The sequence below is a fragment of the Sulfoacidibacillus thermotolerans genome, from assembly GCF_003144315.1.
Lineage (GTDB): Bacteria > Bacillota > Bacilli > Alicyclobacillales > SLC66 > Sulfoacidibacillus > Sulfoacidibacillus thermotolerans.
Genome location: NZ_MPDK01000012.1, coordinates 1 through 57671, shown reverse-complemented (window position 1 = coordinate 57671; position 57671 = coordinate 1). Strand labels below are relative to the sequence as shown.

52 protein-coding genes and 1 riboswitch (1 of these 53 running past the window's edge) are annotated in these 57671 nt (G+C 44.6%); of the genes, 35 read left to right on the top strand and 17 right to left on the bottom strand.

Going from position 1 to position 57671, the window contains the following annotated elements; all coding sequences use genetic code 11:
- The 5 genes from BM613_RS08500 to hpaB all read right to left on the bottom strand — a co-directional run.
- On the bottom strand, positions 1-961 hold the 5' portion of the coding sequence (locus BM613_RS08500; protein WP_109430751.1) for an endospore germination permease. It extends 152 nt beyond the left edge of the window; only the first 961 of its 1113 coding nucleotides appear in the window; it begins with the start codon at positions 959-961; the stop codon falls past the left edge of the window.
- A gap of 43 nt (positions 962-1004) precedes the next feature.
- A complete protein-coding gene (locus BM613_RS08495; protein ID WP_109430750.1) occupies positions 1005-2192 on the bottom strand; it encodes a Ger(x)C family spore germination protein in 1188 nt (395 codons plus the stop codon).
- Positions 2189-3679 carry a spore germination protein gene (locus tag BM613_RS08490; RefSeq protein WP_109430749.1) on the bottom strand — a complete coding sequence of 497 codons (1491 nt, stop codon included), beginning with the start codon at positions 3677-3679 and terminating at the stop codon, positions 2189-2191. Before BM613_RS08490 ends, BM613_RS08495 begins: the two co-directional genes overlap by 4 nt.
- 137 nt (positions 3680-3816) lie before the next feature.
- Positions 3817-4779 carry a 3,4-dihydroxyphenylacetate 2,3-dioxygenase gene (hpaD, locus tag BM613_RS08485; protein ID WP_109430748.1) on the bottom strand — a complete coding sequence of 321 codons (963 nt, stop codon included), beginning with the start codon at positions 4777-4779 and terminating at the stop codon, positions 3817-3819.
- 55 nt (positions 4780-4834) lie between these two features.
- Complete coding sequence (gene hpaB, locus BM613_RS08480) at positions 4835-6286, bottom strand: 4-hydroxyphenylacetate 3-monooxygenase, oxygenase component (protein WP_109430747.1); 1452 nt, start codon at positions 6284-6286, stop codon at positions 4835-4837.
- Positions 6287-6459: 173 nt separating this feature from the next.
- On the opposite strand from hpaB, the gene BM613_RS08475 reads away from it, so the two are divergent.
- The 12 genes from BM613_RS08475 to selD all read left to right on the top strand — a co-directional run bounded on the left by BM613_RS08475 (position 6460) and on the right by selD (position 17996).
- Positions 6460-7341: a LysR family transcriptional regulator gene (locus BM613_RS08475; protein ID WP_109430746.1), complete on the top strand. Its 882-nt coding sequence runs from the start codon at positions 6460-6462 to the stop codon at positions 7339-7341.
- Positions 7342-7463: 122 nt separating this feature from the next.
- Complete coding sequence (locus BM613_RS08470; protein ID WP_245926316.1) at positions 7464-7955, top strand: flavin reductase family protein; 492 nt, start codon at positions 7464-7466, stop codon at positions 7953-7955.
- A 39-nt stretch (positions 7956-7994) separates the two neighbouring features.
- Positions 7995-8666: a GntR family transcriptional regulator gene (locus BM613_RS08465; protein WP_181362987.1), complete on the top strand. Its 672-nt coding sequence runs from the start codon at positions 7995-7997 to the stop codon at positions 8664-8666.
- Positions 8663-9406: a fumarylacetoacetate hydrolase family protein gene (locus BM613_RS08460; protein WP_109430743.1), complete on the top strand. Its 744-nt coding sequence runs from the start codon at positions 8663-8665 to the stop codon at positions 9404-9406. Before BM613_RS08465 ends, BM613_RS08460 begins: the two co-directional genes overlap by 4 nt.
- A gap of 13 nt (positions 9407-9419) precedes the next feature.
- On the top strand, positions 9420-10895 hold the full coding sequence (gene hpaE / locus BM613_RS08455; RefSeq protein WP_109430742.1) for a 5-carboxymethyl-2-hydroxymuconate semialdehyde dehydrogenase: 1476 nt from the start codon (positions 9420-9422) through the stop codon (positions 10893-10895).
- Between the two features lie 60 nt (positions 10896-10955).
- The gene (hpaI, locus tag BM613_RS08450; RefSeq protein ID WP_109430741.1) at positions 10956-11852 is read left to right on the top strand and encodes a 2,4-dihydroxyhept-2-ene-1,7-dioic acid aldolase; all 897 of its coding nucleotides are present in this window, start codon (positions 10956-10958) and stop codon (positions 11850-11852) included.
- Between the two features lie 184 nt (positions 11853-12036).
- Complete coding sequence (locus BM613_RS08445; RefSeq protein WP_281267843.1) at positions 12037-13434, top strand: NAD-dependent succinate-semialdehyde dehydrogenase; 1398 nt, start codon at positions 12037-12039, stop codon at positions 13432-13434.
- A 111-nt stretch (positions 13435-13545) separates the two neighbouring features.
- Complete coding sequence (locus BM613_RS08440; RefSeq protein ID WP_109430740.1) at positions 13546-13992, top strand: hypothetical protein; 447 nt, start codon at positions 13546-13548, stop codon at positions 13990-13992.
- A 101-nt stretch (positions 13993-14093) separates the two neighbouring features.
- Positions 14094-14180, top strand: a riboswitch (cyclic di-GMP riboswitch).
- Positions 14181-14333: 153 nt separating this feature from the next.
- The gene (locus tag BM613_RS08435; RefSeq protein ID WP_181362986.1) at positions 14334-15215 is read left to right on the top strand and encodes an EAL domain-containing protein; all 882 of its coding nucleotides are present in this window, start codon (positions 14334-14336) and stop codon (positions 15213-15215) included.
- An 18-nt stretch (positions 15216-15233) separates the two neighbouring features.
- Entirely contained in the window at positions 15234-15614 is a 381-nt protein-coding gene (locus BM613_RS08430) for a response regulator (protein ID WP_109430738.1), read from the top strand.
- A 488-nt stretch (positions 15615-16102) separates the two neighbouring features.
- A complete protein-coding gene (locus BM613_RS08420; RefSeq protein WP_181362985.1) occupies positions 16103-16723 on the top strand; it encodes a PAS domain-containing protein in 621 nt (206 codons plus the stop codon).
- A 232-nt stretch (positions 16724-16955) separates the two neighbouring features.
- Entirely contained in the window at positions 16956-17996 is a 1041-nt protein-coding gene (selD, locus tag BM613_RS08415) for a selenide, water dikinase SelD (RefSeq protein WP_109430775.1), read from the top strand.
- On the opposite strand, the gene BM613_RS08410 is transcribed toward selD, so the two are convergent.
- Complete coding sequence (locus BM613_RS08410) at positions 17993-19180, bottom strand: cysteine desulfurase family protein (protein ID WP_109430735.1); 1188 nt, start codon at positions 19178-19180, stop codon at positions 17993-17995. The genes selD and BM613_RS08410 overlap by 4 nt on opposite strands.
- 145 nt (positions 19181-19325) lie before the next feature.
- Between BM613_RS08410 and nadA the strand changes: the two genes are divergently transcribed.
- The gene (gene nadA / locus BM613_RS08405; RefSeq protein WP_109430734.1) at positions 19326-20426 is read left to right on the top strand and encodes a quinolinate synthase NadA; all 1101 of its coding nucleotides are present in this window, start codon (positions 19326-19328) and stop codon (positions 20424-20426) included.
- A 73-nt stretch (positions 20427-20499) separates the two neighbouring features.
- Here nadA and hemG read toward each other — a convergent pair whose 3' ends face one another.
- Positions 20500-21924: a protoporphyrinogen oxidase gene (gene hemG, locus BM613_RS08400; protein ID WP_181362984.1), complete on the bottom strand. Its 1425-nt coding sequence runs from the start codon at positions 21922-21924 to the stop codon at positions 20500-20502.
- 461 nt (positions 21925-22385) lie between these two features.
- Between hemG and BM613_RS08395 the strand changes: the two genes are divergently transcribed.
- From BM613_RS08395 to BM613_RS15035, 6 genes are all read left to right on the top strand, one after another.
- Positions 22386-25325, top strand: a complete 2940-nt coding sequence (locus BM613_RS08395; protein WP_109430732.1) for an amino acid permease — start codon at positions 22386-22388, stop codon at positions 25323-25325.
- 97 nt (positions 25326-25422) lie between these two features.
- Positions 25423-26088, top strand: coding sequence for a hypothetical protein (locus BM613_RS08390; RefSeq protein WP_109430731.1), 666 nt, complete (start codon positions 25423-25425; stop codon positions 26086-26088).
- Between the two features lie 190 nt (positions 26089-26278).
- Complete coding sequence (locus tag BM613_RS08385) at positions 26279-26692, top strand: RrF2 family transcriptional regulator (RefSeq protein ID WP_109430730.1); 414 nt, start codon at positions 26279-26281, stop codon at positions 26690-26692.
- Between the two features lie 38 nt (positions 26693-26730).
- The gene (locus BM613_RS08380) at positions 26731-27717 is read left to right on the top strand and encodes a GGDEF domain-containing protein (RefSeq protein WP_181362983.1); all 987 of its coding nucleotides are present in this window, start codon (positions 26731-26733) and stop codon (positions 27715-27717) included.
- Between the two features lie 2 nt (positions 27718-27719).
- Positions 27720-28475, top strand: coding sequence for a cyclase family protein (locus tag BM613_RS08375; protein ID WP_109430728.1), 756 nt, complete (start codon positions 27720-27722; stop codon positions 28473-28475).
- 630 nt (positions 28476-29105) lie between these two features.
- Positions 29106-29255, top strand: a complete 150-nt coding sequence (locus BM613_RS15035; protein ID WP_181362982.1) for a hypothetical protein — start codon at positions 29106-29108, stop codon at positions 29253-29255.
- Between the two features lie 97 nt (positions 29256-29352).
- On the opposite strand, the gene BM613_RS08365 is transcribed toward BM613_RS15035, so the two are convergent.
- Complete coding sequence (locus BM613_RS08365) at positions 29353-30921, bottom strand: long-chain-fatty-acid--CoA ligase (protein WP_109430726.1); 1569 nt, start codon at positions 30919-30921, stop codon at positions 29353-29355.
- 193 nt (positions 30922-31114) lie between these two features.
- Between BM613_RS08365 and BM613_RS08360 the strand changes: the two genes are divergently transcribed.
- The 3 genes from BM613_RS08360 (at position 31115) to BM613_RS08350 (ending at position 34478) form a co-directional block, all read left to right on the top strand.
- Positions 31115-32299, top strand: coding sequence for a glycosyltransferase family 2 protein (locus tag BM613_RS08360; protein WP_109430725.1), 1185 nt, complete (start codon positions 31115-31117; stop codon positions 32297-32299).
- A 150-nt stretch (positions 32300-32449) separates the two neighbouring features.
- Positions 32450-33376, top strand: coding sequence for an EAL domain-containing protein (locus BM613_RS08355; protein ID WP_342767163.1), 927 nt, complete (start codon positions 32450-32452; stop codon positions 33374-33376).
- Positions 33377-33425: 49 nt separating this feature from the next.
- Positions 33426-34478 (top strand): GGDEF domain-containing protein, encoded by a 1053-nt coding sequence (locus tag BM613_RS08350; RefSeq protein ID WP_146192778.1) that lies wholly within the window; start codon positions 33426-33428, stop codon positions 34476-34478.
- An 89-nt stretch (positions 34479-34567) separates the two neighbouring features.
- Here the strand turns inward: BM613_RS08350 and BM613_RS08345 are convergent, their stop codons facing one another.
- The 6 genes from BM613_RS08345 to BM613_RS08320 all read right to left on the bottom strand — a co-directional run bounded on the left by BM613_RS08345 (position 34568) and on the right by BM613_RS08320 (position 38796).
- The gene (locus BM613_RS08345; RefSeq protein WP_109430722.1) at positions 34568-34762 is read right to left on the bottom strand and encodes a hypothetical protein; all 195 of its coding nucleotides are present in this window, start codon (positions 34760-34762) and stop codon (positions 34568-34570) included.
- A gap of 20 nt (positions 34763-34782) precedes the next feature.
- Positions 34783-35268: a hypothetical protein gene (locus BM613_RS08340; protein ID WP_109430721.1), complete on the bottom strand. Its 486-nt coding sequence runs from the start codon at positions 35266-35268 to the stop codon at positions 34783-34785.
- A 79-nt stretch (positions 35269-35347) separates the two neighbouring features.
- Positions 35348-36205: a glycosyltransferase family 2 protein gene (locus BM613_RS08335; protein ID WP_109430720.1), complete on the bottom strand. Its 858-nt coding sequence runs from the start codon at positions 36203-36205 to the stop codon at positions 35348-35350.
- Positions 36202-36939, bottom strand: coding sequence for a glycosyltransferase (locus BM613_RS08330; RefSeq protein ID WP_109430719.1), 738 nt, complete (start codon positions 36937-36939; stop codon positions 36202-36204). Before BM613_RS08330 ends, BM613_RS08335 begins: the two co-directional genes overlap by 4 nt.
- 15 nt (positions 36940-36954) lie before the next feature.
- A complete protein-coding gene (locus BM613_RS08325) occupies positions 36955-37707 on the bottom strand; it encodes a glycosyltransferase family 2 protein (protein WP_181362981.1) in 753 nt (250 codons plus the stop codon).
- Positions 37708-37737: 30 nt separating this feature from the next.
- Positions 37738-38796, bottom strand: a complete 1059-nt coding sequence (locus BM613_RS08320; protein ID WP_109430717.1) for a glucose-1-phosphate thymidylyltransferase — start codon at positions 38794-38796, stop codon at positions 37738-37740.
- Between the two features lie 138 nt (positions 38797-38934).
- Between BM613_RS08320 and BM613_RS08315 the strand changes: the two genes are divergently transcribed.
- From BM613_RS08315 to BM613_RS08305, 3 genes are all read left to right on the top strand, one after another.
- The gene (locus BM613_RS08315; protein WP_109430716.1) at positions 38935-39669 is read left to right on the top strand and encodes an iron-containing redox enzyme family protein; all 735 of its coding nucleotides are present in this window, start codon (positions 38935-38937) and stop codon (positions 39667-39669) included.
- A 34-nt stretch (positions 39670-39703) separates the two neighbouring features.
- Positions 39704-41113: a Na+/H+ antiporter NhaC family protein gene (locus BM613_RS08310; protein ID WP_245926319.1), complete on the top strand. Its 1410-nt coding sequence runs from the start codon at positions 39704-39706 to the stop codon at positions 41111-41113.
- A 146-nt stretch (positions 41114-41259) separates the two neighbouring features.
- Complete coding sequence (locus BM613_RS08305; RefSeq protein WP_109430714.1) at positions 41260-42897, top strand: S53 family peptidase; 1638 nt, start codon at positions 41260-41262, stop codon at positions 42895-42897.
- A 117-nt stretch (positions 42898-43014) separates the two neighbouring features.
- Here BM613_RS08305 and BM613_RS08300 read toward each other — a convergent pair whose 3' ends face one another.
- The gene (locus tag BM613_RS08300; RefSeq protein WP_109430713.1) at positions 43015-43953 is read right to left on the bottom strand and encodes an alpha/beta hydrolase; all 939 of its coding nucleotides are present in this window, start codon (positions 43951-43953) and stop codon (positions 43015-43017) included.
- 184 nt (positions 43954-44137) lie between these two features.
- On the opposite strand from BM613_RS08300, the gene BM613_RS08295 reads away from it, so the two are divergent.
- From BM613_RS08295 to BM613_RS08275, 5 genes are all read left to right on the top strand, one after another.
- Complete coding sequence (locus BM613_RS08295; protein WP_109430712.1) at positions 44138-45445, top strand: acetamidase/formamidase family protein; 1308 nt, start codon at positions 44138-44140, stop codon at positions 45443-45445.
- Positions 45446-45474: 29 nt separating this feature from the next.
- The gene (locus BM613_RS08290) at positions 45475-47463 is read left to right on the top strand and encodes a sigma-54-dependent Fis family transcriptional regulator (protein ID WP_109430711.1); all 1989 of its coding nucleotides are present in this window, start codon (positions 45475-45477) and stop codon (positions 47461-47463) included.
- 185 nt (positions 47464-47648) lie between these two features.
- Positions 47649-48632 carry a thiamine pyrophosphate-dependent dehydrogenase E1 component subunit alpha gene (locus tag BM613_RS08285; protein WP_109430710.1) on the top strand — a complete coding sequence of 328 codons (984 nt, stop codon included), beginning with the start codon at positions 47649-47651 and terminating at the stop codon, positions 48630-48632.
- Between the two features lie 47 nt (positions 48633-48679).
- On the top strand, positions 48680-49702 hold the full coding sequence (locus tag BM613_RS08280; protein WP_109430709.1) for an alpha-ketoacid dehydrogenase subunit beta: 1023 nt from the start codon (positions 48680-48682) through the stop codon (positions 49700-49702).
- Between the two features lie 44 nt (positions 49703-49746).
- Complete coding sequence (locus BM613_RS08275) at positions 49747-50850, top strand: dihydrolipoamide acetyltransferase family protein (protein ID WP_181362980.1); 1104 nt, start codon at positions 49747-49749, stop codon at positions 50848-50850.
- Positions 50851-50903: 53 nt separating this feature from the next.
- On the opposite strand, the gene BM613_RS08270 is transcribed toward BM613_RS08275, so the two are convergent.
- A complete protein-coding gene (locus BM613_RS08270; protein ID WP_181362979.1) occupies positions 50904-52583 on the bottom strand; it encodes an ATP-binding cassette domain-containing protein in 1680 nt (559 codons plus the stop codon).
- Positions 52584-52588: 5 nt separating this feature from the next.
- Complete coding sequence (locus BM613_RS08265) at positions 52589-53416, bottom strand: energy-coupling factor ABC transporter ATP-binding protein (protein WP_109430706.1); 828 nt, start codon at positions 53414-53416, stop codon at positions 52589-52591.
- Between the two features lie 95 nt (positions 53417-53511).
- Here BM613_RS08265 and BM613_RS08260 point away from each other — a divergent pair, with 95 nt between their 5' ends.
- The 5 genes from BM613_RS08260 to BM613_RS08245 all read left to right on the top strand — a co-directional run.
- Positions 53512-54120 carry a biotin transporter BioY gene (locus BM613_RS08260; RefSeq protein ID WP_109430705.1) on the top strand — a complete coding sequence of 203 codons (609 nt, stop codon included), beginning with the start codon at positions 53512-53514 and terminating at the stop codon, positions 54118-54120.
- Positions 54121-54131: 11 nt separating this feature from the next.
- Complete coding sequence (locus BM613_RS15030) at positions 54132-54302, top strand: hypothetical protein (RefSeq protein WP_181362978.1); 171 nt, start codon at positions 54132-54134, stop codon at positions 54300-54302.
- A 229-nt stretch (positions 54303-54531) separates the two neighbouring features.
- The gene (locus tag BM613_RS08255) at positions 54532-56196 is read left to right on the top strand and encodes a glutamine--tRNA ligase/YqeY domain fusion protein (protein ID WP_109430774.1); all 1665 of its coding nucleotides are present in this window, start codon (positions 54532-54534) and stop codon (positions 56194-56196) included.
- 175 nt (positions 56197-56371) lie between these two features.
- Positions 56372-57136 carry a pirin family protein gene (locus tag BM613_RS08250; protein ID WP_109430704.1) on the top strand — a complete coding sequence of 255 codons (765 nt, stop codon included), beginning with the start codon at positions 56372-56374 and terminating at the stop codon, positions 57134-57136.
- A 353-nt stretch (positions 57137-57489) separates the two neighbouring features.
- Positions 57490-57671, top strand: a 182-nt coding sequence (locus tag BM613_RS08245) for an Hpt domain-containing protein (protein WP_146192777.1), incomplete at its 3' end; no start/stop codon positions are given.

Below are 57671 nucleotides of genomic sequence, written 5' to 3'. Positions count from 1 at the left end.
AAGCGATCCCTGCAAGTAAGGCAAACAATAGCGCCATAACGATCCTTAAAAAGGTCGAGCGCACTTGTTTTTGCTTTGGGGGAAAAAGCAGATCAAAGCCGAGTCGAAAATACAAGGTTGTGCGAATATAGGTGCCAAAGGTCATGAGCATGAGTCCGTAGATATCGAAGCGATCGACGATAAAGAGATGAATGATGCGCGTCGTCTCTTCCGTCGGATAGGTAAGCATGGAGGCGAAGCCAAGGCCAAAAAGTGAGATGACGCCCATAGTCGGTGTGATCGTCATGAATGCATTGATTGCGATACTGATGATCCAGAGCTTTAAGTACACAGGAGGATTTGTGTCTTCAAATGGTAGGGTAAGTAAAAATAACAGTTCTGCCCACATGCTGAGTACAACCCAAACGCCTAAGCCCACTGGTTTGAGTCCAAACTCTAAAAAGGGCAGCCACTCGCCAAAATCTTTCATCGGAGAGCTCATCATCGTGACTGTTGAACCTGTAAATAAGCTGGAGATGCCCAGTACAATGGCAGTTTGGAGGATCACTTTTGTTCCTTTGAAGATGGCGTAAAGGCAGAAAAGGGCAAAGAACAGCACAAGTGCGAAGGTCGGAGTCTCCGGGAAAAAGGAAATTTGGATAAAGTCGACGAGAAATGCGATGGAACTCATAGAAAGAAACAACAAATATAACGCGAGAACGAGTGTGAGAACAAATCCAAGTGGTCGTCCTAGCAGTTTTTTCGCAAGTGCAGGAAACGTTGCTTGAGGATCTTCTTTACGCACGCGCCAGATTGCATAAACGAGGGCTGCTGCCAAAGGGGTGGTGATTAACACAGCTAGCCACTCGTCCCGTCCCACGGTGCGTACGAGTAAGGAGACAAGTACAGCGTGGCCGATGATTGGTAGGGTTATCATGGTGGCAAAAAAGGATTCCCAACGACTCGCCTTTTCAAGTGGCATACGGTGTTACCCTCCTTTTTATCGCGAATATCGCGGATTGTTCTCATTTCGGTAAGGAAATAGAAGGGACGGACAGCGGTAGATGCGGATAGATGGAACGAATCAATCCAGGATGTTGGATGACGACATCGACCCTTGTTGTGATTTTGGCGTGTGCAAATGCCTCATCCCAGTGCGACTGTAGTTTGTGCCAGAGTTTTGGATGGGTACGGTAAATGTGAAGTCCAACGCCTAATAAATCTGTTTTTTGGTGTTGCAACGTGCGTACTGTATCACAGAGAATATCTTGTGCTTGTTTGGCAATCGCCTGTTCCATCTCGCGGTTCGCCGCAGGCTGATCCATATCTTGGCCTGTCGCATCTTCTGCAACGGTTCCTTTTAAGTGCACGGCAAAGTGTACAAGTAATCGATTATGGGCAAACAGGGTATGCATGTCCGTCTTTTCCCCTGTTACTTCTAGCGCCTGACGCCTGTGTGTGACAGGAGAAAACGTGTCAATTGCCCCGCCCATCTCCTTATTGATTAGCCATACGAGCCCTTGGGTTTGTTTTGTGTTCAGTTCTCCAACCATGTGGTCGTGGTTGATCACCGCTGTGCCAGAGTATTCGACGATTTGACCTGACTGAGCGCTTTTTATTCGCAACATCGGTAAATAAGCGGTATTGGTCGGCTCAAAAAGGTTTTTTAAGAATTCTAAGATGGTTGGCGTAGTGTAATTTGAGATAAATCTAATGTTTTCAGCACCTGTGGAAAGTGGAAATTCCGCACTTGCGCTGGTTTGATTGGCACTCGATTGTTCGAGCACTTCTTCAACGGAATCCGGTGTGACAAAGAGATAGGCGATAAGTCGTGGCTGCTGATCGCGCACCCACGTATCAAGAAGCCAAAATAGATCCTCTTTTGCTACTTGGTCACTGATTACGAGCGATTTTGCATGGGTGAAGATCAAACGGCGCTTTACGTCGCGAATCATGTTGCGCTCGATGCTCAGTACTGTATGCCCTGATTTGGTAAATAAAATGCGGTTGCTTTTATTTGCGGAAGCGGAGCCTTGCGTGTTTTTCCCACTGATCACTTCTACTGTCAAACGATACGTTTGACGTTTTACTTTTTCTATGCCAAGGCCTGAGACGATCGCAGCGTCGCGCAACTCAAGACTGCTCCAGCACCCTGTAAGCGGCAAAGACAAGAGAAGAGAGAGTGCGATCAGAAGCAGGGAGTGGATTTTCATGGATTCTTTTCATCTCTTGGCAGATGGTCAATGCGTTTTGGTTGTAATGTGGGAATGCTTTCTGGCCGCATTTTGTTCAGGCGAACAGAGACACGCACGAGGGTATCTTTCCAGTCCCGAAAATGCAGGGGAGCGATTGGTGCCATATAAGGGACGCCAAGAGATCGTAGTGTGACCATGTGTGTAATCGTCGCTACTGTCACCATAAAGAGACCAAAAAGGCCAAAAATACTCACAGCAATGAGATTGAAAATTCGCAGCAGAGAGACCACATCGGCTATTGGCGTCAGCAAAAAACTGGCGATGACGGATACGGCGACGACAATGATAGAAGGGGCACTCACGAGTCCTGCCTGCACGGAGACCTGGCCGAGAATCAAAGCGCCGACGATGCTTACTGCTGAGCCTACGGTTTTTGGCAAGCGCACTCCCGCTTCACGAACCACTTCGAACATGACGAGCATGACGACGATTTCAAAAACGATGGGAAAAGGAGCTTTTTCGTTTGCTCCTTGAAAGTTAGGCAGTAAGGCGACGGGGATCATTTCCTTGTGAAAATTAAGCGCTGCGATAAAGAGTGCAGGGGTATAGATGCTGATAAAAAAGCTGATAAAGCGCAATAGACGAATAAAAGATACATAATATGGGCGAGAACTATAGTCTTCAGGACTCTGAAAAGCTTCGATGAATAAGTGGGGACCATAGAGGATCGTTGGATCACCGTCGACGAGAATGAGGATACGCCCTTCTGCCAGTAGCGCTGCTGCGCGATCCGGTTTTTCGGTATTACCAACGGTAGTAAAGATCGTCCAGGGATCTGCCTCGATCATTTGTTCGATGTCGCCAGAACTGTTGATGCTGTCGACTTTGATCTGTTGTAACTTTTGTAAGGCGGTGTGAATCATCGCGGGTGCTGTGAGACCATCAATAAATGCGACGACTACTTGTGTGTGAGTGAGTGTGCCGATTGTAACAGACTGAAAGCGCAAGCGTGCGTCTTTGATGCGCTTGCGGATGAGAGCCATATTGGTGCTGATTGATTCGACAAAGCCTTCGTGGGAACCGCGAATGGTTGCTTCTGTACTTGGCTCTTCGATCGATCGTGCAGGTGTGCCGGGCGCAGAAATGACGAGTGCGCGGCTGAGACCGTCAAAAAAGAAGGCGACGCCCCCTTGCACAACTTGTTCGAGACAGGGTTCAAGTTGTGTGTAGGACGTGCCATTTTTAATAAAAATGCGTTGTTGAATTTCTTGAATTAGATTTTCTCGAGAAGAGAATGGCTGTTGGATCATGGGTTCGATGACATTTGTGTGAATCTGATTTAAGTCAATCAAAGATTGCACAGAAATACTTAAGACGGTGACACGACTGTGATCTGTTAAAATGAGGTCAAACTGATGCATATTGATATCTGCACTTGTGGCAAAGCGCATTTGGAGCAGATGGACGTTTTCTGTTAGATTATTTGTGATCTGATGGATAATCATGCGAATTGCTCACCTTCCGTCGCATTCGGCGTGCATTGTGTCCGATGTTGTGAAACAACACTTGATCTGGATGCACTTAGTTTGCACTTGTTTTCCATTATTATGCAAACAGAACGACGGTTGAGCAGGCAGAAAACTTATACGGGCGGCTGAACATCAAGTAATTCTCCAGATAAAATGTGCTGTACAGGCATTGCTTCTTCGCGCCAACTAGCAGGAGGGAGAGTTCCCCAAAAGGTCGCACGCTGAGGATGATTTAATTCCCAACGAATGGGTTCCCAGTCCGGATCGTTCGTAAAGTAATCTCCTGTATACAGTTCGGTGCGGTGACCATCTGGATCACGAACATAGACAAAAAATGCATTGGACGTCCCATGACGACCAGGAGCGCGTTCAATATTTTGGTGATAGCCGATACTTGCCAAATGGTCACAGGCGTCTAGAATCGTCTTTGCGTCATCAATCCAAAAACCAGTGTGATGGTAGCGTGGCCCAATTTCGCGGATCATTGCCAAGTCGTGAACGGAAGGCTTCCGGTGTAACCACGCGGCCCATAAGCGCTCTTTGGCTTCCCCTGAAACGGTATATTCTGAACAGCGGAATCCTAATTTTTCAGTGTACCACTGATATGCTTGGTCGATGTCTCGGACAAGACAATTTGCGTGGTCTATGCGTTTGATTTTGGCTCCGCGATGAAGATGAAAATTTTGCATCAGGGGTTTTACACGATCCATTTCACAGAAGAATTCGACAGGGAAACCCTGGGGATCTTGTATGCGCAAGGCACGACCTTGTCCTTGTTCCTCCCCTTTCTCAACCCAACGCAGCGGCAGTTTCTCAGCTAGAAAGAGCTCTTCGAGTTGCGCGAGTTCTGCTTCACTAGACACGCGATAAGCAAGGTGGTGCAAACTTGGTTGATCAGCTTGTCGCAATACGAGACAATGATGATTGGCATCGTCGATCGCGCGTAAAAAGAGTTGCTTATCATCGGAAGCGGTTTCGATCATTCCTAAACCTTCTACGTAAAAATGGCGTGCCTTTTCTAAATCAGTCACATTTAAACTTACATGATGCAGTCGGATGATATTAAAATCACTCATGCGATCCCCCTCTTTACTCTGCTGATTGACACAATCGATGTTGGTGTTTTTGGTTTTATGCATCTGTGCGTTTTAGGAAGTTTTGAATTTTCACCTTATAAGGCTCTTTGTTGTACCAATCGTAGTACGCACTCGCCATTCGGACCGGGTCGCCAAAGAAGTAATACTCATATAGCATCTGTCGCGTCCCAAAGGCACTCATGGAAACATCCCAAGCAAGTCGATATAATTGCACGCGGTCGTATCCATCAATCGCTGCTCCTTGATTGTATTTGCGCATCAAGTCGCCGATTTCTAAAGAAGCAAAATCTGCTTCTGTGGGAATTGCCATCAAACCGCTAGAACCTAAAATGCGAATAATTTCCGTCAAGCGCTGGTAGACTTTTGGATACCAGTTACGCGCAGTATTGAGTGGAGCAAAGTCTGGTGTCATGTTTCCGTATTGATCTATTTTTGCGTTTGCTTCAGATTGATGTAGAAGCGCTTTCATGATTTCCAAGGTAAGCATGACTTCGGTTGCTTTTTCTTTTACATGTTGAAATTGCGAAATGTTGATGGCATCAATGATACTAAGCACGATGCCTAGCACAAATTCTGTTTTTGCCATATTTTTTGTGACCACTTGATGAGTCATATGCATGACAGCATTCGTTTCAAAATAAGTACGATTGCATAAGTCGTGGTTGCCAGCAATAAATACGCGATCCCAAGGCACTAAAACGTCGTCAAACACCATAATGGCATCGCTTTCATCAAATCGTGAACCCATGGGATGATCCCAGTGACTTTTCCCGTAGTCAAAAGGTTCCCGGCAGATGAATTTGAGTCCGGGGGTATTGTTTGGAATAGCAAACGCGAGCGCATAGGGATCATCTTCACCTGTCGCCTTATTAAGTGTTGAAGGAAAAACGATGACTTCGTCCGTTACGCCCCCAAGTGTTGCAAGCAGGCGGGCACCACGTACGAGAATGCCATCTGCATTTTTTTCGACAATACGGGCAGATAGATAGGGATCCTTTTGGTTTGACTGATTTTTCGATCGATTTGCTTGGGGATGAATTAACGTATGTGTCAGACTTAAATCGTTCTCTCGACAGTACTCGTAATAGTTGCGAACATTTTCGCCAAACATCGGATTGTCTTGAGCAAAAAAGGAGGCGGCTGTGCCAAATGACATGACACTCGTATTTAAATAATCTGGTGATCGCCCCATCATGCCACCGGAAAAACTGGCCCACTCATAAATCATTTCTCTTCTGCGCCTAAGATCTTCTTTTGACTTTGGGGCGATGAATGACAATCCGACGAGATCTCCTGTCGAGGGGGACGTGTACAGCATTTTCTCTGATTTTTCATACTGCAAGTCATATAAATGACGCATACTTTGCACGATGTTACGAAAGGCAGGGTGTTCTGAAACTTTTTCTACCTTCTCGCCGTTAACCCAGACGTTATTTTGGGCTTGATTGAGCGCATCGACATATTGTTGTCCTGTTCTTGCTGGCATTCTTACCGCTCCTGTTCATAGAGTCTAGTTTGTAAAAGATCGGAATCGTGAAATGGACCGATCGATTGTAATAAGATGATTAAAATCTATCACCCCTTTTAAAACATTGAAAATACTTATAAAATTCGTTTTGCATATGTGAATCATATGGGACGTCTGAAAGGGGAAGTGAAATGGATATAAGACAACTGCGTTATTTTGTCACTATAGCAAAAGAAGGGCAAATTACTCGCGCGGCACAAAAACTTAATATGGCGCAACCCCCTTTAAGCCAACAACTCCGTCTATTGGAACAGGAATTAGCAACGGAACTCATTGAGCGCAAAGGGAGAAGTATAGAATTAACTGAGGCAGGGAGGGTCCTCTATCACAAGGGAGAACAGCTTTTACATCATCTTGAAGATATCGTTTTAGAGGTTAAGGAGACGGGAGAGGGGATCCGCGGCGTTTTGTCGATCGGGATCGTTATTTCTTGTCTTGCCGTTTTGCCTCAAAGATTGGTTGAATTTCGCGGGAAATATCCTTCTGTGTATTTCAAAATTCGTGAGGGTGACACGTCTACCTTGTCGATGCTTTTGAAAAATCGCAGCATTGAGTTGGCCATTGTACGACTTCCTTTATCCTCAGACGAATTTTCGCTGCTGCGCTTACCAGACGAACCGTACGTCTTATTATCTCCTGTCGATTGGAAAATTACGGAATCCTCTGTAAAATTACGCGAATTAGCAGAATTGCCCATGTTGCTCTTGCATCGTATCAGTGGGTCAGGGCAATTTGAACTCATCGTCAATGAATGTCGTAAAGCAGGCTTTGAACCTCACGCGATCACAGAGTGCGCTGATCCCACGATATTGATTACGCTTGTCGCCGCTGGACTTGGTGCGACAATTATCCCGAAGTCTACGGTTTCACTCTTTCCATTGCAAAATATTCGAATGACTCATCTAGAAGATTTTTCTGTACAATCTGAGGCAGCAGTCATTTGGTTAAAGGATCGGTATTTGTCAAAGCCTGCGGAACGCTTTATCGAGATGTTTGCAACAGATGGAAAATAAGAATTTAGAGAGGGTTCTCTTTCTCAGTTGATTTCACATCTGAAATCATATATGATTTCAGATGTGAAATAGCAGAGGAGTTGCCCGGCGTTGCTATTTTGCTAGAGATGGAGGTGAATAAAGTGACGACAGCTCTTGATTCAACCACGTTAAGACGTGTACTTGGGTTATTTGCGACAGGTGTCACTGTGATTGTAGCGGGAAGCGCAGAGCGTGCGCATGCGATGACAGCGAATTCATTTACGTCTGTTTCACTTGATCCACCACTAATCTTAATTTGTGTTCAGCACGCCAATAAAATGGCGGGGTTACTCGAGACTGGATCCCATTTTACGGTAAATTTTCTTGCGCAAGATCAGGAACAGATTTCGCGTTATTTTTCAGGAAATAAAAAAATGGGGGATACCCCTGATTTTGAACTTATTCCCTGGTGCGAAGGCAGTCGCCTTGCTGAGTGCCTCTGTTCGCTTTCATGTCAGGTGGAACATGTTTTTAGTGCAGGAGATCACGTGATTTTTTTAAGTCGCGTTCAGTCAATCTATGAAAAAGTCTCTGAACAGGCTCCGCTTTTGTTTTGGAAAGGACGTTATCAACAATTGGCTATGCGGGAGTGAACCTTGTAGTCAGGTTGATAAGCGTATATGATATTAAATATGGAAACGTACGAGAGCACACCAAACAAACAACAACAAGCGTATGAACAAATTAAATCCAACATTTTAAATGGTACCTACGGGGCTGGTTATCGCATCGTCGTCGATCGCATTGCACGAGAACTGGGGGTCAGCGCTATACCTGTGCGCGAAGCGGTCAGACGTTTAGAAGCGGAAGGGTTTGTTGAGTATGAACGGTTTAGCGGTGTTCGAGTCATTCGCATTGATGAGGTGACCTATGCACAATCGCTGCAGGTTCTTGCTGTTCTAGAAGGGTATGCGACAAGGTTGGCAAGTCGACATTTGACTGCAGAGAATTTACAAGATCTGCATGACATCACCAAGAAAATGGCGGTTTCGCGAGCCGATTTTGATTTGGCGACCTATGGCCATTTGAATCAACAATTTCACCAAATGATTTGTGAGAAATGTGCAAACAATTATTTGTTTTTAGAGTGGAAGACTGTTCAAGAACGTCTCAATGCATTGCGTACGAGTGTATTTATGCTGATTCCACACCGTGCTACAGATTCGATTGAGGAACATTTGCATCTGCTGTCGCTGATTGAAAAAAAAGCGGATGAACAAGAAATTGAACTCTATGCGAGAACACATAAACTTGCCACTTTGCAAGCGTTTGAAAAATGGAAACAACGAGGAGGAGCCACATGAAGCATGTTCGCTATCTCTATGCGGGGAGAGTTCATCACGGGACTGTTGTAGAAAATGACCTTTTACTTGACGAGTCGTCTCAGCCTGTTGACGTTTCCCAAATCACTTTTTTACCTCCCGTGGTTCCGGGAAATGTGATTGGTCTTGCACTGAATTACGCAGATCATGCTCAAGAACTCGGGTTAGAGCAACCGAAAGAACCGGTATTATTTTTAAAGTCGCCAAATACTTTCATTGGGCATCAATCTCCTGTCGTCTATCCCAAAGGGATCGACTATATGCATTACGAATGTGAGTTAGCTGTAGTGATTGGACGTTCCTGTCGCCATGTGAAGCGTGAGCAGGCAATGGAATTTATCAAAGGGTACACAATTGCAAATGATGTCACCGTACGCGACTATGTGGGGAATTTATACCGTCCACCGATTCGAGCAAAAGGGTTTGATTCTTTTGGCCCGATGGGGCCATATCTCGTTGATCGCGATGATCTATCTGATGTAAATAATTTGAAACTTCAAACTTTCGTGAATGGAGAATTGAGGCAAGAAGGCAATACTCGCGATCTTATTTTTCGAATTGATGAATTGATTGAATTTATCACTTCATTTATGACGTTACACGAAAATGACATGATTTGGACGGGAACACCCAAGGGAGTATCACACGTTTATCCGGGGGATGTAATGACGCTTTCAATTGAAGGGATTGGACAGCTAGAAAATCGGATTATCGCGGAGTGAGGAGTGGAAAAAGGTGAAAGAGACAATAGGTCGTGCACTGCATTTTATTGATGGTGAATTTCGCGAAGGGATCGCTGGAAAAAGCTTTCCAACCTTAAATCCAGTAACAAATGAAGAAATCACACAAGTGGCAGAGGGATTTGCTGAAGATATTGATGCGGCTGTAAAAGCTGCTCATCGCGCGTTTCACGAAGGTCCTTGGCATGATATGAAAGCGAAGGAACGTGCGCAGATCCTCTTGCGCATTGCGGATCTTATCGAGCGGCACGGAGAAGAGCTCGCGTATCGCGAGACACTTGACACGGGCTTGCCGATCAAGCAAACGCGTGGACAAACTGCGCGCGCAGCTGATAACTTTCGCTTTTTCGCAGAGATGACGACGCGTATGACTGGGGAAACCTATCCGGTCGATGAATCTTTTTTAAATTATACGATTCGTCGTCCAGTAGGGGTGGCTGGATTGATTACGCCTTGGAACACTCCGCTTATGCTAGCCACATGGAAAATTGCGCCTTGTTTAGCGACAGGGAACACGGCTGTGTTAAAACCAGCGGAATGGTCGCCGCTTACAGCGACAAAGTTAGCCGAGATCATTGCTGAGGCGGGTGTTCCTAAGGGTGTTTTCAATGTTGTACATGGCTTTGGCGAAACAGCAGGAGCGGCGCTTGTTGCTCATCCACTCGTACAATTGATCTCTTTTACGGGCGAAACGACGACAGGACAAGAAATTATTCGCAATGGGGCTACGACGTTAAAGCGGTTTTCCATGGAGTTAGGCGGAAAATCACCAGTCATCGTATTTGCGGATGCAGATCTTGATCGAGCGGTAGATGCGGTTATTTTTGGTGTTTTTTCGTTAAATGGGGAACGCTGTACAGCCGGCTCGCGACTTTTTGTCGAGCGCTCGATTCGTGAACAGTTCGAGAGCAAACTAGCGCAAAGAGTGCAAAAGATTCGAGTAGGGGACCCGTTTGATGAGGCGACAGAGGTAGGTCCATTGATCCATCGCAATCACTATTTGCGAGTGCAAGAGTATATTCGAATGGGTGAAGAAGAAGGTGCAAAGGCGGTTGTCGGCGGATTATCACCTACTGATCAGCAAGGGAATTTTGTACAACCAACCCTCTTTGTTGATACGAAAAACGACATGCGAATTGCACAGGAAGAGATTTTTGGCCCTGTTCTTGTTAGTATTCCTTTTGATACAGAAGAGGAAGCAGTTCGACTTGCCAATCAAATCCGTTATGGGTTGGCTGCCTACGTTTGGACACGTGATTTACAGCGTGCACATCGCATTTCACACGCAGTGGAGTCTGGCATGGTTTGGATTAATTCACAAAATGTCCGTGATTTGCGAACACCGTTTGGTGGTTCCAAAATGAGTGGAATCGGCCGCGAAGGTGGACACTACAGTTTTGAATTTTACACTGAGTTAAAGACGGTTCATGTAGCCTTAGGAGATCATCATATACCAAAATTCGGAAACTGAATGAAAGCAAATCTCGAATTCAGATGGAAAATTGCATTGCATATAGGAGGATGATAGAAAATGGGAGTAGCAGTTGAACGCTTGCGTGGCTCAATTGTACCGATGGTGACACCCTTTAAAGAGAATGGATCTTTCGATGAAGGAACGTTTCGCGAACTCATTGAGTGGCAGATTGACAGTGGCAGTCACGGAATTTCTTGTGCAGGTACGACCGGTGAACCCAGCTCGTTATCAATCGAAGAGCGTGAGTATTTGCTTGAAGTAACGGTAAACGCTGTACGCGGGCGCGTGCCCACCGTTCTTGGGACAGGGTCTACCAATCATGAAGAAACGATGCGCCTAACAAAATTTGCAGAGAAGATTGGTGCAGATGCAGCCCTTGTGATCGTTCCATACTATAATAAACCTTCGCAAGAAGGATTATATCGGCATTTTCGTGAAGTTGCAGATTCTGTGCAAATTCCCATCGTCATTTATAACATCCCTGGTCGCACAAGTGTCAATATGGAGCCGACGACGATGGCGCGATTGCGTAGAGATTGTTCCAATATCATTGGAGTAAAAGAATCCAATAAAAATTTTGAACAAATTAGTCATGTGCTCGCACAGTGTGGACGAGATTTCCATGTGTATTCTGGGATTGAGGAACTATGCTACCCAATGCTTGCTCTTGGCGGTGCAGGACATGTGAGTGCCACGGCGAATTTGATGCCCCGGGAAATTGCAGAGTTGTATAATTTAACAGAGAAGGGGCAATGGGACAAAGCGCGTGATCTACATTTTGAGTTACTAGAGTTAAATCAAGCTTTATTTTGGGAGACAAATCCAGGGCCATTAAAAGCATGTATGGCGATGATGGGGAAAATACGACCTGTGATTCGCAGTCCATTGGCATTGCCATCTGATGAGGTGCAAGCAAAGTTGAAAACGGTACTCGAAAAATATAATTTGCTATAAGCTCGATGACAATCCGTGATCGGCGGTCCAGACAACCTCTTGGATCGCCGATGTGTCTCCTAGGGTGCTTTGTATCAGGAATTATATTACGATTATCTAATCTTAATCGAGAAAGAAGGCGATCGTGTTGACTCTTTCACTTGGAGAATATTCTTTATTTATAGGAGGGAATTGGAGTGAGGGAGTGTCGCAAACGCGGTTTGATGTGATGAATCCAGCAACGGAGACGGTTATTGCATCAGTACCCAATGCGGGACCGCAAGACATGCACAGGGCAATAGAGGCAGCTGTTGCCGCTCAAGTAGAATGGGGCAATAGCGTGGCTGCTTATCGCGCCCAAATACTTGAACAAGCAGCGCGTCTAATGCGTGAACGAGTTGATCATCTTGCAGAAATCATGACCCTTGAGGAAGGAAAGCCGCTTGCAGATGCACGGGGGGAGATTCTTTATGCAGCTTCTTTCCTTGATTGGTTTGCTGGAGAGGCAAAGCGTATCTATGGAGATACGATTCCTTCGAATTCTCCAGACAAGCGCATTCTTGTGATTAAGCGGCCAGTGGGTGTGACAGCAGCGATTACACCGTGGAACTTTCCTTCTGCGATGATCACGCGCAAACTGGGTCCAGCTTTAGCAGCTGGTTGTACAATGATTGTAAAACCTTCCGAGCTGACGCCACTTTCAGCGCTTGAGATCGCAAAAATTTTTGAGGAAGCGGGGCTTCCGCAAGGTGTATTGTCAGTTGTTACGGGGACGGATGCACCTAGCCTTGCAAAGGTTCTCATGGATGACATGCGTGTGCGCAAGATTTCCTTTACTGGTTCAACTGAAGTTGGCAAAATGCTCATGCGTCAAGCGGCCGATACGATGAAACGTGTTTCTTTAGAACTAGGTGGACATGCACCGTTTATTGTTTTTGACGATGCAGATTTAGAGGACGCGGTGGAAAACGCAGTGATTTGTAAGATGCGAGGCATGGGGGAAACGTGTGTTTCTGCCAATCGCATCTATGTACAAGAGGGCATTGTCGATGTCTTTACAGAGAAATTGGCAGCGCGTATGAGTAAATTGCGTGTGGGGAACGGTTTAGAGTCAGGGATTGCCGTTGGACCTCTGATTGAACCAGCTGCGGTTGATAAAGTAGAACGGCATGTGCAAGATGCAATTGCTAAAGGTGCAAAAGTCGTTAGCGGTGGGAGGCGTTATCGAGACCAACCTGGATATTTTTATGAGCCGACGGTACTAGCCGGGGTCACTGAAGCTATGCTTGTGATGCATGAAGAGACATTTGGCCCTGTAGCTGCAATCACTCCATTTCGTACGGAAGAAGAAGTGATTGAGCGTGCGAACCATACGCCGTTCGGGCTAGCCGCCTACTTTTTCACACGTGACATCGGTCGTTTGTTTCGTTTGGCTGAGCGCCTGGAATATGGAATTATCGGAGCAAATGATGGTTTGCCGTCAACAGCTCAAGCCCCTTTTGGTGGGGTAAAACAATCTGGGATAGGTCGTGAAGGCAGTAAATATGGACTCGAAGAGTATCTAGATATTAAGTATATTTCCATTGGCGGTGTTCTCCGGTAAATTATCACTGAAAAACAATGTGCCCTTGCGGAAGCAAGGGCCTTTTGTGTTCTTTTTTAAGTTAGATTATACTAAATAGCAAAATTGCTCGTGAGCGTGGAGGGGTTGCTGATGGATGAAAAACAAGCACGTTCGTTGACCTTGTTGCGTAAAAGTATCGTGTTCGTACTTTATGTGTTAGCAGCGCAATTTATTTTTGGGATGATCGTAAATCTCTATGTACAATTCCCAGGCTCTACTCCGGGCGGAAATGCGATGACGTGGGTGATGCAACATAGTCCGGTGACGATGGCTCACATTTTTATTGGGACCCTTATCGTCTTTTTATCAATGATTGTGATGTTTCTCACCATTTCTTCTCAGGGAAAGTCAGCCATTTTGCTTTCTGTCTTAGGATTCTTCTTTATTCTTTTTTCATGGGGCAGTGGAATGGCATTTTTGACAAATGGGCAGCAAAATATTACGTCTTTTTTGATGGCGCTCGGTTTTATTTTAGCGATTGTTGTTTATGGCATGCAGTTGCGTCTCATACGTCACAGTATGAAAGAACGGAACTAGCACTTAGCTTGATTTTACATGAATAAAGCAAAAAATAACTTGAAAAATGTCGAAGATTGACGGAAAATAAAAGTATTCTTCTTAAGCAGCGACATATATCGAGTGTTTCAAGGCAAACTAACGGAAACGTTAGGGCGCAAAGCCACGGGTCTAAGGGCAGCGAAGCCTATGACAGCCGGGTTGCCGCTTGTATTTACTTTTGGCAACCTTAGCGAAATTAAGGTTGCTTTTCTATTCTATTCAGGGAGAGGGAATGTGTATGCAGACGCATTATATGTTAAATTATCCCAACTCGGGGGGGGGGGGGGTATAATCACCCTATAAAACCAAATAATGTAATATTGCAAAAGCGGTGGGTTTCAGAAGTATTAAAAAAGAAGTCCCTCTATACATTATACCAACCGATTGTCGATCATCGCCGCGGGCAAGTGATTGCACATGAAGCCTTAAGTCGACCCTATCTCAATCAGCGGTTTTTCCCCCCTGATATTTTTTTTAAAAGTGCAGCTCGTTGCAATCAGCAAGCTGCAGCGGATCGTTTGGCATTTGAACAAGCAATTGCCCATTTTCAATATGATTCTTTGTCTTGTAAAACGTTATTTATTAATGTCATCCCAACTAATTTATTGGATGCGCGCTTTGTCCACTTTTTAGAACGGATTGCTGGGCGCTTTCGTCAGCTATCTATGGAACTTGTCATTGAGCTCGTTGAGTATATTCCTTATTGTACAAAAGAAATAGTATCTGCCATCGACAGGCTGCGGTCACAAGGTGTGTATTTTGCTCTCGACGATCTTCAGGAAGATGCTGATTTACCAGATCTGCTCGATAAAGTGGGCAGGATACATCCAGAGTATGTGAAGATCGATAAATCGATGATACAGGGACTTGCACGTTCGATTCAACAACAGAAACAAGTAGAGAGGTTACTTAAAGTCATCCCAGAATCAACGAAAATTGTCGCCGAAGGAGTTGAAGAATGGGAAGACTTACATCTTCTTCGCGAGCTTGGAGTGCATTTAAGTCAGGGATTTTATTGGAGTAAACCTTTGAAAATGTCTGAAACGCCATGGTTATTAGCTCAAATTGAATTGCAAAAAGAGGGGTTGCACAGCATGGTTATGCATAGGGACAGACCGTTTTCTGATGCACAGGTCGTTGCGATGGGGAAGTCGCTTGATCTCCTTTTACTTTCATACCATGTATTTAAAGGTGATCTTTAAAACAGGGGAGTTACACAAATGGGGGGATGGCCCTTGCGGATCATGATTGTCGACGATTCCCTTTTTATGCGAGGTGTCATACGGCAGGTCGTAACTTCTTGTGGTTGGGAAGTGGTAGGAGAGGCATCAGATGGGACACAAGTGCTTCAACTGTATGAAACTTGTGGTCCGGATCTAGTAACAATGGATATTACAATGCCTAAGCAGGACGGAGTTTCAGCGCTAAAAGAGTTAAAAACTCAGCATCAAGAGGCACTTGTGGTCATGATTTCAGCAATTGGACAAAAGGATTTGGTGATGGAGGCCATTCAAGCTGGAGCTGCAGGTTTTGTGACTAAGCCTTTTCAAGCTTATGAACTATGTCAAGAAATTAAAAGTATTATGCGCTACTGGAGGTGAGCGTGTGTTAAAACATTGTAGAAAATGCGGGGGACTATTTTCGAGTTCCGATCCCCATCTTTGTCCGTTATGTTTAGAGGAAGCACAACATACTGTGAAACAATATTTAGAGGTTCATCGAGGGGCTAATGTCTTATCCCTTGTGAGGGATACTGGACTATCGCTTGCAGTGGTAAATCGCATACTCGCTAATGGAAGTATCTATGCTATGCCAAAACAGGGGCCTTCGCACAAAGACTAAAGAACAACCGGCAGTTGGTTTGCGTCGTTATCCTTCCCTACAAACGCACATAATGTTCGTTTTTTGGGGGTTTTATCTGGAAAAGATCACAGATTCTTAAATGTTCTTTCTATAGTCTGCAAAACGTTATAGATCTCTCATGTGCTACTATTTATCTAGCATAAGTGGTTGCTCTATAAAAGCCTTCACTTATCCCTGATTTCCTTGTTGATGCAGAAGCGAATGAAATGGGTTCTGCGAGAGTTCCTTGCGACAGGAAGAAGGTGTACAAATGGGGGTTACTCTGCGTGAAGCTGCAGAACGTTGGGGCGTTTCGATTAATAGTGTGAGACGCTGGGTTAAATCTGGAAAACTGATTGCAAAGATTAGAGAAGGCAATTATGGACAGGAATATGTGATAGAGGAAGCGGAAATAGAACGCTACGAACAAAAAAATGCACATCGGATTACTTCTGTGCCGCCGGTTGAATACAGGCCGATTCCTCGTCCGCATCTGAAAGTAGTCGCAGAAAATTTACAATATCTTATGAAGTATTCTCCTAAAGGATTTGTTTTAACAGACGAAAATCATGAGATTGTAGATGTCAATCAGGTCTTTGTAAAGATGTGCGGATATACACGTGGACAATTAATCGGCCACAAACCTAAAATGCTTGCCTCGTTAGATCATCTAAACGAAATGCAGTATCCGCTTATGCATCAAATGCTTGACCAGCAAGGGTTTTGGGAAGGAAGATTCATCAACCGGCGACCAAACGGGAAAATATGGTATGCACATTCGATTATTACGATGATTCGAATAGGAAAACAAACGGTTGGATACTGGGCGATTGTATCGGCAGAAGATCCAGTGCATACAGGGCTCTGACGCATGCAAAGAGCTCTTATGCACCTGATTAGGAAAGTAGAAAGGGTGTGTTCGCTTGCGCTAGTTATAAAAAAGTATTATAAATATCAATGAATTTATATAATACAAGCGCTTCGCAGGAATTTGGCGGACGCTGCACAGGGAGGCGATGTGATTGTCGCACAATGAAGCAGGGGATGCCCACTCTTTTTATTTGCAACATGGAGAGCCGCTTTTTGACCGCAGAAATGAAGTGAGACTCACTACGCTTACGGAGAAATCTGGGTGAGGATGTAAAATAGGTCCGGGCGACCTGCATGAAGTTTTGTCGTTTATACCACCGGCTGAACCGAATCCTGATCTTCTGGTTGGACTAGATACTTCAGATGATGCGGGCGTCTATCGCCTGACGAAAGATCTTGCAATTGTCCAAACCGTGGATTATTTTACCCCTATTGTAGACAATCCCTATCATTTTGGACAAATTGCGGCGACCAATGCCCTAAGTGATATTTACGCGATGGGTGGTACACCGATCACGGTGTTAAATTTAGTTGGATTCCCAATTAGTAAGTTGGACAAAGCAATTTTGGCGCAAATCTTGCGTGGTGGGGCTGATAAAGTCCGGGAAGCTGGGGCAACACTCGTCGGAGGTCATTCGATCGATGATGGAGATCCTAAATTTGGCATGGCTGTGACAGGAATTATTCACCCCGATCAGATTTGGACAAACGCAGGTGCAAAAGATGGCGATGCACTTATTCTGACAAAGCCAATCGGGATGGGAATTACTTCAAAGGCGATTAAAGAAGGACTTGCGAGTGCGGACGATATTTCAGAAGCAGTACACTGGATGTCGATGCTAAACAAGTACGCAGCTGAAATCGCGCATAATTATCCAGTTCATGCTGTTACGGATGTAACAGGGTTTGGGCTCTTAGGCCATGCGTTTGAAATGATTCAAGGATCGGGTCTTAGTCTCAATTTATTTGCGAAAAATATACCGATGTTAGCAGGGGTTCGCAATTATGCAGAAAAAGGTCTCATTCCGTCTGGTAGTAAGCGCAACCTTGCGTATGTGAAAGCTGCACTCGATGTAGTGGGGCCATTTGATGACATTTTGTATGCGATCCTCGCTGACGCAGTGACATCTGGAGGACTATTGATTGCGCTTCCTCAGGCCAATGCAGATCTGCTTTTGCGAGATCTGCAGGCAAAGGGAATGGAACAAAGTGCTTTGATTGGTGAATTTACTGCGTCTGCGAGCGGGAGAATCCGTGTCATCAGAAACTAATGGATCTTAGCTGTAAACTCAGGAATGTTTCTAGCGCTCCGCCATGTGGTTACTATTTCCTGCAGTGCTGCGACCAGTAAATCAACACTCTCACGAGTCGTTGTACGTCCCATTGTGATGCGCAGGCTTTCTAGAGCTGTTTTGCTACTTTTGCCCATGGCAAGAAGAACATAAGAAGGTTCATGATCGGTCGAACTACAGGCTGAACCGCTCGAAGTGGCAAAGCCAAGTCGATCAAGTTCTAACATCAGAGCTTGCCCTTCGATCTGTGCGATGCTGATGTTCACATGTGTAGCGAGTGCATCTTGTGGATGACCATTCAGTCGACAACCAGCAATTTGTGTGGTCAGTTGCTCGATCAGATATTTACGCAACGTCTGTAGGCGTTGCGTTTCTTGTTCTTGTTCACGGACGGCAAGTTTTGCAGCTTCTGCAAATGCTGCGATGAGTGCCACGTTTTGCGTGGCAGGGCGCAAACCTCGCTCTTGACTTCCGCCAAAAAGCACGGGCAAAAGGCGAATCCCCTTACGCATATAGAGTGCAGCGACTCCTTTAGGCCCCCCAATCTTATGTGCATTTAGTGTTAAGAGATCCACTGCGAGATCAGAGACGCAAATCGGAACTTTGCCATAGGTTTGTACAGCGTCAGAATGCAACCAAATGCCACGTTCGCGCGTAAGTTCGCCAATTTCAGCAATTTTTTGGATCGTGCCCACAACATTGTTTGCATGCATGATGCTGACAAGTATTGTATCAGAGCGCATTTCTGCTCGCACATCTTCTGGGTTGACCTGTCCATTCTGGTCTACAGGGATGCGCGTGACGCGAAATCCTTCCCTTTCAAGTGCGTCACACGTTTTTAGCACAGAGGGATGTTCTATGCAGCTTGTAATGATGTGGTTGCCTTTTTTGAGTTTGCGCAGGTGCCTCGCGGCACCAAGAAGCGCAAGGTTGTTCGATTCTGTCCCACTACCTGTAAAAATGATTTCAGAACTCATTGCGCCGATCGAGTCAGCAATCACCTGTCGCGCCGTTTCGAGTGCTTCTTTTGCTGCATAACCAAACTGATGCAGGCTATTAGGATTACCAAAGTCTTCGACTAGGTAGCGTTGAAGAATATCCAAAGCCTCCATACGTAGCGGAGTGGTTGCAGCATGATCAAAATATTTGCGAATGTCTAGCATAAAAGAAGTCTTCCCTCTTTTTTATCGTTTTGTATATACTATAGACTATATATCAGTATTGACAATAAGCAAGGATTTTAAGATTCATAGCAGGAAACTCATACGGGATGATTCGCTCATGTCCATTGAAAGGGAGTAGGGTCGTATGGTTTTTCATTCTGTTTCGCTTGATCCGATCTTGGAGACAACGAGAGCACCCATGGAGTCCATGGAATTGGATGATCGCATTGCGACAGCAAAAGCGACACTTGGTCGTGATGTGGTCATTGTGGGGCACCATTATCAGCGCGACGATGTCCTGCAGTATGCAGATTACAAAGGTGACTCCTTACAATTGGCGCGCATCGCAGCGACACTTACAGAAGCATCTTATATCGTCTTTTGTGGTGTACATTTTATGGCGGAAACCACAGATATTTTGACGTCTGACCGGCAGCGAGTTATTCTTCCAGATTTACGCGCAGGCTGTTCGATGGCAGATATGGCAGATATTCGAGAAGTGGAAGAGAGTTGGGAATATCTTACTGATCGGTTTGGGGCGTCCATTCTTCCAGTGACGTATGTGAACTCAACGGCTGAGGTCAAGGCGTTTGTTGGACGACATGGCGGACTTACAGTCACCTCATCAAACGCCGAGCGCATACTTGCTTATGCGTTGAAGGAGCGGGCGCGCGTGTTATTTTTGCCGGATCAGCATTTGGGTCGCAATACAGGGGTGAAGCTTGGAATTTCTTTGCGAGATATGAGCGTATATAATCCACAGGAGATGGAGTTGGAATTCCCTCATGGTGAAGGGGAATCGTTGCTCATATTGTGGAAAGGGCACTGCTCAGTGCATCAAAAATTCACACCGAATCACGTGCGCGAAGTTCGCAAAAAGTATCCAGATATTCGCGTTTTGGTACATCCCGAGTGCATGTATGAAACGGTCCAATTATCGGATGCGAATGGCTCTACAGATTATATTATCAAAGCCGTACAAAGTGCCGCGCCTGGATCCAAATGGGCAATTGGAACAGAACATAATTTAGTGAATCGGCTGGCGAAGGAACATCCGGAACAGTTTATCATTTCATTGAATGAAATGGTTTGTCCGTGTCTGACGATGAATCGAATTGATCGACCTCATTTACTTGCATCTTTAGAACATTTGATCGAAGGCAACCCACAAAATATTATCTCAGTACCTTCGAGTGTTCAAGAGATGGCAAGAGTAGCTATCGACCGCATGTTGGCTCAGTCTTGATCGCCTCAAGGAGCATTGGGAAACGGCGAACTAAACACCTATTGTGTTCGTTCGCCGTTTTATGAGGATTTAGCTATTTTACACTGTTAAGTAAATCATGTTCCAATTGTTCCACGACGCGCTTGGCGTCTTTAATGCAATCTGGAATGCCTAGCCCGCGATAGGCCGCTCCGGCAAGATAGATCCCTGGAAAGGACACGAGATCCTGATCAATTTGGCGCAGGCGATCTAAATGTCCGACATCGTACTGTGGCATGGATGACATCCAGCGTTTGATTTCGACAAAATCAGGGCTCTCTGGTATGCCCATGCTTTCCTTTAATTCCTCTAAGGTTGCTTTGAGTAAGTGTTCATCGTCCCATTTCAATGCTTCTTCTTGACCGTCACGTCCGACATAGCAGCGAATTAAAAGATTTCCTTGCTTGGAAGCGTGACTCCACTTGTTGGATATGATCGTACAGGCTGTTAGGTTGCTGCCTTCCGTACGCGGTACAAGATATCCTGAACCCGATATTGGAAGAGCAAAAGCGCGATTGTAGCCAAGAGAGATGGTGGCTGTCGAAGCATAGCGAATGGATTGTAAATGCTCTACCGATACACCAAGTGGAGAAAGGATTTCTGCTGCCGCGAAGGCGGGTGTAGCGAGAATGACGGCATCCGCCTGAAGGTACGAAGTCGCCCCCTTTTCCATGATTTTTATTGTATAGTTTAAGTTGGATTTTATAATTTCCATGGCTCGTGTTTCTGTGCGCAGATCGGCAAAATCGCGAATTTGCGTAACTGTGCGTTCAATCAGTTGCTCTAGCCCGCCCTTAAGATTGATAAACATGGGTTGAGCAGGAATAGTCGGCCTTTTCACCACTTTTTTCTTTTGTGATAAAGCCCCAATGATTAAACTGCGGTGTTTTTCGTATAAAGTTCTCCACATAGGCATTGTGGCATCAAGACTCAAACGGTCGATGTCTCCGGCGTGAATTCCAGCAAGCAGTGGAGATGCGATGAGGTCCACGACCTCATCGCCAAGGCGCTTGCGCAACAATTTACCTAATGCTATATCGGCTGGATAAGGTTCAAAAGGTAACACTAAGTCAGCTAGAGCGCGCAGTTTACCTTTCATGCTCAACAACTGCGTTTTAGCAAAGGCTCCTAAATCGGTGGGTACTCCCGTATTAACACCTGGGGGGAGTGGCTGCAGGCGATGATGATGCCATACAAAAGTGCCTCCACTGGGATTTGCTGGTACAATCTCATCTGTTAAGCCAAGTTCATGTAAGAATTCAATTCCAGCTGGTTTGCGTGTATAAATTGAGTCTGGGCCGAGTTCAAGTAGGTACTGTTCCGTTTTTCTCGTATGAATCTTTCCACCCAAACGATGGTCTTGCTCAATCACTGTGCAGTGAATGGGGAGGATTCCTGCATCGTGTAATTTACGCAATTGATAGGCGGCGACAAGTCCAGTAATCCCTCCTCCAATAATAACTACATGGTGTTCGCTCATGGTTTTTACCTCATTTCGTTTGCTCGAGTACAAAACGCGTGCTGGTACCCGTTGTTTTATGAAAAGGGCGGGTGCTTTCATAGTTGTCGATCGGCGGTGCTAAGGGAATTGTCCTATTAGCATACAACGTTCACTAAAGACAGGCAAAGGGAACGAAGGGTCTCATCCTTTTCTCGATTTTTATTTTGCGGATGATAGCTAGCTACACTTGCTGCGAGATTCTGATTTACAGTTGTTTTAAAAGTATTCCTGATGTTATAAAAGTTAAACTTATGATATAATGTAATCTAATTATCAATATTCAGAAATTGCTTAGTTTATTATTGAAAGGTAGGTGACTTTTCTTTTACATATAGATGGGGGTGGAAATAGGAACGTTGTCTATGTACATAAACTCCTCGTAATACTTAATGGCATTCATAAATGCGTTCCATATTTTTAGATAAGTTGGAGGAATTTCTATGAAGCAATCGAGTTTTAAAAAAGATTTATCTTTATTAGACCTTACGATGGCTTCTGTGGGAGGCATAATCGGATCAGGTTGGCTCTTTGGTTCCTTATATGCAGCGCAGGATGCAGGTCCGGCATCGATTATATCTTGGATTATAGGCGGAATTGCCGTTCTCTTAATTGGCTTTGTATTTGCTGAATTAGGAGGCATGTTGCCTGAATCAGGGTCCATCGCGCGCTATCCTCATTATAGTCATGGTCATATTACTGGATTTATTATGGGGTGGGCTGCGTGGATTGCTTATGCAGCGGTCCCAGCAGTTGAAGCTGAGGGGGTTATGCAATATGCGTCTTTCTGGATTCACGGTCTTTGGAATGCAAAGACGAATTTACTCACAGGATTTGGTCTCCTTGCTGCAGCGGGGTTAATGTTAATTTTTTTCTTAATTAATTACTTTGGTGTTCGTTATTTTGCGCGAGTAAACACAATGGTCACAATCATTAAACTCGTTATGCCAGTGATAACGATTCTTGCATTTGTATTCTCTGGTTTGCATTGGAGCAATATGACGCAAGCAGGGGGATTTGCTCCCAATGGATCTTCTGGTATCTTGGTAGCTGTCGCAACTTCTGGTGTCATTTTTGCGTATTTAGGATTTCGTCAGGCTGTTGATTTTTCGGGAGAAGCCCGTAATCCACAGCGAGATATCCCCATTGCCTTGTTCTTATCGATTCTCGTTGGGATTTTTCTCTACGTACTCTTAGAAGTCGTATTTGTTGCAGGAATTGAGCCTTCTTCGCTCTCGCACGGTTGGGCAAACGTATCTTATAATGCGCCTTTTGCTGAACTAGCGGCGAGTCTAAATCTCGGGTGGCTGTCTATGCTTTTATATGCTGACGCGGTACTATCTCCTGCAGGAACTGGAAATGTATATATTGCATCGACCTCTCGCGTTCTGTATGCGCTTACTAAAAATGGGTATTTTCCTCCGGTGTTAGCAAGAGTGAGCCCCAAAACTGGAATACCTAATTTTTCGCTTTTTGTGGCCTTTCTCCTAGGACTTATTTTTCTGTTGCCTTTTCCTTCTTGGCAGAATTTAGTTGGCTTGGTTTCTTCGGCTACTGTCTTTACCTATATCATCGGACCGGTTTCGTTGGCGGTCTTAAGGAGAACAGCATCAGAAGCGAAACGACCTTTTTCTTTAAAGGGGTATTCGGTCATTGCACCTATTGCATTTGTCATTGGTTCGATGATTATTTATTGGACTGGTTGGAATACAGATTGGAAACTTATGGTCTCTATTCTTGTCGGTGTGATGTTGTATTTGCTCTTTTCAGTTGTCCTTCCACAACAGATAAAACGTCCAGATCGTCAAGCGTTTAAAAGCGGTGTTTGGCTCATTATGTATCTATTTACTATGCTTCTCCTCACGTATGTTGGGTCGACAAAATTGGGGGAATTTAAAAATTATATTCCCTATCCTTGGGATCTCGTGGTAGTGACGGTAGTCTCACTCGGTTTTTACTATTGGGGTGTAGCGAGTGGGTATCGTACACACGAGGTGGGGGAAGCAATTACGGCGCTTGAGCAAAGTGCCTATGAACATGAATCTAGACAATTGGACAATACGTTATCCTCTAAGCTGACAAGTGTATTTGTTGTACTCATCGCAATTGTTATTCTGCTGGCTGCGATTGTTTTCATGCAAACGAGTTCCTTGATGCACTACCTTGCAACAAACTCTCATTTTTCGAGGCAAAATGCGTTGGGACTTATTCTCCAACTAAGAACTGTTAGTGTTGTTACTTATTCGAGTATTATTCTATTTAGTATAGGGTTAATTTACTATTTGCGGCGTGTTTTACGGCCCATTCGCCTGATTGCCAACCATTTGACGCAAATTGCACAGGGAGATCTACGCATAAACGCTCTCCCCTCTAAAACAGGTGATGAGATCGGGCTGCTCATGACCTCAACCAATTTGATGGTTGAGAATCTACGATTGTTGTTGCTTGGACTTCATAAAAGTTCGCATCAGTTAACAGCTGCATCACAGGAGACAGCTGCATCTACGGAAGAGACAGCAGCGTCAATTGCGGATATTGCACAGCAAACGCATGGGCTTACAAACATCTCTGCACAGGGTATTCAAACCGTGCACCAGATTTCACAAGCGCTTTTGCAATTATCTGCTCTGATTGAAAAGGCGCAAGAAAAAGCAGACTCTGCAAGATCCATTTCTAATCGCACTCGTGACGTTGCGCTTTTAGGAAAAGATAAGGTCGATCAAACCATTGCGAATATACGAGAGATTCAACAGAAAACGACGCAAACGGAAAAAAGCATGATGGAATTACAAGAGTACTCAAAACAAATTGACCAAATTGCTAGCACGATTAGTGATATCGCGGAGCAAACCAATTTACTGGCGTTAAATGCATCGATTGAAGCTGCGCGAGCAGGTGAGCAAGGGAAGGGTTTTGCAGTTGTTGCTGCTGAAGTGAGAAAATTGGCAGAGCAGACGCGTGTTGAATCGGCACGTGTAGGGAATATTCTTTCGCACATTCTTACGATTTCAAATGCCAGTGTCATTGCGACTAAAGAGAGTCAAACGGCTGTCACAATGGGAGTCGATATGGCCGTTCAATCTGGACAAGCACTTGAAAATATTTTGTCTGCTGTAGAACAGACAAACGAAGAAGTCGAAGGGATGGATCAAATCACACAGGAAGAAGTGAAAAACTCAAATGACATTGTAAACTTGATGGCGACCGTTGCTGAAATGGTTGAGAAGACAGCGAATAGCGCGCAAAGTGTGGCTGCGTTGACGACTGAAATGAATGCCGCGATGGAAATCATCTCTTCTAATACACAGCAATCAAGTCAGCAGGCACTCCACTTGAACGAACTGATGTCACAATTTCAAGTAGAAGGCTCTTTTGCCGAATGAAATTTTTAAACTACAAGGAAAATAGTAGAAGAATTAAAGCGAAATTAAATAAATACAAGATAGAATCAAGGTCATTCAGAGATAAGGGGGACTGACCTTGAACAGAATTTCATTCTTTAAGACAAGTACAGTGACAGTCGCAATCTTAGCCATTCCATTGGCAGGCGGAGTGCCAGCTTTTGCTGCAACAAATTCATTTGTTAGTCAGTACCAAGAAAAAGCAACTATGGAGCAGTCTTTGTTGCAAAAAGCGCAGGCTTCCTCGGTGACAAATGCAACAATTGAAGCATTATTTTCGACGGTTACTCTCATTAATACACAGGTGACTGCTCTTTATGCTTCTTGGCAAGCCTTACAAAGCGGGATTTCATCGATCCCACACGCACCAGAGACTTCTAGTGAAGCCAGTTTGCAAATGAAACAATTAACGTCTGAGCGCATAGAGATTTTACAAAAGCTAAATGCTGTATGGAAACTGGTCATTTCTTATGACCATCATCCTCATAGAAAAGGTTTATTGCACACAGCGCTTGAGGATCACGCACGACTTTCGGGGCAACTTGAACGCATTGATCGACAGATTGCCGCACCGAAGAAAGATCATGGGGTTCAATATTGGGTTACGCATCCCTATGATTCAGGTTATGGTGGTCTACAAAATGACATTTTACGCTTGCAGCAATCAGCCATTCATTATACGCGAGAAATGATTACGCTTGAAAACAGCGGGACTACTCTACCAGAAACTACAATAGTTTCTTAAGGTTATTCTGCTGGAATTCTAGTAAGAGTCCGTATGATCAGTGATTTTACACGTCGTACGGACTCTTTCGAAAAACAGAGGTTGAATTCGCAGTCTCTACTTGAGGCGTGTGCTTATGAACCGTATACTTGATGTAGCAATCTGTGAAAGCTCAATCACATTGGACATCAAGATATGGGGAGACGCTGTAATGAAAATATCGACCAAAGGTCGCTATGGGCTGATGTTGATGATCGATTTGGCACTTCATGCATCATCTGGAACCCCGATCGCTCTAAAATCGATTGCTGAGCGACAGGGATTATCCGATCACTATCTGGAACAATTGATCGCAGCGTTACGTAATGCTGGTCTTGTCCGCAGTATACGTGGGGCTTATGGTGGCTATATGTTGGGTCGATCCCCAGCTGAAATTACGGTTGCAGACATCATTTTAACATTAGAAGGTCCCCTCTCTTTAGTAGATGATGAGATAGACGATGGCCTGGCTCAACTTTGGCGCCGCATGGAGGACAGTTTACTGTCTGTCATGAATGTGATGACCCTTCAAGATCTTGTAGAAATGCATGAAAGAGGCAGTGGGAATTATATGTATTACATCTAGTTGCTTCGAGAATGAGTGATTTGACAAGGGGTCAATACATGACAAACTTTAGCGACGGTTTTTTATTTGAGCAAATTGCCCGTTTACTCTTTGAGGCGGAGACAGTGAAAGAAGCTGCGACTGCGACCGCGGCAAAGTTAAGAGAGATATTAGGATTGCATCGGGTCATCTTCGTTGACACGTATACGGGTTCTCCGCGAATCATCGCCTATGCAGGAGACGAAGATTTTACAGCAGAGTGGATCGAAGATTATTTTCTTAGCAAGAAGGAAGAGTTGCACCATTTATTAAAACTTACACAACCATTATTTATTCATGACTATATACATCACGAAGGTGCGCTTAAGGCGTTTGTCGAAACAGGTTCAGTTTCTGTTGCTTTGATTCCGTTTGTAGGACGAACGAAGAGTGAGCTTGGACTGATTACAATGCATCGCAATGCCCAAACACAACCGTGGGATGAAACAATTGAAAGAATTCTTGTGGCTGTAGCGCAATTGATTTTTATGGGGATACAACGTCTTTATTATCTTGAAGAACATCAGCGCTTGCTATATACCGATGAACTTACTGGTGTAGGCAATCGACGCGCGTTCATGTTAGATATGGAAACTCATTTATCTGCGAAAGATCCGTTTTGCCTCGCCATATTCGATTTTGATGATTTTAAATCAATTAATGATAACTATGGCCATTTAGCAGGTGATTTTGTATTGCAAAAGGTATCAAACGAACTGCAGCGTTTGCTTGGAATCGAACATAAAGTTTACCGACTCGGCGGCGATGAATTTGCAATTTACTATGCATCTGACCAATTGACAGAAGTAGAAAATGTGTTGCAACGTTTGATTTCTCAACTGGATTTGAGCAGTTTAGGGGAGATGTCATTTCGCGCGGGATTTTCTCTTGGCTATGCGAGCGCGCAAGAGTCAAATTGGAATCTCGATCAGCTGATTTCTATTGCAGATAAACGGATGTATAGACAAAAGCGAATGGGGAAGCTGGATAAAGAGGGGCGGTCCTAAAGATGAGAATGTTTGATTTAAGTGTTCCGATTAGCAATCGTGCGGCTGAACCTTTTCCACCACGCATTGTATATCATGCACACGAAGAAGGAGCTCGTCAGGCGGCTGAATCGCTCGGTGTTCCAATCGACGCATTTCCTAATGGAAGAGCATGGGCTGTCGAAACGGTCACACTTAGTACACACAACGGCACGCACATGGATGCGCCCTATCATTATGGACCCATTTCCGAAGGCAAACCGGCTCGCACGATCGATCAGATTCCCCTCGAATGGTGCTATGGGGACGGTGTTTTGCTTGATTTTAGCGAGAAAAAACCTGGGACTAGCATCGAGATCGAGGATGTCGAAGCAGCTCTCAAGCGCATTGATTATACGTTAAAACCATTGGATATCGTTTTAATTCGGACAGATGCAGACAAAAAATTTTATGATCCCAGTTACTTTACTGCACATGCTGGAATGAGTGCATCTGCAACTCGCTATCTTTTGGAACGGGGCATCCGTGTTACAGGGACAGACGGATGGGGCTGGGATATTCCGCTCAATCTGCAAGTGGAGCAATATCGTGCAACAGGGGATGCAAGCGTATTGTGGGAGGCGCATTTTTTAGGCACAGAAATAGAATATCTACAAATCGAAAAATTGGCCAATCTCGATTTATTGCCACAGCCGTTCGGTTTTAAAGTGGCTGCTTTTCCTATCTTGATTGAAAATGCTTCTGGCGCATGGGTACGGCCAGTTGCCATCTTTCCATAGAGAATGGGCAGATCAGGTATTGATCTGCCCATATGCGAAGAATAAATGCGAATCACTCCGTGTGCCTTGCTCCTTACGCGAATCTTATTCGGCTTTGGCATCGGTGGTTTTAGGTTTAGATAAGGGTACGGGTTCGTTAAACTCACCATTTCCAGATGCGTATGCAATATACTCAATCTTGCAGACTGTGCAGTAAAAAAGCTCGTATTCAGGGGTAAAAGCGGTTTGTTCGAGATGGCCCTTAGCTCCGCAATGTGGACACAACATGATGCCGCCTTCTTTCTTTGGATAAGAGTGGAGGATGCTTCTTTATTACAACATATTGATGGCTTTCTAACAAGAATTCATTAGATGGGGGACGAAGAAAGTGCGAAATACTCTGCAGAGAGTATCGTACAACACTCGTCCTTTTGTAATAATACCTAACACAATCGGGTTGGTAAAGAGTAATTCTTGTTAAATTCATGGTTTGTCGCAAGGGATTCATGAAAGTGTTCGCCCTTATGTTAGATTACATTACATAAAGAGTTGACAATAAGCGAATTTTATGTTTAACTATTCTCAAGAACCAGATCTACGTCAAGCTAATTTTACAGATTATTTAAATAAATTAAAAAAGGGGGTGTGTACATGATGTTTTCATGGGTGGGAATTGTTGGGTTGGTTGCGTTAGCTTACGGAATTGGTCTATATGCGAAGTCGACAGAGATTCATTACTGGCGACAACACTTAAAAGAAACTGAAAACGAGGTCGTGTGGCCGACCAAAGAAAGAAGATGACTGCCTTGTCTCAGTTTATCCCTCTCAATCGCGCCTCTCACCAGTGAATCTGCAGAAACTAGCTGCTGGTCACGGTGAGAGGGCGATAAGGGAAAAATTAGCCGCGCAATCTGAATTTCTGTAGTTTTCCAGTAGATGTTCGCGGGAGAGAAGTGACGAACTCATACTCTTTAGGAGTTTTAAAATGTGCTAAGCGCTCGCGACACCATTCATTCAATTCGTCAGCAGTTACAGTTTCACCTGGCTTGACAATGATAAACGCTTTGGGAACTTCTCCCCACTTTTCGTGTGGAATGGCTACGACACCTGCTTCCATGACTGCAGGGTGTTGATACAGGATATCCTCTACTTCAATAGAAGAAATGTTTTCGCCACCAGAAATAATCACATCTTTTGCGCGATCGACAATTTGAATATATCCGTCGGGGTGAACAACGGCGAGATCTCCTGTATAGAACCAACCATCACGAATCGCTTTTGCAGTTTCTTCTGGTTGCTTGTAATATCCAGCCATTACAACATTGCCTCGCGTTACAATTTCTCCAATTTGTTTCCCGTTCCATAAGACCTCTTGTCCATCTGGGAGCACGACCTTTGTTTCTCCGTTATGAACCATTTCCACGCCTTGTCGCGCCTTGATTTCAGCGATTTGAGTTGGGGATAGATCATTAAATGAAGATTTCCATTCGCAATAACTGATGAGCGGAGAGACTTCCGTTAGTCCATATACATGCGTAATCTCCATATTTAACAGTTGTTGAGATTTTTCGATGACTGCGGCAGGTGGAGGTGAGCCGGCAGTGGCAAAACGGATGGCTCGTTTTGGTTTATAATTTTTCATTTGTGGCGCGTGCAAGAGCATGTTAATGACTGTTGGCGCGCCAAAGGCAACCGTGATCTCTTCGTTCATAAAGAGTTGCAAGATGAGTTCAGGATCCACTTTGCGGAGACACACATGCGTTGCGCCTACAGCGGTGAATGCCCAAACACTCCCCCATCCATTTGCATGGAACATAGGTAAAATATGGAGATATTGATCTTCGTGGACGATACGCATGTGAAATAAGACGTCAGCGGCATTCATATAGTTATTGCGATGCGTCAAGATAACTCCTTTGGGACGAGACGTGGTTCCGCTCGTATAATTAATGGAGAGTGCTTGGTTTTCATCGATTTCGATAGAAAATGGGGTAGCAGTCGCAGTTTCTAGTAATTGTTCATACTCGTAATCTACAGACGTGGCTGTCACATTTGGTGAGCTATGGTGCACGACTTCAATCATGATTTGTAAGTTTTGTACAGAGTCCTTCATCGAACTCATGAGATCCATATATTCACGATCGGCAATCATCGCCTTTGCATCGCTGTGTTCGAGGATGTATGCGATTTCTTCAGCATTTAAGCGCGTATTAATAGGTACCATGACGGCACCGAGTTGCGCAATCCCGTAAAAACACTCAAGCATTTGGTGGATATTTGGCAACATAACAGCAATATGGTCATTCGTACCCAATCCTAATTTATGCAACGCATTTGTCAATTTCCAAGTCCGATCGTTGAACTCCTGGTAGGTAAAACGTAAAGGACCATCAATGATGGCGATTTTTTTCGGATATAATTTCGTGGCCCGGCGTTTCCAATCAAGTGGTGTCAGTGGAGTAATCACGCGCGTACCTCCTTTATATAGTACAAGATATCGTGTAGCATACAGAAACTTTATGGCTCTTATTCTATCAGTATATAAGGATCATTCAAGCGTTTTCAAAAATTTAATCGCATGTTCGAGTAATTCTCAGTGAATCGATGAGTTCATTGAACCTTTTGAAGCAATCTCGAATAGAATAAACAGGGGTGAAGGTATGGATCTTTGCTTTGCTGTGATTGGAGATCGTGGATTTTGCAATCGTGCCAAGGAACTCACTGATGCATTACAATCAATTGCAGAACCGTTTGTGATGTGGAGTGGATTGTATAGAGATGTAGACAAATTTCTTGATGTAGAACTACTTTCCGAAGTTCCGGATTTTGTGGATTGCATGGTAATAGGAGAAGAAAAACCTTCTCATATGGAGTGGATTGATTATTTCATCGCGCAGTTAGGAATTCCGATTCTGTGGCGCACTTGTGAGCTTAAACGTCTTGTATTAGGGGAGCGGATCGCGCGACCGCTTGAAAAATATCGCTTGTATGAATATGCTTTGCGTCTTGCGCCTGACCGTTTGAGAGTCATGCAAGAAGGGACGCGATTTCAATATATATCCATGTTGCAAAAGACGTTTAGACCCCAAATCGAGTTGTCGTCCATTCTCCCCTTGTTACATGATCGATCTCATTCCTGTCCATTTACTCCTTCTGCTCATCCTTTAGTAACGATTGTGATCTGTACATACAATGAGGAACGGCGAGTAGGAATAGCACTGCGATCGGTTCTTGCACAAACCAATGAAAACTGGGAATGTATTGTAGTCGATGATGGGTCGACAGATCATACTCTTGTCAGCGTGCGAGAATTTTGCGATCCGCGGCTGCGCATAGAAGTTTTGCCTGTAAATCAAGGGAAAGCGCATGCCTTAAATGTGGCACTAGCCAAAGCAAGGGGGAAGTGTTTTTTGGAATTGGATGCAGATGATTGGCTTGATCCTCAAGCAGTCGCTGTCTTCTCTGCAGAAATGGAACGACTGCCGCATGATGTGGGTCTCTTGTCTTCACAATATCATGAGTGGCGCGAAACGGTTCGTGGTGAGCTTGTATATCGCGGAATTGCGGGGAAAGAAGCGATTATGATATCCAAAGATTGGGCCAGAGTGCCAATTCCACGGTGTTATCGGACAAGTGTCATTCAAAAGTTAGGTGGATTCTCTCTTGCAGATTCTTCTTTTGGACGCCTCTATGAAGATGTTGCCATGACAATAAAAATAATTCACAAGAGCAGAATTGAGCGTTTGCAGCAGCCCCTTTATCATCGGGTTATTCGCAGGGCAAGCGTGAGTCAGGTATATGCAAGAGCGTATCAAAAGTGGGCGCAGGACAATCTTGAGGAATGATTAAGTAATGTTCTGTTTACTTGAAAGACGCGAAAAAGTTAGAGATAATAAGCTCTTAAAGGTGCTTGCGATTTTGTGTAATCTAGAAAGGCTGATGGGAAGAGGAGATCTCAAAATGAAAACAAAAAGGGATAAAAAAACATATAAGGAATTAAACCCCAACCAGGGGGGGGGGGGGTAATAATACCAATAACCCCATTAAATTACATAGAAGCAGACCCCTCTTTATCCTGGGTATTAAATGAACGAAGTTTATTTACGATGTATCAACCGATTGTTGACCATCAGCGTCTTACTGTCATAGGGTATGAGGCGTTAAGCAGGCCTCATCTTGGGGGGCACGTGCTTGCTCCAGAACGGTTTTTTCAATCTGCGGGTATGCAACATCGTCATCTGGAGGTCGATTTGCTCGCTTTACGCACTGCAGTGGGGACAATTCAAGAATCTCCGTTAGCACGCGCAACCCTGTTTATAAATGTGATGCCGCCCACTCTTTTAGAGAAAAAATTTATACCTTCCTTACTCCAACTTTTGAAAGAATACGGATGTGCTGCACAACAAATTGTCATTGAAATTATTGAGTATATTTCTTACGATTTGCGCGTTTTAGCCCCGATTTTGCGAGAACTTGAGGCGCATGGGATTCGGGTTGCACTGGACGATGTCAATCTACAAGAAATGGGGATGGACGAGTGGAATGCCTTTACGCCCGCTTATGTAAAACTAGATCGCAAAATGATCCAGGGGATTTCGGTTTCTCAACACAAACAACGTATGCTTGATGAGGCTTTGCAACAACTTCCTTGGCAAGATCGCGTCATTGTGGAGGGCATTGAACATGAGGAAGACCTGCACTATATTGAACAACTAGGCATTCGGTATAGTCAAGGGTTTTATTTTGGTCTCCCGATGACGTTGCGGCAGATGCCGTGGCTGCAAAGTACGATTGCATTGCAGCGTCACGAATTATTTTTGCTCTCTCGACAAAGGAGCACAAAGAAAGAGGAGATTTTAAAAAAAAGTCAGATGCTAGACTTGAATCTTTTGGCGTTTCATGCTTTTAATGGGGACCTTTAGTTGTTCTAAATACACACTGACTGTTTTGCGATCAGATTGATTTGGGGGTTTGGAATCTAAGTTGACCGTTCCATGGCTACAGATGACCTTGTATGTGCTTTTTATTGCTGCCTGGATCACTGGATTTTGGGAAATGATCGCGAGTGTGAAAGAGGAATTTCGATTCTGGCGTTGTCCCAAGGGAATGTGGTTTATGTTCCAGGTAGTCTTTCCTGCTTTAGGGCTCTATCTTTGGAACCGTTTTCTTGTTCCCGTTAGCTTATATGCATACGTTATGATTTATATAGGTATTTTGCATGTACATCGTAAGGAATTACTTCCGCGTCTCACGATCTTTTTATCCTACCTGTTTTTCGGTTCTTTTCTTATTTTAGTGACCTTATCTTCACTAGAACTTGTGAATCTAGTAGTGGTTCTTCTTGTTGCTGGAATTGCTGTAGCCTTCTTTCTTGTAAAAAAATGCGTTTTATGGATGGATGGATTATTGCTCCTGTGGATTCTGTTCCAGTCAAATGATGCTCTTGTTGATTTATACCAAACGAGTTTACTGGGTGCACTCCTTTTTCTATATTCCTTTGAACGCAATGTACGCGCGCGCATCGCGCATGAGCGTGATCACGATGTCCTTACGGGATTAATGAATCGCCGTGGATTTCGTGATTGGTTGGCGAGTCGGAAAAATGAAAGGCAGTTTGGGACTTTGGCTGTGATTGATCTCGATGATTTTAAGTTGATTAATGATACTTACGGGCATCTGGCTGGAGATTACATCCTAACAGAAGTAGGGAGACGCTTGTGCAATTCAAGTCGCATGGATGATGTCATCGTTCGCTTTGGTGGAGATGAATTTGTCTTAGTTCTTCCCAATTCCAATTTGGACCAAGCTTACGAATTCATTCTGCGGCTTCATCGTGAGCTTGTTCAGCAAAAAGTGACATTGCCAGAACTGGATCGCGAAATTGTATTGCGAGCCAGTATAGGGGTTGCAGAAGGAGAGATTGGTTCAGAATTGTTCCAAATGGCTGATCAAGTGTTATTGCAGGTCAAGCGAGAAGGGAAAAACCGTGTGGGGTTTAAAAAAGCGCATCAGGACAGTGAGTAAGAGGTAAATTTTTGCCTGCGGTGTGCGTGGAAGAGAAGGAAGAGGCATATCAAAGTAGAAGAAGATCTACTCTGCTATGCCTCTTTGTGCTACAAAATGCGAACATAATCAATGCTGGTAGTCGGAATCGTTACAGTGACAAATTGTCCATATACGACGGGTGGTTCTTCGACTTGAATGACAGAATTTTGCACAGAAATAAGAGTACCTTCATACATTGATCCTGGGACCACTACTTCCACCGTACGCCCTACAAATGAAGTGAGAATGGACTGAAACGTCATATAGTTTCCTCCTTCTTTATTTACTGAACAGCCGTGATCTTCACGTAAGGGATGAGCACGAGATCGCCGTTGCTTTCAGTGAGTAGGACGGCATTCGTTCCTACTTCAGTAACGGTTCCTGTGATTGTGCCACCACTTGTTGTCACTGTGACGATTTGACCTTGGCGACTTGAAAAATAGGTTTCAAGTGCTGGATTTGCTGGCAATCCACTTTCGAGAGATGTTCGCAGACGTCTGAGTTCCCTTTGGATCGAGTGGATTTGCTCCTCCAGATGGTGTTGATCACGGCGGATCTCTTTTTGCAAATGATGAAGTTCGCTGCGCAACTCCCGCAATTCCTCTCGAAGTGCGTGTATGCGCCGCAACAGCTTACCGCGTACGAGCACACTGCGGCCAGTGGTTTGAATCCGGCTGACATACAGTGTCTTTGCCTCTAGCGTCTTTGTTTCGACGTTTTGCACGCGCAGTGTTTTGCGGCGTGAATCGGCGGTTGCAGGACGGATCATGCAAGTAACCCCTCTCTTAAAATGTCATGGCTTTCAATGCAGTCTATGCATCTGGAGATTCTCGTGGCGCGGCGTGTAACTACGGGGCTGATTTAGATGTGTAAAATTCTTCGTATTGATAAAAGGGGTAGTCGCTTGGCAAAGAGTTTTCCATTAAGTCCGCCCAACTGAGGTTGTTGAATTTACCTGACCATTTCTGGTTGAAATACCTCCAACTGCGATCGACAACGCGTATTCCACGATCAGGCAACTGCAAAAAAGAACGATGATCGTCATGCCATACCCAGGTGTCTAATGCTACGATGAGTTTCCATCCCAAAAGTCGTGCGCGTAAGCACCAATCTGCATCGTCAGCACCGCATTCACACCCGGGATCAAGTCCACCAATTTGTTCGTGTGCAGCTCTGCGGATATAGAGAAGTGTTCCCTGCAAACTTTTTGTGGTCACTGCGCTTGGAACAGCTGCACTTCGCCTGCGGTTAAATGCAAGCAATGACTGCTCGTCATATGCATTTGTACACGCGAATGCACCGTAGTTTGCGGCATCTTGCTTCCCTCCGATGCCTCGGCCTATCGGTGCGACGGCGGCGATTTGTTCGTCGTGGGCTAAATGGTACTGAAAGCGCACAGCCCATTCGGGGCCCACGTAGACATCTGAGTTTACGTAGCAAATATCACCATGCCTATCGAGATTTCCATAAACTTGATTGACAGCCCGGGAATACCCTTTGTTGACTTCGTTTTCAAGCAATGTGAAGTGCGCGTTGGTTTGTTGTTGTAGTGTATGGAGCATTTCTTTTGATCCATCTGTTGATCCATTATCAATCACCCAAATATGGTGGGGTACTTCTGTGAAACGCAGGAGATTTTCTAGACATTGACGCGTTTGTTTTTGCGTGTTGTAACTAACCACAATGAGGTTTACAAAATCATTCATCCTTCTTCATCCTCTTCACGCCAAAGTTCCAGCACGGGATCTGGATCAAGCATGGAATCATAGTGACTACGCGGGCAAAAGTCAGAATTGGGATCCCGCGAGATGTAAAATTTGTACTTTTGCAATGTCTCTTCAGGAGATCCTGCATAGCCGAAATGCTTGATTCGGAGATCGGACGGGATTCCAGGAAAATCAGTGACTACATTTTGCGGAACGCTTCCTCCATGTAGTGCTTGATGGTTCCAATGATAGACTGCATTTGGGAAGTAGCGGAAAAGTCGCGGCCCATATTGAATAGGCGCCCATAATTTGTCGATCCGATAGTGTGTCGAACTGTGCCAAAAGTGATAGAAACGAAAGGCATACCAATCAATCTCTGTTTGATTGATCATCCCACGCACTTCTCTTTTAAATCGTGATTCAAAGATTTCGTCTGCATCTATTGCTAAGATCCAGTCGGGAAAAGTGGCAGCAGTACGCCGAAAAAGTCGCTGTTTTAGCGCTCTTTCATTGACTCCATAAAGAGAAGTGCGCGATCGTCCAAGCGACACAACTTTTGGATAGGACGCACAAATCGCTACGGTATCGTCTGTAGAACCATCGTCAAGGATTACGATTTCGTCTACATAACTTGATAAATCGTCAAGGACAAGGCGCAAATAGCGATTGGATTCGTTACGTACTTGCATCATTGCTGTCAACTTATTTCCGGATGATTTGCGCATCAATGTCATTTGTACAGCCTTCTTTCAGGGCGATTGCGATTCATTTAGCACATGAGCCCATTTTTGTCGAAAGTAACGTTCGCTTTCCTCAAAAAGGGCACGCAGTTTCGCGTGGTCGTGACAACTTTGCCCCATGAGGTGATAAATCTTACTTTGTGGGCAGTATACGACGCGATACCCGTGGTTTCGCGCAGTGAATGAATAATCGGTTTCCTCGAAGTAAAAAAAATAGTTTTCATCGAATAATCCAAGTTCGTCGATCAGATCGCGTCGAATGAGGTACGCTGCTCCACATACGCTGATACAATCTTCTTGTTGGTTGTATTTAAAAGGCGCATCCGGTTCTAATAAGCCGCGCGGTGCATGCGCTGCATCTGTTCCTACGACACCAGCTGCAGTGATTCTTCCCAATTGATCGATCATTTTAGGGCCGACAACAGCAATTTTTCGATCGCTCTCCATACAATTGAGCAACGGTGGAAGCCAGTTTGGGGTAACCTGAATATCGCTGTTTAAAAGCATAATGTAGGGACTTGTACCTGCTTTTATCCCTTGATTGCAAGCTTTTGCGTATCCTCTATTCTCCTTGTTCACTAGAATGAGTAGGTTTTCCCTAGACAATTTACGGAGTGCTTCTACCGATCCATCTTGACTGCCGTTATCGACGACAATCACTTGATGTGCAATTGGAGTATGGTGGGCGATACTGCCTAGACATTGAAGCAGTAGAGATTTCGTGTTGTAATTGACAATCACAAGATCAACGAGGGGATTCAAGTGCGACTCCTCCTTTGCAAATGTCATTGTTCACCATTCATAGATTGAGGAATCACCAAGTACCATGCGCATCGTACGTGGTTTGCGCGATGTTCGGCCAATCCGGACGGATCGTCCTAATATACACTGATCTAAACGCGGTGCTTGGTCAATGACACTGTGTTCTAAAATGACACTGTATTCTACTTCTGTCTTACGAATCTGTACTTCATCGCCAATGGAAGTATAGGGGCCGATATAGGAGTCCTCAATGTGTGCATTCTTACCAATTGCAATCGGACCGCGCAGTGTGGAGTTTTTTATGACTGCCCCTTGCGCGATTCGAACAGGTCCAATGATTTCTGATTGTGCATCGATGGATCCTTCGATTGCATGTGTGATGTCCTGTAAAAGGAGACGGTTTGCGTCAAGGAGATCACTGGGTCTCCCTGTATCTTTCCACCAACTTGTGGTCAAGCAGTGTGTAACGGAATACCCGTTATCGACGAGCCATTGTATGGCGTCCGTAATTTCGAGTTCACCGCGCAAAGAAGGTGTGATCGCACGGATTGCTTCATGAATGATGGGTTGAAAAAGATAGACACCGCATAGGGCGAGATGACTCACGAAGGTTTGCGGTTTTTCTACTAATTGAACTACGCGCTCGTCACTTACTTTGATAACTCCAAATTGTTCGGGATTTGCGACAGGCCCCGCGAGTACTAGTGCATCACTAGACTGACGTATAAACTGCTCGACAGCATGAGTGATCCCCCCGTGAATCACGTTGTCCCCGAGCATCATGAGAAACGATTGATCTCCTAAGAAAGGCGCTGCTGTCTTGACTGCATGTGCGAGACCAAGCGGTTCAGATTGTTCGATATAAGTGATGGCAACTCCAAATTTCTCGCCATTTCCTACTGCCGCTCGAACTTCTGCTGCAGTATTGCCCAAGATGATGCCAATCTCATGAATTCCTGCATCTCGCATGGTATTGATTGAAAGAAATAGAATCGGCTGATTCGCAATAGGCAGCAATTGTTTAGCTTGAGTGAAGGTGAGTGGGCGTAAACGAGTTCCTGTACCGCCTGAAAGTATGAGCCCCTTCACGCATTTTCCTCCTTTCGTATGATCCTGACGTATCTTCTCTATCCTATGGAGGAGGAGAGAAGTAGGTATGGACTGCTTGACATGGTATGATAGTTAAGGTGATTAACATTTATCGCAGATAGTAAGGAGATGTATAAAATGGGATTTACTATATCGGATCATGGGTTTGACAGTCTTGAAGCAGTTGAACAGGGAATGAAAGAAGTGGTAGAAAAATATTTCTATAAAGGGGATTTTTTTAAAACATTACTTTGCGGGGGCTATTCGATGGAACAGATACGTTATTTTGCGATTCAATATAGTTACTATAGTCGCCATTTTCCCCGCGTATTAGGAGCTGCAATTTCTGCTATGGCACCGCAAAGTTCTTGGTGGATCCCCTTGGCGGATAATCTTTGGGATGAAGCGGGGCGGGGAATACCTGGGCATGCTCATGAAACACTTTATCGCACTTTTTTACATTCTGTAGATGAAACACTTGCGCTTGATGAGCGAGGCATGCCATGGGTACCTATGTCTGCGGCAGTGGAGCGAGCCATTCAAACGTTTATTACTTTTTTCTATCAGGCAACACCACTGCAAGCAATGGCTGCAGTCGGATTCGGTTCAGAGTTTTTTGCGGGAGATGTGATGGGGGTTATCGCAAAGGGATTGCAACATGCGAGGTATAATCAGTTGCACCCCCTCGATATTACTTTTTGGCGCGTACATTCTGATGAGCATGAGCCTCGTCATTATCAACTGTGTAAAGAGGTTTTAGTCGACTTTCACGATCCGGAAAGTTTGCAAATCATGTATGAGACAGGAAGGGAAATTGCCATCTCTGAAGCAACGATGTATGCACAATTACACGATGAGATGATGAGACTCTAAATTTTTCTGGGGAAGTGTGGAGGCTGAAAGTTTGGTGGGCAACAAGGAAAGGCAGCAAGCGAGTCATGCAGAAAAATATGCTTGGACTGTGCCGTTTGTGTTGTTTTTAGGGATGATAAGTGCATTGATCTTGCATGAATCGATTGACATTGGGATTTTGCTGGGCTATGGAGGAGCTGTACTTTACGCGCGATCTGTTGGCTGTTCAATACATCAAGTGCTGCGTGCAACTTGGAGTGGCGTTGTCAATATGTGGCGTGTATCTGTAGTGCTTTTGTTGATCGGAGTGGTCATCGCGCTGTGGATGGCAGGAGGGACAATTCCTACACTTACGGAATTTGGGGCTGTATTTATTCACAATAGCAATGTGATTTGGATTGCATTTCTTCTTGCAAGTGGACTATCGATGGTGATCGGTAGTTCGCTTGCAACATGGGGAATTCTTGGACCGCCCATTTTAGCACTTACTCCTCCTCAACTTTATCCTGTGGTGGCTGGAGCACTCGTATCTGGAGGTATGGTCGGAGATCGCTCATCACCGATGTCGACAAGTGTGCTTGTAATGAGTCAAGCGGTAGGTCTATCTCCTACCACTACGCTGACACAGTTATTGCGAACGGTAGTAGTGCCCATTATTTTTACTTTTTTTGCTTTGCTGATATTGAGTAAGGGGGTAACGCTAAGGGGTCACGTAGTGGTTGTGCATGATGTGGCATTTACTCCGAAAAGTTTGCTGTATGTCATGCCAGCCATACTCGTGATCGGACTTGCACTTTGGCGTGTTTCACTCCTCTATAATTTGCTTGTTGCAGTGTTCATCGGGGGGATATTTGCTCACTTTGCAACTCATGAGTCGATAGATCACTTGTTACATCAAATTTGGAACGGTTACCCTCTTGCTCTTAATGGCAAGAATTTTGCAATTGGTGGGGTACGACCTATGTTACAAGCGAGTTTGCTCATTTTCACTGCAGGGGCTTTTCAAGGAGTGACTTCACTTGGCGGTGCAATGGAAGCGATTACGGAGCGTCTATTTGCACGCATTACAACGAGAACAGGATTCGTGGCGGTTTCTTATGGGTTAAGTATTGCCTATACTACACTGCTTGGAAGTCAATCACTAAGTCTTCTAATGAGCGGCAATACGCTTTTACCTCAATTTACACAGCGAAAATTACGGCGAGAAGTGGTATTACGAATTATTAGTGACTCAGCCGAATTAGTTTCTGCAATCGTACCTTGGAATCTATTGGGTTTCCAAGCAGCGGTCATTTTAAAAGTATCTACTCTTCACTTGATTCCGTATGCTTGGTTTATCTATAGTGCATTGACGTTCTCAGCAATCTCTACTTGGCGATATCTTGCACAACAGTTGAAAACTCCATTTCTAGGGGATCAGCAGAAGTTTACTGAACTTGGAAGTGAAGACGGAAAGGTGCAGTGATGCATTGTAATTTTCTATTATATCATACGAATCTGGGTAACAGGTGTTAGAACGGCTAACGACCGTTAGCGAACCCACTATGCTACGGTAAATATAGCTTCAAATCGTTTTATTACGAAAAATCAAAAAGATGAGGAGGGATTTTCATGCATTGGAAAACCAGAATGAGCATGATTGCTGCGGGGATTTTATGCGCAGCAGCTTTACCTGCCTATGCGGCAAGTGGGAACTCGATGAGTACACCATCGATGGTCGCGTTAAAGGGGAGTATAGAACCGTTTTTAACGCATGCAACCTTTTTAGGCGCCCATAATCCTGAAGGAACGATTCAATTTGCGGTAGCTTTACAATTGCAACACACGGGTGATTTACAGACGCTGTTGCATAACCTATACACTAAAGGATCATCTGAATATCATCAATGGTTGAAGCCGGGACAGTTTGCAGCCGAATTTAGCCCAAGTGAACAGCAGTATCTTCAGGTAGTAGAATTTTTGCAAAGTTCGGGATTAAAAGTTCAAAAGACGTACGCCAATCGCTTGTTGATCGATGTTGTTGGCAACACGAAAACCATTGAACATGCCTTCGGTGTTGAAATTGGGGATTTTCAACTGGGTAGCAAGCAATTTTATGCACCGCGGACGGCTGTTCACGTGCCAGCAGCAATCAGTCCCCTCATCACCGCAGTCATTGGATTGAGTAATTATCATCAGATGCATACGCATCTACTCGTGAAACCGGGTGCGGTATCCCACCAATTGACAGCTACATCGGGCTATACACCCAGTCAAATTGAGACTGCGTACAATTATAATCCCCTATACGGGCAAGGATTGAACGGTTCTGGTGAGACCATCGGTATCCTGACGGCCTATACGTATAATGCGAGCGATATTGCCGCATTTGACCAAGCATACGGCTTGCCGTCGCCTTCTGTCACACAAGTCAATGTCGACGGAACGCCTTCGCAAATCAATCCAGAGACGACTCTCGATCTTGAGTGGTCAAGTGCGACAGCTCCCGGGGCGAGTGTCATTATGTATGAAGGGGCAAATTCCAGCCTAAGTACGTTTACAGATGTTTATAATGCGGCGGCTTCAGCAGATGCAGCACAAGTTCTCTCTACAAGTTGGGGAACTGCTGAAACCAACATGTCACAATCCGAGTTGAATGCAGATGACAACATCTTCTCGCAGATGGCTTCCCAAGGACAAAGTGTCTTTGCAGCTTCTGGAGATAATGGTGCAACAGATGGGACAAGTAGTCTCGCGGTGGATTATCCTTCGTCAGATCCTTATGTCACGGCATGCGGTGGAACAGAATTGGTTTTAAACAGTAATAATACGATTCAGAGTGAGACAGGATGGAGTGGCTCTGGGGGTGGGCAAAGTGTTGTATGGTCAGAACCCAGTTGGCAGACGGGTTACAATGTCCCTGAAGATGGGCAACGGCAGACTCCTGACATCGCATTAAACGCTGATCCTAATACAGGATACTCCTTTTATTACAATGGAGCTTGGAATGTTGCTGGTGGAACAAGTTTTGTGGCGCCACAAATGACAGCGACCTTTGCGTTGATCGATCAGGATCTAGCGTCTCAAGGTTACTCAGCGATCGGTCAAGCAGATCCGAGCATCTATCAGGATGCAGCGAATAATTATAGTACAGATTTTCACGAGATTACCTCTGGCAACAACGGGTACTATTCTTGTGGGCCAGGCTATAATAATGTAACGGGTTGGGGCTCTATTAACGCAGCCAATTTTGTAAGCGATCTAGGTTGATCTATTTTTCGCATTTCATCTCGCGAGTGGGCAGGTGTGTATGATACGCGCTTGCCGTCACTCGCGAGTTTTTTATTGACCTGTCTTCAACTATGCAATGGATACGAGAGAGAGACGTTATTTCGGTGCAAATGCTTTTCGCAAAGACTCGGAGATTTGAGAGATCGCGTTTTTAGACTGTGTAAGTGACAGCATATTCACAAATCCATGAATCATACCTGGATAGCGACTGACTGTCACGGGGATACCGGCTGTTGCGAGTTTTGTGGCGTAAGCTTCCGCTTCATCACGCAATGGGTCAAACTCTGCGGTAAGTACAAGAGCTGCAGGTAATTCAGAAAGATCCTCTGCTTGAAGGGGTGCTGCGAATGGATTTTGACGTTCGTTTGTGTGATTGACATACTGTTTGATGTACCACTCCATCGATTCTTTGGTAAGGCCATAGCCTTGACCATACGCGGTGTAGGAAGGGAAGTCTGTTGAGAGATCTGTGACAGGGTAGATGAGTGCTTGAAAAATAGGCGAAACGGTTCGAGATTGATCTTCTCGTGCCATCAAGCATACGGCTGCCGCTAAATTCCCACCAGAGCTATCGCCTGCAACTGCGATGCGCGAGGGATCTCCATGGAAGCGCACGATTTCACGAGCCGCTAATTGCAAGGCATCATAGGCATCGTTGACTGCAGCCGGGAATGGGTGTTCAGGTGCTAAGCGATAGTCAACAGAAACCACGATGCAGCCAACTTCTTTTGAAAGGATGCGACAAAGTTGATCATGGGTGTCTACATTGCCAAAAACCCATCCTCCGCCGTGATAATAGAGGAGCACAGGAAGTAGAAGGCGCGCTTCAGGAACGTATATACGCACAGAGATCTCACGGTCTAGTGCTTGCCACCGCTCATCGACTACACGGTGTAAAGGAATTGGTGCGAAGGAACTTTTACGCGCCATCGTATAGGCGATACGCGCTTGTGTAATCGGGATGTCGTTTTGTGGTGGGAGTGCGACTGGCGGAGTTTTGGCTAATAAATCGACGAGTTCTGGATCAAGTGACATCGCGAGACCTCCATGGGGCAATATGGACTTTCATGTATCTATGATTTTATCACAAGAGTAGGTTCAAATAGAGCAAGAAGCGGTTAGGGGCCTTGTAAAAACACAAATTTGACACTCACATTCAAAATCTATATTCTAAATATACATAATGTACTATAAAAACAGAAAGAATGGGATGTTCTCGATGATGAAACAAGCGGCTAAAGATACTGTTTTTGTTGATCGTTTTACAGATGGCATTCTTGATCCCTCGCGTCCTATGCTAGGTCCCGTGCGCAGTGGTGGTTATATTGTTGCGAATACGGCGCCTGGTTGTTGGGGGCCGATGATTACTCCAGCATTGCGGGGGGGTCATGAGGTCACACAACCTGTCTTTGTTGATGGGGCTGAAGTTGGTGATGCGATTGTGATTCGAATTAAATCTATTCAAGTAACTTCAATCGCAACGTCATCAGGGAATGATCAGACTGTTGAAGGCAGTTTCTTAGGGGATCCATATTGTGCGGGTAAATGCCCCAACTGTGGGACGATGTATCCAGAAACACGTCTTGAGGGAATCGGAGAAGGTTCGGTTCGTTGCGTCCACTGTGGGGCAGATGCAAGTCCGTTTAAGTTTACAAACGGTTATACAATCGCTTTTGACCCGCATCGCAAGCTCGGAGTGACTTTGCCTAAAGGGGCAGCGGAACAAATTGCTAAAGAAGGTCGCTCGTTTATGTGTACCCCTGAACACTCGATCCAAAATCCAATTGTCACTTTCGCTCCGCATGATATCGTGGGGGCAGTGGCAAGGATGCGCCCATTTCTCGGACAACTTGGGACAACGCCCGCAGCACCGTTGCCTGATTCACATAATGCAGGTGATTTTGGTTCTTTTTTAATTGGGGCGCCACATCAGTATGCTATGACAAAAGAACAACTCCAAGAGGCAAAAACGGATGGTCATATGGACATCAACAAAGTACGCGAAGGAGCAATTGTGATTTGTCCAGTGAAGGTGCCTGGTGGAGGGGTTTATTTAGGGGATATGCATGCGTTGCAAGGAGATGGAGAGATAGCTGGTCATACATGTGATGTAGCTGGTTTAGTAACTTTACAGGTACATGTGTTAAAGGGAATTCATCTCGATGGACCGATTCTTTTGCCAAATGAAGAGGATTTGCCCTATTTGGCAAAGCCCTTATCGTCCTTAGAACGAGAAGTAGCCTTGGCAGAAGCTAAAAAATGGGGATTCGATACGATTGAAGATACGCTACCGATTGCAGTGATTGGTACGGGGGAGAATTTAAACATAGCAACTGAAAATGGATTGGAACGAGCGGCGAATTTGCTCAAAATGACGGTTCCTGAGGTTAAAAATCGCGCCACTATTACAGGGGCAATTCAAATTGGACGACATCCAGGTGTGGTGACGGTGACCTTCCTGGCCCCATTATCCAATCTGAAAGAGGCTGGAATTTTAGAAATTACAACAGAACAATATAAGCATTGATTGCGGATTCCATATGGTGGGTGACGGATGTGAAAGATGAGTCTATCCTAAAAAAAGCGTGGGATCGTTTTGTACGTAGTGAAGAAGTCAATGGCCCTTGGGAGCGGACTGTGGATGCAGCGATTTTTTCATCTTGGCAAAGATCACGTGCTTATGGCGTAGACCCTTGGCAAATACAGGGGGCTCGCTGTTTATCTCCAGAGGAGATTCAACACAAAAAACACGCGTATCGTGAACTCATCGAAATTTCTATCCCCTTAATGGAGCAACTTTACGATTTGGTAAAAGGGTCTGGGTTTATGGTCACGTTGTGTGACCAAAATGGAATCCTCATAAAAGTGATTGGCGATGAACAGACATTGCAACACGCTCAGGAGATTCAATTTGTGGAAGGGGCTGATTGGAGTGAACAGGCGATGGGAACGAATGCGATCGGAACCTGTCTTTACCTGGATAGCCCCTTACAAGTCTTTGCCGCTGAACACTATTCACTAGCCTGTCAATGGTGGACTTGCTCGGCAGCTCCTATTCACCGTTTTACAGGTGAGAGAATTGGGGTACTTAATATGTCCGGACCGTCCGCCAAAGTTCACGCACATACGTTAGGAATGGTTGTGTCGGCAGTTTGGGCGATCGAAAATCAAATTCGTTTGATTGAGAAAAACCGCAATGATGAAATGATGCAGCGTTATTTAGAGGCAACAGTTCAAGCGTTAAACGATGGCGTTGCAATTGTAGATGATGCATTGCGCATATTGAAAGTGAATGCCCTATTTTTAAAGATTTTCGGACTTTCCGAGGCAGATCTTCAAGGTGTTTTTCTGGAGCGGGTTCTTCAGTTTCAGGGGGATTCTCATTTATTGAGTGGGAGTCGTGCGATTACGCATAAGGAATTAAAAGTTTTCGTACCAAGTAGTAGCCGTGAAGTGCGTGTGTTCATAGATATACAACCTATTTTCGGGAAACATTCTGAAAAGATGGGCTCTCTCGTTCTCTTTAAAGAAGTAAAAAAGGTTCGACAATTAGTTAATCACATTACCGATAGTCGAGCGAAAGTGACTTTTTCAGATATTATTGGTCAAACCGACGTTTTTGTGGATTGCTTGACTGAGGCAAAATTGGCGGCTCGTTCAGATGCAACGGTTCTCTTAATGGGGGAAAGTGGAACAGGAAAGGACTTATTCGCTCAAGCGATCCATCATGAAAGTTTGCGTCGGAACAAACCGTTTATAGCGATTAACTGTGGTGCTATTCCGCGGGATCTACTTGGAAGTGAGCTGTTTGGGTACGTGGAAGGGGCTTTTACCGGGGCGCGTAAAGGCGGGAGTGCAGGAAAGTTTGAATTGGCAGATGGAGGCACATTATTTCTCGATGAAATAGGAGAAATGTCGCTAGAGATGCAAGTGTTATTGCTGCGCGTGTTGCAATCGAAAGAGATCATCCGCATCGGAGGACAGGAAGTGCTCCCTGTTGACGTGCGCATGATTGCCGCGACAAACAAGGATTTGCATGAAGAAGTGTTGCGTGGTCACTTTCGTGAAGATCTCTTTTATCGATTGCATGTAATTCCGATTCATCTACCCGCATTGCGCGAGCGTAAGCAGGATATTCCATTGTTCGTAGAACATTTTATCAAACAATTTAGCGAACAATTGGGAAGAAATGTGCATTCAATGGCTCCTGATGCACTGTTGCATCTGATGCATGCGCCATGGGCTGGCAATGTTCGTGAGTTACAAAATGTTTTAGAGCGTGCTGTATTACGAGCAAACGGAGGAGTACTTTCTCTTGAACATCTTCCTAAAGACCTTTTGTTGAAGGAACAAGTAGAGGCGTATCCCCGAGCCCTCAACTTGCCGATTAAAGAAGAGATTAAAAAAGACGCATTGATTCGCTCAATTCGGCAGTGTCGAGGGAATTTCAAAGAAGCAGCAAAGTATTTAGGAATTTCGCGTAGCACACTTTATCGACAGTTAGATAAATACGGATTGCGAGCTGAGGGTAGAGGATTTGAATAGTGTTTCATTTTGTTTCACTTAGAGAGGGAAATGTCCTGTTATGTCTCATAACGGGACATTTCCCTTTTGTGCTTTCGCTCGCCTAATGGTGTGTGTTGATTAGATTTTATGTGCTAAGCGATATGGCATGAGTATTGCTTAAAAAGTATGTGGAACGAAGAAGTAGAGTAAAGGAGGAGAGCTTATTGTCTATTTCTCTTGAGCAGATGAAGTGGATGTATGCAACTATGGTTAAGATTCGTTATTACGAAGAGACAATGGTCACTGCCTATGCAGAGGGAAAGAGCCCGGTGTTTAATATTGGTGCTGGTCCTGTGCCGGGTGAGATGCATTTGGCTGCAGGGCAAGAACCGGCTGCTGTTGGAATTTGTGCACATTTGCGAAAAGAAGATACGGTGACAGCACCGCATCGTCCACATCACCATGCCATTGCAAAGGGAGTAGATCTAAAACGTATGACCGCTGAGATCTTTGGCAAACAATCGGGACTTGGCAAAGGGAAAGGCGGGCATATGCACCTCTTTGATCCGGAGGTTAAATTTTCTTGCGGAGGGATTGTAGCTGCTGGCATACCTCATGCGGTAGGAGCTGCACTGGCGGCGAAGATGAAGAAAAAAGATTGGGTGGCTGTGGCCTTTGTTGGGGAAGGAGCAGCTAACTCAGGTGCTTTTCATGAATCTCTTAATTTGGCTGCTGTATGGAAATTACCTCTGATCGTCGTTATTGAAGATAATGCTTATGGAATTTCGGTTCCAAAGAAAGTCTCCACTGCAGTTGCTTCGAATGTAGAGCGTGCGAAGGGATACGGCATTCCAGGTTTTTCTGTACGAGATAACGACCCGAGAGAGATGTATCAGATTTCTGAGCAAGCGGTACGTCATGCCCGTAATGGAGAAGGTCCCGTACTGATTGAAATTGAGACGTATCGTTACTTGGGGCATTTTCAAGGAGACCCGGAACTTTATCGAGAAAAAAATGAACTGAATAAGCTTCATGAAAAAGATCCGGTTATTCGACTGAAATCTTTATTAGAGAGTGAAGGTGTAGTGGCAAGTGACATAGCGCAACTTGAAGCGCAGGTACGTAAAGAGGTTGATGAAGCGTATGACTTTGCTCGGAAAAGTGAATACCCAACGATTGAAGAGGCTCTTCTTGATGTCTTTGAATGATTTTGAAAGCTAGGGAAAGTTATGTGTTGAAATAGGAGGAGAGCGGGATGAGTACATCGATTGGAAAGCGTTTACTCACTGGAAACAAAGCATTGGCTGAAGCGATCGCACTTGAGATGGAACGGGACGATCATGTCTTTGTTATGGGGGAGGACGTTGGAGTATATGGTGGAATATTTGGAGCGACAGAAGGATTGTTTGCAAAATTCGGGGCAGAGCGAGTAAGAGATACGCCGATTTCGGAGACTGGATTTATTGGAGCCGCGATTGGTGCGGCAGCGGAGGGCATGAGACCGATTGTGGAGTTAATGTTTGTTGATTTCTTTGGTGTATGTATGGATCAGATCTACAATCATATGGCTAAAATTCACTACATGTCTGGAGGACATGTAAAACTCCCCATGGTATTAATGACAGCCGTAGGCGGGGGATACAGTGATGCTGCCCAACACTCTCAAACTCTTTATGCGACTTTTGCGCACATGCCAGGATTAAAGGTAGTTGCCCCAGCAACACCCTATGATCTGAAAGGAATGATGATTGCAGCGATTCGCGATGATAACCCTGTCATTTTTATGTTTCATAAGACATTACAAGGACTCGGTTGGATGGATCAACTAGATTATTCTATCGGTGTTGTTCCTGAAGGTTCCTACACGGTTCCACTCGGTCAGGCAAAAGTGGTTCGTGAAGGGACAGATGTCACAATTGTCGGGATTCAGATGATGATGCATCGCGCGGTAGAGGCAGCAAAACAGTTAGAAGCGGAAGGAATTCAGGCAGAAGTGATCGATTTGCGTTCGCTCGTTCCGCTAGACAAGGAGACAATATTAGATTCTGTACGTAAGACACATCGACTATTGGTTGTGGATGAAGATTATCTGTCTTATGGGATGACGGCAGAAATTGCGGCTGTCGTCGCACAAGAGGCTCTTTATGATCTCGAAGTGCCAATCGCTCGTTTAGCTGTTCCTGATGTGCCGATCCCTTATAGCCGGCCACTTGAACAAGCGATTATTCCAAGTGTTGAGGCAATTTTTACAGCAGCTCGACAACTTGTTCAGATGTAGAGTGGAGCATGTGATGTTCGAAGAACTTAGTGGAGGTCATATCCTTGTTTGAATTTACGCTACCTCAGACTTCTGATGACATTTTTGAGAGTGTCATCGTGATATGGTATAAATCAGAAGGTGAGAAGGTTCGTGCCGGTGATGTTGTGGTTGAGGTACAAACGGAGAAAGCGACGTTTGAACTCGAGTCTCCGGTCACGGGTAGATTGCATAAGATTGTCGTAAATCGTGCGGAATCGGCAAAAGTTGGTGATGTTCTCGCACTCTTCGATTTGCACGATGAAGAAAAGGAAAAGGAATCTGAAGGGGAAAAAGAGCAAGCGAGTGAAACGGTATCATCAATAGAGCAAGAACAGTTTATTTCGATGTCACCGCGTCTTCGCCGCTTGGCAAAGCAGCTTGGCGTTGATCCTCAAACAGTTGTAGGAACGGGACCCCATGGGCGAATAACAGAGGAAGATATTCGTAACCAAGCGGCGCCTGATTCTACACCTCATCCTTCTCGTATGCAGGCTACGCGAGTTGCGATTGCAGAACGTATGAGTAAAAGTTTGCAACAGACGGCTCAAGTCACATTGCATCGCTTTATAGATGTGACAGAACTTGCACAACGGAGGAAAGAACTAGATCCTGATGCGAGTTTTAATGATTGGATTTTACGTGCGGTCGCGATCGCATTGAGTGATCACCCTGATTTGAATGGCTCTACAAAGGAGAATTCTGGAACAAAACAGGTGATTCATTTAGGGATTGCGACGGATACGGAAGAAGGATTGCTAGTGCCAGTCCTACGCAATGCGCATGAATTATCTTTAAAGGAAATTCATCTTGAAGTGCAACGTTTAGTTAAAGGTGCACATTCCCACACGTTATCACCATTTGAATTGAGTGGAAGTACATTTACAGTTACTAATTTAGGAACGTATGGGATTACCTTTTTCACGCCGATCTTGAATCCACCGGAATCGGGAATTTTAGGCGTGGGGCAGATTGAAGAATATATCACGCGAGATCGTCAAGAATTAAGGTTTAGAAAACGGCTTCCACTCAGTTTAACTTTTGATCATCGAGTGATTGATGGTGGGCCAGCAGCTCGTTTTTTGCAGACGATGAGTCACGTGTTGGATAACCCTGATCATCTTCTATGAATCGAACAGGTTGAATGCATGCAGGCTGGTGATTGCACACCAGCCTTTTTATGTTATCGTAATGCGAGTAATAAGGATAGAACCACAATGCCAAACAGCATCGCCAAAAGATCTCGCTTGCACAGACTTAACGTCACATGTGTTGTGCGCAATTGACCGATTTTGCGATATCCCCTTGCCTCCATGGCGATTACAAAATGAGAACCAAGTTGTAAGACGGAGAGGAGTAAGGGGATGAGTAGTGCAGGAAGATCGCGCAAGTGAAGAGTGCCATGCTTAGTCCATTTTTTCTTGCGTGCTCGTATAATGCGCGAAAAACGTCCGGTCTCGCGCATGATGACAGGGATAAAGCGCAATGTGAGCATGGTTGCGAGCGATAAGGCTTCAACGGGAATTTTCATATAACGTAAAAAAGATAGTGAATGTTCGAGGCTTGCTTTCATTTTTAATTGGCTCATAGTGGACGAGAGTAACGTGCCTAACCCCATTAGAATCCCTATTTTTGTAAGTTGAAAGAACGTGTATAGCGCCGCTCGAAAGGAAAATCCGACGTGTGCGATGTGCCAAAGTAAAGCGACGTTGCCAAATCGAATACCTGATAAAAGAAAGGAGAAAGTCATCAAAATGAAAAAAGGTTTGCTGATCACTGCAATTTTATAAAAAGGTACTCTTGAATAGTAGATGAGTCCGATTGTAATGAATCCAGCCAAAACAAGTCCTGCGAAGTGTGTTTGCGCAAAGATGCCGATTGCAAAAAGGAGATAAACCCCCCATTTTACACGTGGATCAAGGTCGTATATGAGACTGTTGACGTGGGTCTGTTGGCTTGCAGCGATTTTGCTTTGTGCAGATTCAGAAATCGTAGCGTCTATTAAAATTGGAACATGAATTTTTTCCGTCTTCTTTCTACAGTTGCCTTGTGCAAGTTGCGTTTGAATAAGTTCGGCCAATGTTTTTGCAGACAAAAAGTGTGCAGGGACATGAAAACCCAATTCACGCAGATGTATCAGTAGATCAAGCTGTGCGGGGATACCAACTTCTGCTTGTAAAAGAATAGTAGGGTCTGTAAAAAGCGCACGCGGTGTCAGGTTAGCAACAAGTTTTCCAGCTTGTAGCACCAGAATATGGTCGGCTATAGGCAAAAAATTGTCGAGATCATGCGTTGTGATGACCATACCACCTGCGGAACGTTTTTTCCAGTCAAGTAAATATTCGATGACCTTTACTGTACCACTTGGATCAAGTCCTGCTGTAGGTTCATCGAGAAACAGCCACTGAGGTTCTGTGGAAAAAGTCGTTGCTAATGCCACACGACGTTTTTGTCCTTCACTTAAAAGAAAAGGGGATTCATACGCTAGCGCAGGAGCTAAACCCAGTTGTTCTAAATAATACTGTGTTCTATGCTGTACTTCTTCATTTGAGATACCAAAAGGTCGCAACGAATAGGTAAACTCATCGACTACTGTACGTGCAAACAGTTGTTGTTCCGGAAATTGAAAGACGTTCCCGAGTCTGCGTAACACCTTTGTGTTTACACGCTGTTTGATCCATAAGGGTTCATCGTCATAGTAAACAGATCCTTCGTCAAGTGAAATAAGCCCTGATAATACATCAATAAATGTAGATTTTCCTGATCCGGTTTTTCCTACAACTAAGGTTATTTTTTGATCTTCAATTCTACAAGTTAAGTCGTCGAGTATTTTCTTTTTCTCTTCTGATTGATAAACACTCACATGATTTATATGGATTGGCATTGTTTCTCCACAGCATCCTTTAACGCGGTCATTAAAATAGGTCGCTCGTCGGAGAGTACTCCGAGTTGTAGAAGCTGATGTGCAAGTTGTACAGAAAATGGAGGTACGAATCCTAGTTTTGAACAAGGTGTGTTTTCTGGGATGTGATCACTAAAGAAGAAGTCTTCTGGTGTCCCATCAAATACGAGTTCTCCTGATTGTAAGGCAAGAACTCGTGCGAAATGACCTACTTCCTCAAGGAGTTGTGTGATCCATAGTACAGTTTTCCCTCTATTTAATAGATGGTTTACCATTTGTAAAATCGCTTTTCGCGATAACGGGTCAAGCATGGCAGTCACTTCGTCAAATATGATGACTTGTGCATCTAAAGCGAGCGCATCTGCAATGCATAGCAACTGTTTTTGTCCCCCTGACAAAAATTCTACAGGGCGATTTGCAGCGGATCTAAGACCCACCGCAGAAAGCGCGCGCAAGGCGCGAATAGGGATGTCTTTTGGATCTACACAGTAGTTTTCTAAACCAAAACAGACATCCTCATAAACGGTATCACCGATAATTTGTGCATCAGGGTTTTGAAATACAATTTGTATATTGTTTTGAATAGATGGATTTATTTTGAGGGTGCCGCGTGAAATAGGTGTCAATCCTGATAGAATGTGTGCAAGCGTGCTTTTTCCACACCCATTTTGGCCGATCAGAGCAATTGCTTCTCCCTCTTTTATTTTGAGACTTAGATCACGGATTACAGGTTTGATGCCATCCATTGTTGTATAAGCTACTGTAACGTGATGTAAGACTAGCAATTCTTGCATGTTATGTGGTCCTTTCCTCTCTGAAAACGATCATGTTACAATCGATCCGTTATTATCGTATCACATCTCAGTCATGAAGCGGGGGAGTATTCGAGATGAGTTCTCGTCTCACAGTTCGCGGGGTAGTATTTAGCGCCATTTTTGCAGCCATTTCTGTTGTCCTAAGTTTCTTGCAAGTTAACTTAGGATTTTCTCCGGTGCCCATTACACTTGGCAATATGGGCATTATGTTAACTGGAGCATTTTTAGGAGCCAGATATGGCTTTTTTAGTTCCTTTTTACTTGTTTTCTTGGGAGCGTTAGGATTGCCGCTGTTTGATGGACAAGGTGGCCTCAGTGTCATGCTCGGTCCATCGGGAGGGTATGTCTGGATGTATCCTTTTGATGCGTTGTTCGTCGGATATTTTGTGAGTCGCATAAAAGGGAATAATTGGGCATCATTTCTTAAAATCTTTCTTTCCATTGAAGTTTTTGGATCTCTCTTATGTTATGTGACAGGGGTTCCTTGGTTAGCTCATGTTTTGCATGTGTCTTTTAGCAAAGCTTTATTACTAGGGTTTTATCCCTATCTTCCAGGGGATGCTGTAAAGGCGCTTGTGACGACCTTGATTATATTGCCGATTCGACAAGTATATCCTTCGTGGAAACTGACAGGAACTTCAAATGTAACAGTGGCAAAATTGGACCATGATTCATTTCTTTAAATTCACCTCGCATGAGCGTCACCGTCGCAGAGAATTTTACGTCTGGGGCGGTGCTTTTTTTGGATTATTCATCGAAGTCGTTATATGTTGATAGCGAAGGAACTCAAGCTAACTATTCCAAATTCTATCGTCAAGAAGAAGCTAAACTCACAAAAGAGCAACGTAAATTGTCCGAACCGTAAAAAAGCGGTAAGAACCGTGAAAAGCAACGTCTTGAAGAATAATTTGCTATTGATCATGTTCTTTTGAATCATCTTCTTATTTACGAGTCGTTTTTATCACTTGAAAATGGCTTGTACCGCGACATGAAGGAATGGAATATGTTACAATGGAGAGTATATTGAAATCCGGGGCAGACATCAGTCTTGCCTTTTATAGCGTGGTGAATCGCAGTTGATTGATAACAAAAGGATGAGTGAATTGGTGCAAGGGTCAGTTGCTTCAAATTTTATAAAAAATATTGTGGCTGAAGATGTGCGGACAGGAAAAGTCGCGGCCGTAGTGACGCGTTTTCCGCCAGAACCAAATGGATATTTGCATATTGGTCATGCAAAATCGATTTGTCTGAATTTTGAGTTGGCGGATGAATTTAATGGAAAAACTAATTTGCGATTTGATGATACGAATCCATTGAAAGAAGATGCAGAGTATGTGCAGGCAATCAAGGAAGATGTGAAGTGGCTTGGTTTTGATTGGGACAGGCTATGTTTTGCATCGGATTATTTTGAGGAGATGTATCAGCGTGCCCGGCTTCTCATCACGAAGGGGAAGGCGTACGTTTGTGATTTATCAGCCGAGCGCATACGTGAAATGCGCGGCACGTTAACACAACCTGGACAGGAGAGTCCTTATCGCAATCGCAGTGTAGAAGAAAATCTCGATTTGTTTGAGCGGATGCGAAAAGGCGAGTTTGCAGATGGAGCAAAAGTGTTGCGCGCGAAAATCGATATGGCCTCACCCAATTTAAATCTTCGTGATCCGGTGTTGTATCGAATTGCCCATGCAGAGCATCATCGTACCGGGGATGCGTGGTGTATTTATCCAATGTATGATTTTGCACATCCTTTGGAGGATGCGATTGAGGGAGTTACACACTCGATTTGCACGCTTGAATTTGAAGATCATCGCCCTCTTTACGATTGGGTGGTCCGCGAATGTGAGATGGAGAATACACCTCGTCAGTATGAGTTTGCGCGGTTAAACATGACAAATACAGTGATGAGTAAACGCAAATTAAAACAACTCGTCGATGAGCGCATTGTGGATGGATGGGATGACCCGCGCATGCCGACGATTTCAGGATTGCGCAGAAAGGGATACACACCTGAAGCGATTCGCACATTCGCACGTGAAATTGGCGTTGCCAAAAGTAACAGCACGGTCGACGAGCGGATGTTGGAACATTTTGTGCGCGAAGACCTCAAATTAAAGGCGCCCCGTACCATGGCGATTCTGCGGCCGCTAAAGGTCGTGATCACCAATTATCCGGAAAATCAAACCGAGTGGCTGGAAGCTGAGAATAATCCTGAGAATCCAGAAATGGGGAACCGCTCGATTCCTTTTTCGCGCGAATTGTACATTGAACAGGATGACTTTTTAGAAGATCCACCGCCCAAGTATTTCCGTCTATTTTTGGGAAATGAAGTTCGCCTAAAGCATGCTTACTTTATTCGCTGTGAAGAGGTGATCAAAGATGCTGATGGTTCTATTATCGAACTTCACTGTACGTATGATCCAAAGACCAAAAGTGGGTCGGGATTTACGGAGCGCAAGGTGAAGGGAACGATTCATTGGGTCGACGCAGCGCATGCGCTAAAGGCAGAATTTCGCTTGTTTGAGCCTTTGGTGAATGAAACGGAGAACGAATCGGAAGAATCGTTCTTGAGTCGGATCAATCCTCATTCACTGGAAATCTTACAAGGGTATGTGGAAGAAAATTTACGGACAGCACAACCTTATGATAAATTTCAATTCTTTCGTCACGGGTATTTCAGTGTCGATCCAAAGCGGAGTGAATCTGATCTTGCCGTATTTAACCGCGTTGTTTCGTTAAAAAGTTCGTTTTCTCTCTCGTAGTTTGGCCTTTCTAAGACCGCTCATGCACAGAGTCGATTTCTGTTGCAGGGCGGTTTTCTATGAGTATCCAATGGGGACTGGCGACACATAACTGTAAATCAATTTAGTTGCTTGTGATTTGTCGATCTGTTAGGATGGGCTTGCCAAATAATCTCATTGAGGGGCTTGTATAGGGATGAACGTCGCGCAAACAGCGAAAGGTCTTGATGCGATAGATGGTGATGGTGCGCATGTAAAGCGCATACTCCCATCTTATCATCTAGGATATCTTGACCCCTTTTTGCTCTTTGATCATTTTACCGTACAAAAACCAGCCGGATTTCCCAGTCATCCGCATCGCGGCTTTGAAATTATCACATATATGTTAGAAGGCGCTTTTTTACATGCGGATAATCGCGGGAACCAAAAAATGATTCTTGCTGGTGGATTACAGCGTATTACTTCAGGCAGTGGTATCGTCCATTCGGAAATGCCAGGCAGCAATGGCGTGAATCGTGGGTTGCAACTGTGGATTAATTTGCCTCGATCGGACAAGGGAATGGAGCCTAGCTATCAGGATGTTGCAGCAGCAGATTTACCTGTTGTTGAGCGACAGGGAGTTCGCCGCAAGATCCTTGTTGGAGAGGGGTCTCCTGTGCGAGTATCACGACCGATGCGCTATGAAGATGTGACGCTCTTTGCTCAGTCAGTCGAGGTAGGCATGCAGGTACCCGTACCTGCTTTGTTTCGCGCTTTTTTGTATGTACTCGATGGAGTTGGAAAATTTGGGGGGACGATGACCAGAGCTGAAGCTGGAGAGATTGTAAGTTTTGATCCACCTCCATCACAAGGGTTTATTGATGTACAAGCAGAAAGGGCAGATTTGCCATTGCGCTTTATTTATGTTGCGGGCTTGCCGATTGGGGAGAGACCGCTATTTCGCGGTAGTTATGTGGATTAGTTTGTATTTTTCGTCGTGTAGCACATGGTATTACCCAATATATAAGAAGTCATCCGCGTCATGGAAAGCGTGATGACTTCTTGTTTGACAAAGAAGTTATCTGCGTTTTTTCCGCAATAGCAATTTCTCCGATTGTTGTGACTACCTCAATTGCCTTCCTTACTGATTCGCCACGTTCCATGCCTATATGACGCATATAAGTTAGCTGACTTACTGTAGTATTTCTAACCCTCTGACTAATAACCTTCAGGGAAAAAAGAGTTGGTGTGAAAGGAAGGATTTTGGCGAAAAGAGTCGAATAAAAATAGTGAGATTTGGTATTCGGATAGCCTCTTGAAGTGAGGGACAGTGGAATGAATGAATATTTGTCGATGTTTATCGACGAAACGCGGGAGCATCTGCAAGCGTGGTCAGATGGCATGCTGACACTTGAGAAACACGCGGACGCAGAGACGATCGCGACGATTTTTCGCGCGGCACATACGATTAAAGGCATGGCCATGACGATGGGTTTTACGCGCATGGGCGAGGTGAC

Excerpts from the sequence above, each read along its gene's own strand:
- BM613_RS08265 (WP_109430706.1), bottom strand. The coding sequence starts at position 53,416 with ATGCAAGAATTGCTAGTCTTACATCACGTTACAGTAGCTTATACAACA.
- hpaI (WP_109430741.1), top strand. The coding sequence starts at position 10,956 with ATGGGAGTAGCAGTTGAACGCTTGCGTGGCTCAATTGTACCGATGGTG.
- BM613_RS08410 (WP_109430735.1), bottom strand. The coding sequence starts at position 19,180 with ATGCTAGACATTCGCAAATATTTTGATCATGCTGCAACCACTCCGCTA.
- BM613_RS15030 (WP_181362978.1), top strand. The coding sequence starts at position 54,132 with ATGAGCGTCACCGTCGCAGAGAATTTTACGTCTGGGGCGGTGCTTTTT.
- BM613_RS08475 (WP_109430746.1), top strand. The coding sequence starts at position 6,460 with ATGGATATAAGACAACTGCGTTATTTTGTCACTATAGCAAAAGAAGGG.
- BM613_RS08340 (WP_109430721.1), bottom strand. The coding sequence starts at position 35,268 with ATGATCCGTCCTGCAACCGCCGATTCACGCCGCAAAACACTGCGCGTG.
- BM613_RS08430 (WP_109430738.1), top strand. The coding sequence starts at position 15,234 with ATGGGGGGATGGCCCTTGCGGATCATGATTGTCGACGATTCCCTTTTT.
- BM613_RS08295 (WP_109430712.1), top strand. The coding sequence starts at position 44,138 with ATGATGAAACAAGCGGCTAAAGATACTGTTTTTGTTGATCGTTTTACA.
- hemG (WP_181362984.1), bottom strand. The coding sequence starts at position 21,924 with ATGAGCGAACACCATGTAGTTATTATTGGAGGAGGGATTACTGGACTT.
- BM613_RS08395 (WP_109430732.1), top strand. The coding sequence starts at position 22,386 with ATGAAGCAATCGAGTTTTAAAAAAGATTTATCTTTATTAGACCTTACG.
- BM613_RS08380 (WP_181362983.1), top strand. The coding sequence starts at position 26,731 with ATGACAAACTTTAGCGACGGTTTTTTATTTGAGCAAATTGCCCGTTTA.
- BM613_RS08330 (WP_109430719.1), bottom strand. The coding sequence starts at position 36,939 with ATGACATTGATGCGCAAATCATCCGGAAATAAGTTGACAGCAATGATG.
- BM613_RS08305 (WP_109430714.1), top strand. The coding sequence starts at position 41,260 with ATGCATTGGAAAACCAGAATGAGCATGATTGCTGCGGGGATTTTATGC.
- BM613_RS08460 (WP_109430743.1), top strand. The coding sequence starts at position 8,663 with ATGAAGCATGTTCGCTATCTCTATGCGGGGAGAGTTCATCACGGGACT.
- BM613_RS08260 (WP_109430705.1), top strand. The coding sequence starts at position 53,512 with ATGAGTTCTCGTCTCACAGTTCGCGGGGTAGTATTTAGCGCCATTTTT.
- hpaB (WP_109430747.1), bottom strand. The coding sequence starts at position 6,286 with ATGCCAGCAAGAACAGGACAACAATATGTCGATGCGCTCAATCAAGCC.
- BM613_RS08280 (WP_109430709.1), top strand. The coding sequence starts at position 48,680 with ATGAGTACATCGATTGGAAAGCGTTTACTCACTGGAAACAAAGCATTG.
- BM613_RS08360 (WP_109430725.1), top strand. The coding sequence starts at position 31,115 with ATGGATCTTTGCTTTGCTGTGATTGGAGATCGTGGATTTTGCAATCGT.
- BM613_RS08465 (WP_181362987.1), top strand. The coding sequence starts at position 7,995 with ATGGAAACGTACGAGAGCACACCAAACAAACAACAACAAGCGTATGAA.
- BM613_RS08385 (WP_109430730.1), top strand. The coding sequence starts at position 26,279 with ATGAAAATATCGACCAAAGGTCGCTATGGGCTGATGTTGATGATCGAT.
- nadA (WP_109430734.1), top strand. The coding sequence starts at position 19,326 with ATGGTTTTTCATTCTGTTTCGCTTGATCCGATCTTGGAGACAACGAGA.
- BM613_RS08250 (WP_109430704.1), top strand. The coding sequence starts at position 56,372 with ATGAACGTCGCGCAAACAGCGAAAGGTCTTGATGCGATAGATGGTGAT.
- BM613_RS08495 (WP_109430750.1), bottom strand. The coding sequence starts at position 2,192 with ATGAAAATCCACTCCCTGCTTCTGATCGCACTCTCTCTTCTCTTGTCT.
- hpaD (WP_109430748.1), bottom strand. The coding sequence starts at position 4,779 with ATGAGTGATTTTAATATCATCCGACTGCATCATGTAAGTTTAAATGTG.
- BM613_RS08300 (WP_109430713.1), bottom strand. The coding sequence starts at position 43,953 with ATGTCACTTGATCCAGAACTCGTCGATTTATTAGCCAAAACTCCGCCA.
- BM613_RS08490 (WP_109430749.1), bottom strand. The coding sequence starts at position 3,679 with ATGATTATCCATCAGATCACAAATAATCTAACAGAAAACGTCCATCTG.
- BM613_RS08345 (WP_109430722.1), bottom strand. The coding sequence starts at position 34,762 with ATGACGTTTCAGTCCATTCTCACTTCATTTGTAGGGCGTACGGTGGAA.
- BM613_RS08335 (WP_109430720.1), bottom strand. The coding sequence starts at position 36,205 with ATGAATGATTTTGTAAACCTCATTGTGGTTAGTTACAACACGCAAAAA.
- BM613_RS08440 (WP_109430740.1), top strand. The coding sequence starts at position 13,546 with ATGGATGAAAAACAAGCACGTTCGTTGACCTTGTTGCGTAAAAGTATC.
- BM613_RS08315 (WP_109430716.1), top strand. The coding sequence starts at position 38,935 with ATGGGATTTACTATATCGGATCATGGGTTTGACAGTCTTGAAGCAGTT.
- BM613_RS15035 (WP_181362982.1), top strand. The coding sequence starts at position 29,106 with ATGATGTTTTCATGGGTGGGAATTGTTGGGTTGGTTGCGTTAGCTTAC.
- BM613_RS08375 (WP_109430728.1), top strand. The coding sequence starts at position 27,720 with ATGAGAATGTTTGATTTAAGTGTTCCGATTAGCAATCGTGCGGCTGAA.
- BM613_RS08255 (WP_109430774.1), top strand. The coding sequence starts at position 54,532 with ATGAGTGAATTGGTGCAAGGGTCAGTTGCTTCAAATTTTATAAAAAAT.